Raw genomic sequence first — 56,773 nt, 5'->3', positions numbered from 1 at the left:
CGCCGGCCTCAGCGGCAGCCTGGTGCGCGACGACCCCGATACGGCCCGGGCGCTGACCCGCGCGCTGCTCGAGGCGCAGGACTGGACCGTGGCCCGTCCCGAGGACGCGGCCAAGGCGTTCCTGCCGCAGGCGCCCAAGAACCGCAGCGTCGAGGACCTGATCGCGGTGCTCAAGGACCAGACCCACGATCACACGCCCACCGGCGCCGACCTCAAGACCGAGATTGCGCAATATGCCGAGGAGTTGCGCGCGATCAACGTCTTCCGCCGCTCGACCGATCCGCAGCAATTCGCCGAGCGGGTCTATGCCGACGTTCTGACGGCCTAGGAGGACAGAATGGCTTCCATCGATATTGCGCCCGGCGCCGGCACAGGGGCAGGGGCGCATCCGCCGGGCCCCATCCAGCGCGTGACGCTGCTTGCCTCGCTGGGCTGGTTCGCGGCCGTTGCGATCCTGCTGTTCTGGCAGGACCTGACCTTCCAGCCTCTGGTGCGGGAACTGGCTCTGGTCTGGGGCGCCGTGGGCGGCGTGCTGGTGGTCCTGGGACTTGGCGGCAACCGGCTGGGCCGTGTCGGTCGCTGGACCGCCCAGCGAGCGCCCTGGCTTCTGGCCATCGGCATCGGCGTGGCGATCTGGACCGTGCTGACCGCCAAGACCGGCATCCTGCCCCAGCCCTTCTTTCCCACGCCGCAGGCGATGCTGGAGGTGTTCATCTATGACTGGCCCAAGATCCTGCACAGCACCTCGTTCTCGGTCTGGCTGCTGGCGAAGGGCTTCTTCTTCGGCGCCGTCGCCGGGTTCCTGATCGGCGTCGGCATGGGCTGGTCGCGGGCGGTCAGTTATTGGGCCACGCCGCTCTTGCGCTATGTCGGGCCGCTGCCCGCGACGGCGTGGCTGCCGCTGGCCTTCTTCATCTTCCCCAGCTCGGGTTCGGCCAGCGTGTTCCTGATCGCCTTTTCCACCGCTTTCCCGGTCGCGGTGCTGACATGGTCGGGCATCGCCTCGGTCAATCGCGACTATTACGAGATCGCCCGGACGCTGGGCGCCTCGCCGCTGTTCCTGATCCTGCGGGTGGCGGTGCCGGCGGCGCTGCCGCATGTCTTCGTCGGCCTGTTCATGGGCCTGTCCACCTCTTTCGCCGTGCTGGTCGTGGCCGAGATGCTGGGGGTCGAGGCGGGCCTGGGCTGGTATCTGCAATGGGCGCAGGGCTGGGCGGCCTATGCCAACATGTATGCCGCGCTGTTCGTGATGGCGGCGATGTGCTCGGGGCTGATCACGCTTCTTTTCCGCATCCGCGACCGGGTGCTCGTCTGGCAGAAGGGAGTCGTCCGGTGGTAGCACAGGCCCTCAAGATCATCCCGCAGCAGGCGGGCAGCGCGATCAACATCGAGGCGGTTTCGCACCGCTTCGACCTGGAGGGTGCGCCGCTGCCGGTGCTGGACGACATCGGCTTCGATATCGAGCCGGGTTCCTTCGTCGCGCTGCTGGGTCCTTCGGGCTGCGGCAAGTCCACGCTCTTGCGGCTGATCGCAGGGCTGGACCATCCGGTGCAGGGCCATATCCGCGTCGCGGGCGCCGAAGTGGCCGATCCCGATCCCTCGCGCATCCTGGTCTTTCAGGATCCCACGCTGTTTCCCTGGCGCACGGTGCGGGCCAATGTCGCGCTTGGGCTCGAGGCGCAGGGCACGCTGAAGGCCGAGGGCCACCGCGTGGACGAGGCCATCCGGCTGGTCGGCCTGTCGGGTTTCGACAAGGCCTATCCGCACCAGCTTTCGGGCGGCATGGCGCAGCGCGTCGCCCTGGCCCGGGCGCTGGTCAACCGGCCCAATGTCCTGTTGCTGGACGAACCGCTGGGCAAGCTCGACAGCCTGACGCGGCTCGCGATGCAGACCGAACTGACGCGGCTGTGGCAGCAAAGCGGGCTGACCGCGGTGCTGGTGACGCATGACGTGGAAGAGGCGCTTTACCTGGCGCAGCGCGTCATCGTCTTTGGCCCGCGCCCGGCGCGTATCGTGGCCGATCTGGCCGTCGATCTGCCCTATCCGCGCCATCGCGGCGATCCCAGGCTGGCCGAGTTGCGGCATGAGGCGCTGGGCCATCTGGGTCTGGATTCGAGCTGGTAGGGGGGAAGCTGGTGATGAAGATCGCGATCACGGCGCTGCTGCTGGCCGCGCCGCTGTCCTTGCCGGCCATGGCGCATGTGCATCTGGCGCCCGAACAGGCGCGGCAGGGCAAGACGGTGGAGCTGGCCTTGATCGTCGGCCATGGCTGCGCCGGCGCCCCGACCACAGGCTTGCGCGTCGCGGTGCCGGCCGGGCTCGCGGATGTCGTGGCGGTCGAAAAGCCGGGCTGGCAGGTCTCGGCCGGGCCGGAGGAGATCGGCTGGCAAGGCGGTCCGCTGCCCGATGGGCGCAAGGAAGGGTTCGGCTTGCGTGCCACGGTAACGGCCGACGCGCCCGAAACCATCGCCCTGCCGGTGATCCAGACCTGCGGCGACAGCCAGCTGCGCTGGATCGAGCCCGACGCGAAAGCCGACCATCCCGCCCCGGTGCTGCGCGTTCTGCCGGCGCAATGATCGGCGGCAGAGCCTTTCGGTCCGTTCTGGCCGGGCTGGCTGCGCTGATCTGGTCCGCCGGGCTGGCGCTTGGCCATGCCAGCCTGATTGCCGCCGACCCGCCCGATGGCGCGGTGCTGCAGACCGCCCCGCCCGTGCTGTCGCTGACCTTCAGCGAACCGGCCCGCCCATTGGTCGCGCGGCTGACTGCCGCCACGGGCGAGAGTCGGCTGCTGGACCCGCCGCAGGTGCAGGGCAACCGCCTGATCTATGCCATGCCCCCCGATCTGGACCGGGGCAGCCATCTGCTGTCATGGCGCGTGACGTCGGGCGACGGGCATCCGGTCGCCGGGGCCAGCCTGTTTTCGCTGGGCGAGACCACCGGCACGATCCAGGCCGCGCCCGGGGCGCCGCCGGCCACGCGCGCCGGGCTGTGGCTGCTGCGTGCCGTGCTGGTCGCGGCATTGCTGATCGGTGTTGGCGGCGCGGTGTTCCGGGCCTTTCTGTCGGACGAGCCCCGGCGCGGATCGCCTGTCGCGGCGGGGGCGGGGCTTCTGGCCCTGCCGCTGGTCTGGGGTTTTCAGGGCCTGGATCTGCTGGCGCTGTTCCCCGCCGGCCTGTTGACTTCGGCGCCCTGGCGCGAGGGTGCCGCAGGCGCGCCGGGGCTGGCGCTGGCCTTCGCCGCCGCCGCGCTGCTGGCTGCTTGGCTGCCGGGCCGCATCGCCGCCCTGCCGGCGCTGCTGCTGGCCGGGGCGGCCGCCGCGAGTTCGGGCCATGCGGCGACGGCGGCGCCCGGCCTGCTGATGCGGCCGGCGGTTGCTGCGCATGTGGTGGCGGCGGCGCTGTGGATCGGCGCGCTGGTGCCGCTGCTGGCCGATCTGGCGCGCGGTCGCCGCGGGGCATTGCGGCGGTTCTCTCGGCTGATCCCCTGGGTGCTGGCGGTCGTCCTGGCCTCGGGCACCGCCATCGCCCTTGTGCAGCTGGGCCGTCTCGCCGCGCTTTGGAGCACCGATTACGGCCGCGTGCTGCTGGTCAAGCTGGGGCTGGTGGCGCTGATGCTGGCGGTGGCGCTGGCGAACCGGCTGCTGCTGGCGCCGCGCGCCATGCGGGGCGACGGCGGTCCGCTGCGGCTCGCCATCGAGGTCGAGCTGGCGCTGGTCGTGCTGATCGTCGCCACGGTGGCGCTGTGGCGCTATACGCCGCCGCCCCGCAGCCTGCCGTCCGTCCTGCCCGAGATCCGGTTGCAACTCGCCTCGCCCGCGCTGTCGGCCGAGATTGGCGTGTCGCCGCCCCGGGTCGGGCTGGTCTCGGTCACGGTTTCGGACCTGCGGGTCGATGGCCAGCCGGTCACGCCCAAATCGGTCGAGGTCGAACTGTCGAAGCCCGCCTATGGGCTGGGGCCGTTCCGCCACGAAGCCGCCCCCGATTGCGGCGTGGTGGATGCCGGGCGCTTTCTCTTGCCCCTCGACGGCTACTGGGTGCTGACGCTGCGCGTCCTGGTCAGCGATTTCCGGGTCGAGGAACTGCGCGACCTGATCGAGATCGCGCCGGCCTCCTGACGCGGCGATTCGCAGGCGTGGCGACGGGGAATGCAAATCCCCCGACAGCCCGCGCCGACCGTGAAAATCTTCTCTCGGATGGCGGATCTTTGGAATTCATCCCGGCCTGGCAAAGGGCTAGCAACGGGAAAGACGGCAACGCTTGTCGTGATTTTTACGGAAGGTGCAGGACCATGGGCGCGCGACGGCTGAAACTGGGCTTCATGATGCATGGCAACGGCACGGGCTGGGGCGACTGGCGCCATCCGGCCGCGCATCCCGGCGCCTCGACCGATTTCGGCTATTACCGGCGCCAGGCGCAGGTCGCCGAGGCGGCGAAGTTCGATTTCCTGTTCGTCGCCGACAGCGTGCATATCACGCCCAAGTCCAGCCCCCATTACCTCAACCGCTTCGAGCCCCTGACCATCCTGTCGGCGCTGGCGGCGGTGACGGATCGGATCGGCCTGGTCGGAACCCTGACCGTAAGCTATGCCGAGCCCTACAACGTGGCGCGGCAGTTCGCCTCGCTCGACCATATCTCGGGCGGGCGCGCGGGCTGGAACGTGGTGACGAGCTGGCTGGAGGGCTCGGCCCGCAATTTCAGCCGCGACAAGCATTACGATCACGCCACGCGCTATCGCCTTGCCGCCGAGCATCTGGACGTGGTGCAGGGCCTGTGGGATTCGTGGGAGGACGATGCGCTGGTCCACGACAAGGCGTCGGGCCGGTTCTTCGACCCCGAAAAGCTGCACCGGCTGGACCATCGCGGGCCGTTCTTCCAGGTCGAGGGGCCGCTGAACATCGCGCGCTCGCCGCAGGGCCAGCCGGTCATCTTCCAGGCCGGAGCATCCGAGGACGGGCGCAACTTCGCCGCTGCGCGATCGGATGCGATCTTCGTGCAGGACGACGACCTGCTGTCCGCCAGGGCCTATTACGCCGACGTGAAGCGCCGCGCGGCAGGCTTCGGCCGCAACCCGGCGGATCTGTTCGTTCTGCCGGGTCTGCGCCCGGTCATCGGCTCGACCGAGGAGGAGGCCGAGCGCAAGTATCGGGATTTCATCGCCCTGACCTCGATCGAGGATGCGCTGCTGATCATGGCGCGGTCCTTCAACGAGCACGACTTTTCGCAATACGATCTGGACGCCCCCTTTCCGGATGTCGAGCGCTTCGCGCAGAACTCGAACCGCTCGACCTCGGGACGAGTGATCCGGCTGGCGCGCGAGGGCAACCTGACCCTGCGCGAGACGGCGCAGCGTTTCGCCACGCCGCGCACCGATTTCGTCGGCACGCCCGAGCAGGTCGCCGATGCCTTCGAACGCTGGTTCCTGGAGCCCGCGGCGGACGGCTTCGTCTATAACAACTCGTTGCCGGACGAGCTTTCGGTCTTTGCCGAAACCGTCATTCCCATCCTGCAGGACCGCGGGCTGTTCCGCCGCGAATACGAAGGCACCACCTTCCGCGATTCGCTGGGGCTGGCCAAACCCGTGAACCGCCACACCTCCCGGCGCATCGCGGCCGAGTGACAGAAAGGAACCGTCATGACCTCAATCTCTCGTCGCGGATTTGGCACGCTTTTGGCAGCCGCCGCACTGGCGCTGGCCACGCAGGCGGGCGCGCAGGATCTGTCCGGCGTCACCCTGCGCGTCGGCGACCAGGTGGGCGAGCAGCGCGCCCGGCTCGAGGCCGCGGGGCTGCTGGACGACCTGCCCTACAAGATCGAATGGTCGGTCTATCCGGCCGCGGTGAACCTGCATGAGGCGCTGAAGGCCGAGGCGGTGGACATCGGCATGTCCGCCGACAGCCCGGCGGTCAGCGCCATCGCCGGCGGCTCCAGGATCAAGATCGCAGCGGCCTTCCACAACGGCGGGCTGGGCACCTCGATCATCGTGCCCAAGGACAGCCCGATCCAGAGCGTCGAGGACCTGAAGGGCAAGACCATTTCGCCCACCACCCGGGGCAGCGTGGCGCATTACCTGACCCTGGGCACGCTGAAGAATGCCGGGATCGATCAGCAGGACGTCAAGCTGGCTTTCCTGACCCCGGCCGACGCCTCGGCGGCCTTCCAGTCCGGCGGGATCGACGCCTGGGCGATCTGGGGCATCTACAAGGCGCGCAGCATCGGCGTGCTTGGTGCCCGCGAGCTTTACGACGGCCAGGGCGTGAACACCGGCAATATCGTCTATGCCGTGACCGAAAAGACCCTCGGCGACCCGGCGAAGATCGAGGCGATCAAGGATTACCTGGCCCGGATCGAGAAAAGCTACGAATGGGCCCGCGAGAACCGCGAGGACTTCCTGACCTTCTACGAAGGCTTCAGCAAGCAGGACCGCGCCACCGTCGAGCCGCTTTACGCCGAGCAGACCGCCTACAAGCGGCTGCCCATCGACGACGCCTTCGTCGCCAGCCTGCAGAACGTCTTTGCCACCTGGGTCGAGGCCGGGGTGCTTGACGGATCGCTGGACCTGTCGGCCCATGTCTATCGCGGCCTGCCCGTCATCGCGCTGAACTGACATGAGCATCACCGAGATCGACCGCAGCTATGCCGCACTGCGCAAGGATCGCCCGGCCGAGCCGGCGGATGCGCTGGTGCGGCTGACCCCGGCCACGGCCCGCGGGCGGCAGGTGCCGCGCTGGCTGCGCCGGGGCATCGGCCCGGTGGCGCTGGTGCTGGTCTGGCATCTCGCCTCGATCACCGGCGTCCTGCCCGCCGAGGTGCTGGCGGGGCCTGCCACCGTGCTTTCCAGCGCCGCGAAGCTGATCCAGACCGGCGAGTTGCAAGAGGCGGTCGTCGTATCGATGCAGCGCGCGATGAGCGGGCTGCTGATCGGCGGCACCATCGGCGTCGCGCTTGCCATCCTGTCCGGCCTGACCCGGCTGGGCGAGGATCTGGTCGACGCGCCCATGCAGATGCTGCGCACCGTTCCGAACGTGGCGCTGATCCCGCTGCTGATCATCTGGTTCGGCATCGGCGAGGCGCCGAAGATCGCGCTGATCGCGCTTGCGACGGCCTTTCCGTTGTATCTCAACGTCTATGCCGGTATCCGGGGCGTGGACCAGTCCCTGATCGAGGCCGGGCGGACGCTGGGCCTTGGCCGTGCCGGGCTGGTGCGCCATGTCATCCTGCCCGGTGCGCTGCCCAATGCCCTGGTCGGCCTGCGCTATTCGCTGGGCATCGCCTGGCTGGCGCTTGTCTTTGGCGAGCAGATCAACGCCACCGCCGGCGTGGGCTATCTGATGGCCAATGCGCGCGAATTCTTCCAGACCGACGTGATCGTCGTCTGCCTTGTCGTCTATGCCCTGCTCGGCCTTGCCGTCGATCTGGTGGTGCGCAGCTTGGAAAGGATCTTCCTGTCATGGCGACCCAACTTCACCGGAGCCTGAAAACACCTGCGGCGGTCGCGGTGCGGGGGCTCAGCCGCGCCTTCGGCCCGCGCCGGGTGATCGACAACCTGGACCTTACCATCCGGCCGGGCGAATTCGTCGCGCTGCTGGGCGCCTCGGGCTGCGGCAAGTCCACGCTGCTGCGCATCCTGGGCGACCTGGACCCGGAGTTCGAGGGCGAGGTGGTGGTGCCTTCGCGCCGCGCCATCGCCTTCCAGGCGCCGCGGCTGATGCCGTGGAAGCGGGTCTGGCACAATGTCGTCCTGGGCTTGCCGGGCCGCCCCGACCGAAAACGGGCCGAGCGCGCGCTGGACGAGGTCGGCATCGGTCATCGCGCCGATGTCTGGCCCAAGGTGCTGTCGGGCGGCGAGGCACAGCGCGCCGCCCTGGCGCGGGCGCTGGTGCGGGAACCCGACCTGCTTTTGCTGGACGAACCCTTCGCCGCGCTGGATGCGCTGACCCGGATCAAGGCGCAGGCCCTGGTGGCCGAACTGTGGCAGCGCCACGGCTGCGCGATCCTGCTGGTCACTCACGACGTCGAAGAGGCGATCCTGCTGGCCGATCGGGTGCTGGTGATGAAAGAGGGCGTAATCGCCCATCACGAACCCATCGCGCTGGACCGGCCGCGCGACGTGGCCGACCCCGAATTCGCCCGTATCCGCGGGGCGTTGCTGGACTGGCTGGGCGTGGCGCACGGGGCCGCGCATTGAGACAGGGCCTTTCGATCACGACCGATGTCCTGGCCATCGGCGGCAGCATGGCCGGCGCCTGGGCCGCAAGTGAACCGGAAAACGCCGCTGCGCGACCGCAGAAGGAGGAAAAGGATGCCCCACGACCACGACCATCATTCCCATGACCATCAAGAGGCGCCGCGCTGGAAATATGACGGCGTGCGGGTCATCAAGGGGGACCGGCTGGATTCCAGCACCGCCCAGACCCCCGGCATGTTCCGGCAAGCGGCGATCAACCATGCCCGCGTCGGCGCCCAAAGCATCTGGGCCGGGACGGTCGCCATCGAGCCCGATGCCAAGACCGGCGTCCATCATCACGGGCCGCTGGAAAGCGTGATCTATGTCGTGCGCGGCAAGGCGCGGCTTCGCTGGGGCGAGCGGCTGGAATATGTCGCCGAGGCCGGTCCGGGCGATTTCATCTATGTCCCGCCCTATGTCCCGCATCAGGAGATCAACGCCGATCCCGACCAGGTGCTGGAATGCGTGCTGGTGCGTTCGGACAACGAGGCGGTGGTGGTCAACATCACCGATGTCGATCCGGTCGAGGCCCCGGAAAGCGTCTACTGGGTCGATCCCATCCACCCGGCCCCCACATCCTGAAGGAGACATCATGTCCAACCGTATCACCGCCGCCGAGCTTTCCGCCGACCTGTCGGGGATCGATCTGCTGATCGACGTGCGCGCGCCCAAGGGAAGGGCCGAAAACGGAGAGATCGCCTCGGCCGTCATCCTGCCCAAGCCGCTGGTGGCCGAGGTCTTCGCCGGACCCCTTGCCTCGGTGCCGAAGGATGCCCGCATCGTCGTCTTTTGCGGCTCGGTCAACGGCTCCGGTCCCGTGGTCGGGACGCTGGCCGGGCTTGGCTTCACCAATGTCGCCGATGTCGAGGGCGGCTATGCGGCACTGAAGGAACGCGGCGTCGCCTGAACGGCGGCGTCTGAACGACATCAACGCTTTCTGGAAGACCATGTCATGCGCATCGCGCTTACCCTGTTTCTGCTTCTCAGCCCGGCTGTGGCCCTTGCGCATCCCGGGCATCTGCATGGCGGCGGCTTCGCCTCCGGTTTCTCGCATCCCCTTCTGGGCCTGGATCACGTCTTCGCCATGATCGCCGTGGGTCTTTGGGCCGCCTCATTGGGAGGGGCCGCCGCGCCGATCCTTCTCCTGGCCTTTCCGCTGGCGATGATCGCGGGCGGATTGCTGGGCGCGGCGGACGTCCCCCTTCCCGCCGTCGAGGCGGGGATTGCCGCCTCGTCCATCGTGATCGGGGTCGCCGTCATGCTGGCCCTGCGTCCGCCGCTATGGGCGGCTGGCCTGGTCGTTGCGGCCTTTGCCGTTTTCCACGGCCATGCGCACGGCACCGAGATGCCTGCCGCCGGCAATCTCGCGCCTTATGCGGCCGGGTTCGTGCTGGCGACGCTTCTGCTGCATCTGGCGGGTCTTGGCATCGGCAGGGTGGGGCGCCTGCATCCGGGGCCGATGCTGTCGCGTGGGCTGGGTGCGGTCATCGCGCTTGTCGGGTCGTTCGCGCTTGGCGGGCTGGCCGGATGATGACGTTGCGCCGCAGTGGCGGCGCAACGACAAGAACCAACCGTTCCCCTTGCCGGCATTCCCAAGCCCGACAGGATGCGGGTGCCGGAACTTGCACGATGTGAATGGATCGAGGGGCGCGAAAACGCCATCGCGCTTTTGTCCTGCCATGGCGTAGACAGCGAGGCTGCGGCGGGAAAGATCCGCACGCCCAGCGTATAAGGGATCATGCCGCCCGCCTGGGTAGACCGAGCCGTCTACGCGGATCGCCGACAAGCGAGCCGACCGCCACCGACAGCAGCGCGCCCACCGCCGATCATCCCCAGCCACATCCGGGATTGCGTCGGGATTGAGGTCGCAGCGCACCAGATCACCCGGTGCAGGCCCCCTGCCGGCCTGTGCCGGTGGGCTCTACATGCGGGGTGCAATTATTGTCGACTATAAAATTGTTGACATTAAGACAATATAGCCGCACTCTCCGATTCAGCGAAGCATTCGGAGGGAGGAGCCGGAAATGCTTGCACTATCGCTGGTCCTGAACGGCATCGTTCTGGGCTCGGTACTGCTCTTGTTCAGCCTTGGGCTGACCCTGATCTACGGCGTTGGCCGGATCGTGAATTTCGCCCATGGCGCCTTGTTCAGCGCCGGGGCCATGGCGGGCGTCTGGCTGGTCGCCTCGGGCGTTCCCTTCGGCGTGGCGCTGGTCGTCGCGCCGGTGGCGGTAGGACTGATCGGCGTGCTGATCGACTGGGCGATCCTTGCGCGGATCCGCGACCGCCCGATGGTGGACAGCCTGCTTCTGACCTTTGGTCTGGCGCTGCTCATCACCGGCATTCTTTACGAACTCGGCGGCCGCAACGTGCAGATCATGCCGGTTCCGCAGGTGCTGGGCGGCGTGATCTCGCTGGGGGGCATCAGCCTGCCGACCTATCGCGTCTTCGTCTCGGTGCTGGCCATTGCGCTGACGATCGCACTGATCCTGTTCCTGAAGAACTCGAAATGGGGCTTGCGCGTGCGCGCGGCCAACGACGACCCCGAGATGGGCGCCTGCATCGGCATCGACCGCGAACGGCTGATGCATTCGGTCGTGGGCGTCAGCGCCGCCCTGGCCGCGGCGTCGGGGGTCGCGGCGGCGCCGATCTTCACCGCCCATGCGGTGGTCGGCGACAAGATCCTGATCCTGGCCTTCATGACGGTCATCCTGGGCGGTCTCGGCAGCCTGAGGGGCGCGATGGTCGCGGCCTATGCGGTCGGCCTGATCCTGGTCTTTGGCGAGGGCTATTTCGGCGGCCAGCTGGCGCTGATGCTGCTGTTCATCGTGGTCATGGCGATGCTCATCAACTGGCCGCGCGGATTTTTCGGCGAGGGGAGGACCGAATGATCGCAACAACCCTATCGGAGCGGCGTGTCCGCAGCCGGGGCGGCCTGGTCGGGCTGGCCGTCATCGCGGCCGCGGGGCTTTGCCTGCCCTTTGCGAGCGCGGGCCAGCCCTTCCTGCTGATGCTGGCGTCCCATGCGCTGATCGCGGCGATCCTGGCGCTCAGCCTTGACATGCTGACCGGCAATACCGGGCTTTTGTCCTTTGGACATGCCGCCTGGTACGGGTTCGGCGCCTATGTCGCGGGCCTGCTGTCGAAAAGCGTCAGTTCGGACATCGCCGTGCTGATCCTGCTGACGCTGGCGGCGACGCTGCTGGTTTCTGGGGCTATCGGCGCTATCCTGGTGCGCCAGGTCGGCAAGACCTTTGCGATCCTGACCCTGGCGCTGAGCCAGATCATGTTCGCGCTCGTCTTTGTCTTTTCCGACATCACCGGCGGCGAGGACGGCTTGCAGGGCATCCCCATGGCCACCTTCTTCGGTGCGCAGACCGTCAGCCCGGCGACCTGGTATGCGATCCTGCTGGGCGCGTTGCTGCTGGCGCTGGCCGGGGCGCTGCATATCCGGCGTGCGCCGCTGGGGCGGGCGTGGCTGGCCATCCGCGAGAACAGCGAGCGGGCGCGGTTCATCGGCATGAACGTCATCCTGCTCAAGCTGATATCCTATATGATCTCGGCCTCGCTCGCTTCCCTCGCCGGGGTGCTGTTCGTGCTGTTCAACGGTGCGACCTCGCCCGACCTGCTGCATTGGCTCGAATCGGGCAAGGTGCTGATGTATGTCGTCCTGGGCGGCGTGGGCACGATCTTTGGCCCGGTCATCGGTGCGGTGGTCTTTACCCTGGCCGAGCATTACGTCAGCAGCTTCACCGATGCATGGCTGATCTATTTCGGTGCGCTTTTCGTGCTGATCGTCATCGTCGCGCCGGGCGGGCTGTTCGGCGGCGCGGCCCGGATCGCGACGCGCCTGTCGGCACGCAAGCCGGGGCGGAGGGCCGCGCAATGATCCTGGAAGTCAACGAACTGACCAAGCATTTCGGCGGGCTGAAGGCGGTGAACGGGGTCGACCTGCGGGTGGAGCAGGGTTCGATCCACTCGATCATCGGTCCCAACGGCGCCGGCAAGACCACGCTGTTCAACCTCATCACCGGGTCGATCCCGCCGATGTCCGGCACCGTCCTGTTCGACGGCCGCGACATCACCGGCTGGCCGCCCGAGCGGCTGGCGCGCGGCGGTGTCGCGCGTACCTTCCAGCGCACCAGCATCTTCATGGACCTGCCGGTGCTGGAAAACGTCGCGCTGGCGATCCGTTCGCGCGAAGGGCGCTCGGCCTCGCTGTGGCAGTCCCATCAGCACGAGGACGAGGCCGCCGACGAGGCGTGGGGTATCCTTGCCAGCGTCGGGCTGCGCGGGCGCGAGGATGCGAAGGCCGGAATGCTGGCGCATGGCTATCAGCGCGCGCTGGACATCGCCATCGGCCTTGCGCTGAAGCCCCGGCTGATCCTGATGGACGAACCACTGGCCGGCATGTCGCGCGGCGACCGCGAGACCATCGCCGCGCTGATCACCATGCTGCGCGAGACCATGGGCCTGACCATCATCGTGGTCGAGCATGACGTGGGCATGGTCATGCGCCTGTCCGACCGCATCACCGTCATGCAGAACGGCACTGTCATCGCCGATGCCCCGCCCGACGAGATCCGCGGCAACGAGGCCGTCCGCCAAGCCTATCTGCACGGGAGTTTCGCACAATGAACGCGGTGCTTCGTTACGAGAACCTCTCGGCCTTCTACGGTGCCAGTCAGATCCTGCACGGGCTCAGCTTCGAGGTGCCGGCCGCCTCGGTGGTGTGCCTTCTGGGCCTGAACGGCATGGGCAAGACCACGACGCTGCGCGCGACCATGGGGCTGGTGGACCGGACCGAGGGACGCATCACGCTGAACGGCCGGGAACTGGCGGGTCCGACCTTTCGCCGCGCCCAGATGGGGGTGACGCTGGTGCCCGAGGATCGCAAGGTCTTTGCCAATCTGACGGTCGAGGAGAACCTGGAAGTCGCGCGCCGGCCGACCGGCTCCGGCCGGGACTTCAGCATCGCCGAGGCGGTCGAGATCTTTCCCCGCCTGGGCGAGCGGATGGGCCAGAAGGCCGGCACGATGAGCGGGGGCGAGCAGCAGATGCTGGTCGTGGCCCGCGCCATGCTGGCCAACCCGGCCTACATGATGCTGGACGAGCCGACCGAGGGCCTGTCGCCCAGCTATGTCGGCGCCATCGCCCAATCCATCGAAGAGGCGCGCAAGCGCGGCATCGGCGTCATCCTGGTCGAGCAGAGCATCCCGCTGGCACTTTCGGTCGGGGATGCCTTCCATGTCGTCGAGAACGGCCAGATCACCCGCAGCTTCGCCCGCGACGAGGCGCTGGCGGATCGCGAGGGGCTGGAACGGATGCTGACGGTCGAATGACCCGTTGTCGGCGGCGGCTTGCACGGGGCGGAAAGGGGCGCGGCCATGGAACGCGCGGGGCTTTCACAGATCAACATTCAGGAATGAGATGAGAACCGAAATCGAATCCAAGGAACTGCTGGCGCGCTATGGCATCGAGACCACGCTGCCGGAACTGGCGACCTCGCCGGACGATGCCCATGCCATCGTCTCGCGCATCGGTGCCCCCTGCGCGCTGAAGGTGGTCTCGCCCGACATCGTCCACAAGGTCGATGCCGGCGGCGTGCGCCTGTCGGTGGCGGCGGACGGGGCGGCGGATGCCTGGCGCTCGATCATGGATGCCTGCCGCGCCTCGCATCCCTCGGCCCACATCGAGGGCGTGCTGGTCGAAGAGATGGTGCCTGCCGGGCTAGAGGTCTTCATCGGCGGGCGGATCGATCCGGATTACGGGCCTGTGGTGCTGTTCGGCGCCGGCGGCAGCGGGGTCGAACAGCGCGGCAAGCCCGTCGCAGCGCTGGCGCCGCTGACCGAGGCGCAAGGCCGGGCGATGGTCGATGCGGCCTTTCCCGCCCCCTTCGCCGGCGGGGATGCGGCCGGACGCGCCGCGCTGACCCGCTGCCTGATGGCGGTCGGCGGACCGGACGGCATGTTGCTGAACGAGGAGATCGCCGAACTCGACATCAACCCGATCATCCTTTGCGGCGCGCGGGCGGTCGCGGTCGACGCGGTCGCGGGCGGCGTGCGTCCCGCCACCACCCCGCGCGGCGATGCGGAAACCGCGGCCGCGCTCGACACCCGCCGCGCCCGGCTGGCGGGGATGAGGGCGCTGTTCAATCCCGGGGCCATCGCCTTTGTCGGCGCCTCGACCTCGGCCGACAAGCTGGGCCATCACATGATCCGCAACCTCGTGGATTTCGGCTTCACCGGCCCGATCTATCCGATCCACCCCAGCGCCGACGAGATCTGCGGCCTCAAGGCCTATCCGACGATCACCGATGCGCCGGACGGGATCGACCGCGCGCTGGTCGCCGTCGCCAGCCATCGCGTGCCCGACGTGCTGGCCGAATGCCGCGCCAAGGGGGTCAAGCTGGCGCAGGTGCTGACGGCGGGCTTCGCCGAGTTTTCCAGCGACAGCGCCGGCCTGGAGTGCCGGATGCTGGAACAGGTCGCGGACGGGGCGATGCGCATGGTCGGGCCGAACTGCATCGGCACCTTCTCGGCCGCCTCGCGCATGGCGGTCGGGGCGGCGCGCTACAACCCGACCGAGGGCGGGGGCATCACCTTCTTTTCCCAAAGCGGCACCTTTGCCGGCGACGTGGTGCGCCGCGCGCAGGTCTGGGGCCTGCCGCTGGGACGGGCGCTGTCCTGCGGCAACTGCTCGGACGTGGACATGGTCGATCTGCTGCTGCAGGCCGAGCAGGATCCCGAGACCGAGATCATCGCCTTCTACATGGAATCGCTGCGCGATCCGGGGCTGTTCTTCCGCGCCGCCGCCGCGATGGCCAAGCCCGTGGTGATCCTGCGCGGAGCGCAGACCGAGCAGGGCCAGGTGGCGGCCTCCAGCCATACGGCGGCGATGGCGACGGACGGCCTGCTGTGGGACGCGGCGCTGGCGCAATCGGGGGTGATCCAGGTGTCCAATGTCGACGACCTGATGGACACGCTGCTGGCGCTGGCCGCGCATGGCCGTGGCCCGGGCGAGCGGCTGGCGATCTTCGGCTCGGGCGGCGGGGTCAGCGTCACCGCGTCGGACGCGGCGGCACGCGCGGGGCTGACCGTGCCCGCGCTGGATCCGGCGACCGAGGAAGGGCTGAGGCGCTTCGGCATTCCCGGCACCAGCGTCGCCAACCCCATCGACATCCCGGTCTGGGGCCTGCGCGATGGCGACCGCTATATCTTCGAGGAGATCATCAACCTGCTCAAGGACTCGCCGGTCATCGACCGGGTGGTGGTCTTCGTCGAGATGGGCTGGGTGCTCGACTTCATGGAAAGCGACGAGGCGGGGCTGGTCGCGCTGGAACGGATCTGCGATTCGATCGCCCGCGCGCGCCCCGACGGCGCGGCCATGTCGCTGGCATTGCGCAGCTCGGGCGACAAATACCAGGACGATTTCGTCCGCGACCAGCGCAGGAAGTTCCTGAAACGGGGCATATCGGTATATCAATCGACATCGCGGGCCGTTCGTGCTCAGGCAAGACTCATTCACGGCATGAGGGTATTGAATTGATCAATCGCGCTTCCAGCAATCCGCAAACCCCGACATTCGGCACCCATGTCGATCTGGCCAGGACATTTCGGACCGATCCGGCCGAGGCCGATGGCATGCAGACCCTGCCCGAACAGCTCAGCGCCAGGATCATGGCGCTGATCATCAACGGCGAGTTCGAACCGGGCCAGCGGTTGCAGGAAAGCGCATTGGCCGAACGGTTCGAGGTCAGCCGCGGCCCGATCAGGGAAGCGTTGAGGATTCTGGAGCGCGAGGGGCTGGTGACCATGGCCTCGCGCCGCGGCGCCAGCGTCACCCGGCTGACCGCCGAGCGGCTGCGCGACATCTTCAACGTGCGCGCGGCGCTGATGGGCATATGCGCCGAGGAACTGGCCGAACGGCGGGACCCCGAGGTGCAGTCGATCATGGACGAGGGGACCCGGCGCCTGCTGGCGGCCAACGAGGCCGGTGACGAGGAGGAGTTCATCGCCATCGTCTATCAACTCAGCATGTATATCTCGGAGGCGGCCGGCAACGAGATCGCGCGCTCGATCCTGTTCTCGCTGGGCCGCCAGACGCTGCCACTGACGCGGCGCCTGTTCCAGGACGAGGCCGAACGCCTGACCTGGGCCGGCAACTGGCAGGCGATCAGCGAGGCGATCCGCGCGGGCGATCCCGTCCGGGCGCGTCAGGCGGTGCGCAAGCTGCTGGCCGATATCAGAACGGGAGTTCTGGCCGTGCAAGAGCGTCTCGAAGAAGAGCGACGTTCCGCCGGGTCATAATCAACGGGTTCACAAAGCGGGAACGGACCCGGTCGTCGGCGCCTCGGGGAGGGGGCGCCGGGTGGCTGCTCATGCCCGCATCGCAGGAGTGGAGGAGAGAATGGGAAAGTTTCGTCTTAGCGGGATGGCGGCCTGCGCGCTGGCGGCCTGCGCCGCGTTGCCGGCAGGCCCGGCGGCGGCCGAGGTCGCCATCGGGGTGTTCGTGCCCACGACCGGGGTGCTGGCGCCCCTGGGCAACGACATGCGCAACGGCTTTCTGCTGGCCGCGAAGGGTGCCACCGTCAAGGGCGAGCCGGTCAGGCTGATCGTCGAGGATACCGGCGGCAATCCCGCCAACGGGTTGCGCAAGGCGCAGAAGCTGGTGCTGGAGGACGAGGTCTCGCTGCTGCTGGGCGGGGCGAGCAGCGCGGTCACGCTGGGCATCAACGCCCAGGCGCCGCGGCTGAACGTGCCCATCGTCACCACCAACGCCCAGGCGGTGCCGATCACCGGCGAGCAATGCAGCCGCTTCATGTTCCGCACCGTGCCCCATGACGGCAATACCGCCAAGGCCAGCGCGGCGATGTTCGCCGAGCGTCCCGACATGATCGGACGGAAATGGTTCGTGGTCTATCACGACTATGCCTATGGCCTGTCCAACAAGGCGGAGTTTTCGCATATACCCGGCATCCAGATCGCCGGAGAGGCCGGCCGCCCGGTGGGCACGGCGGACTGGTCCAGCGCCATCGCGCAGATCCAGGCCAGCGATGCCGACGGCATCTACCTGGCGCTGGCGGTGGGCGACGACCTGACCGCCTTTGTCAACCAGGCGCGCGGCTATGGGCTGGACTTTCCGATCATGACCCCGGCAGGCATCCCCGACACGATGCTGCAGGCGCTTGGCAAGAACGGCGTGGGCATGATCGCCAACGGGCTGACCGCCTCGTGGATGCAGGAGGATGAGAGCCCGCAGATCGCGGAGCTGGTCAAGGCCTATCACGAGGAATACGGCATCGTGCCGGGCTATCAGGCCATCCAGGCCTATGCGGGGATGCAGTTCGTGCTGGCCGTGCTGGAGGCGGCGGACGAGATCTCGACCGATGCGATCATCAAGGCACTCGAAGACACTGTCGCCGAAACCGTGGTGGGTCCCATCGATATCCGCGCCGAGGATCACCAGGGGATGCAAGGCACCTTCGTCGCCGAGGCGGTCGCCCTGGAGCCGCCGCGGCACGGCGCATCCATCGGCTGGAAACCCATCACACGGATGAGCTGGGACCAGATCAACCTGCTTCCCGAGGAAACCGGGTGCAAGGGTTTCTGACCCCGCCCCCCGCCACGCTTTGACAGGAAAGAGCAGCCATGGCCGGAAAACCGCTATCCATCGGATTGATCCTGTTCTGCCAGGTCTCGGCCATGACGCTGTGGTTCTCGGCCACGGCTGCGGCGACGGCGCTGGTGGCCGATGGCACCCTGTCGGGCCAGCAGGCGGGCCTGTTGACCGGCGCGGTGCAGCTTGGCTTCGTCGCCGGGACCCTGCTCAGCGCGCTGACCGGCATGGCCGACCGCTTCGATCCCCGGCGGCTGTTCGCCGCCTCGGCCATAGGCGGGGCGGCGGCCAATGCGCTTTTGCTGGTCACGGGCTTCGACGGCGCGGTGACCGTGGTGCTGCGCTTTGTCACCGGCATGACGCTGGCCGGGGTCTATCCCGTGGGCATGAAGATGGCCGCAGGCTGGACGCAGAAGGGCATGGGGCTGATGATCGGCGTGCTGGTGGGCGCGCTGACGCTGGGATCGTCGCTGCCGCACCTGTTCAACGCGGTGGTCGGGCTGGACTGGCGCACCACGATCGTCATCTCCAGCCTTTGCGCGGCCAGCGCGGCGGGGGCGATCCTGTTCTCGGGTCTCGGCCCGCATCTGCGCCGCGCCGCCCGCTTTCGCCTGTCCGAGGCCCGGCAGGCCGTGTTGCGCAAGCCGGTGCTGCTGGCGAATGCCGGATATCTTGGCCATATGTGGGAGCTTTACGCCATGTGGGCCTGGATCGGCGTGTTCCTGGAATGGGCGCTGGCGCAGGCGGCAAGCCCGCTGGCCGCGAAATCGGGGCTCGTCACCTTCGCGGTGATCGCGGTGGGTGCCATTGGCTGCGTCGTGGCCGGGATGCTGGCCGACCGCTTCGGCCGCACCACCGTCACCATGGCGGCCATGGCGATCAGCGGCGCCTGCGCCCTGCTGATCGGCCTGACCCCGGCGCTGGGCGCCTTCGCCGTCATTGCCGTCGCGCTGATCTGGGGCGTCAGCGTGATCGCCGATTCGGCGCAGTTCTCGGCCAGCGTCGCGGAACTGTCCGAGCCCGAACTGGTCGGCACCATGCTGACGCTTCAGACCTGCATGGGCTTTCTGCTGACCTTCCTCATCATCCAGGCCATGCCGCTGATCGTCGCGGCCAGCGGCTGGAGCCACGCCTTTGCCACGCTGGCCATCGGCCCCTGGCTGGGCGTGCTGGCCATGTGGCGGCTGCGCAGGCTGCCCGAGGCCAAGCGCCTGGCCCATGGCCGGCGCTGAAACCGCAATCCTCAGCAACGGAGTTCCCGATGGAATGGGATACGCTTCTTTATGACCAGCCCGAGCCGGGCATCGCCGTCGTCACCTTCAACCGGCCCGAGCGCGCCAATGCCATGAACCAGCACATGCTGGCAGAGCTGGACCAGCTTTGCACGCTGATCTCGCGCGATGACGGCATCCGCGCCGTCATCGTCACCGGCGCGGGCAAGGCGTTCTCGTCCGGCTTCGACCTCAAGGCCCAGGCCGAGGCGACGCCGCAGGGCGTGCGGGAATGGGAGCCGGTGCTGGAGGCCGATTTCCGCGGCATCATGTCCTTCTGGAACCTGGCGGTCCCGACCATCGCGGCGGTGAACGGCCCGGCGCTTGCCGGCGGCTTCGAGCTGATGATGGGATGCGACCTCGCGCTTTCCGTGGAAAGCGCGGTTTTCGGCGAGCCGGAGCTGAAATTCGGCGCCGGCATCGTCGCCATGCTGCTGCCATGGCATGTGCCGCCCAAGATCGCCAAGGGCGTGATCTTTACCGGCGAGGATTCGATCTCGGCGCCCCAGGCGCTGGACTGGGGCCTGATCAACCGCATCGTGCCGGCCGAGGATCTGCTGGCCGAGGCCGCGGCGCTGGCCCGGCGGATCTCGCGGCTGGACGCGATGGCGATGCGGCGGACCAAGCAGGCGATGCACCGCAGCTATGAGCTGATGGGGATGCAGGCGGCGCTGCGGGCCTCGCTGGATATCGACATCCTGCTGGAAGGCGAGGGGACGGATCTCAAGCGCGGCTTTCTCAAGGTGCTGCGCGACCAGGGGCTGGGCAAGGCGCTGGCCTGGCGCGAGGCGCGCTTTGCCGGCGCATGACATCAAGCGAAAGGGGAAAACCATGTTCGACGCAATCCTGATCGACAAGGACGAGAGCGGATATTCGGCCAGGCTGGCGCAGCTCGACGATGATGCGCTGCCCGAGGGCGACCTGACGGTCGCGGTCGAATGGTCCACGATGAACTACAAGGACGCGCTGGCGCTGACAGGGAAAAGCCCGGTCGTCCGCCGCTTTCCTATGGTTCCCGGCATCGATTTCGCCGGCACGGTCGTCCAGTCCGGCAGCGATGCCTTCCGGCCGGGCGACAAGGTGGTCCATACCGGCTTCGGCATGGGCGAGACGCGATGGGGCGGCTATGCCGAACGGATGCGCGTGGCCTCTGAACGCACGCTGAAGCTGCCCGAGGGTCTGGACACAAGGCAGGCGATGGCCATCGGTACGGCCGGGTTTACCGCAATGCTATGCGTGCTCGCTCTTGAACGGCATGGCGTGAAGCCCGACGACGGCGATGTTCTGGTGACCGGGGCAACGGGCGGCGTCGGCAGCTTTGCCGTGAAGCTGCTCGCCGGCCGGGGCTACCGCGTCGTCGCGGCGACCGGCAAGGCCAGCGAGGCCGACTATCTGACCGGCCTCGGCGCAGCCGAAATCCTGGATCGGGCCGAGCTTTCGGCACCCGGCAAGCCGCTGGGCCGCGAACGCTGGCTTGGTGCGGTCGATGCCGTGGGCGGCGTGACGCTGGCCAATGTATGCGCGGGCACGGAATATGGCGGCACCGTTGCAGCCTGCGGCCTGGCCGAGAGCATGGAGTTTCCCGCCACCGTCGCCCCCTTCATCCTGCGCGGCGTGACGCTGGCCGGCATCGACAGCGTGTTCTGCCCGATGGCGCTGCGTGCCCAGGCCTGGAAGGCGCTGGCGAAGGAGGTCGAAGCGAGGACGTTGGAGCAGGTCGCGACCGAGATCGCCCTTGCCAAGGTGCTCGACCGCGCGCCCGATCTGCTGGCCGGAAAGGTGCGAGGGCGATTGATCGTGAACGTCCGGGACGGATGACGACTCGCCATCCGTCACCGATCTCGGGACGAGGGCATGATGTCTGCTGATGCCGGGACCGGCCCGCAAAGGGCGTGGCCCGAAGGCCATCTCCGGCATCCGCCGCGGCCCTGGTCAGCGAGGTTTGATGGCGTTGATGGCGAGGGATGCGCTGTTTCCGCCGTTCCGGGGCGGGGAAGGCGCGGGATGACGCGGCGAGTTCCTCCAGATCAGAAGGCTTGCCCAGATAATCGTCCGCGCCGGCATCGAGACCGAAGACTCGGTCGCGCACCTGATCGCGCGCCGTCAGCAGAAGGACCGGGATTCGCGATCCCCTGCTGCGCAGTTCAGCCAGCAGGTCCAGGCCCGAGCCGTCGGGCAACATGATGTCCAGGACCATGCCTGCGAAGCCGCCACCCTCCAGCGCGGCGCGGGCATCGGTCAGGGTGCCGACGGTATCGGCCGTGAACCCCGACAGCCCCAATCCGGCGCTGAGGCCGTGGACAGGACCGGATCGTCCTCGACAACCAGCAAGCGCATCCGTGTTTCCCCGTAATTCGTGACGATCACGCTATCGTCGACGGGGCTTAAGCTGGGCTTAAGGTGGCATCCTTAGCCAGTCCCCATGATGACGATATTGTTCCCCAACCCTGTTGCGGTGACGCTGGACGAGACGCGCCTGCGCGGCGGTCGGCTTAAGCCTGCCTTCCTTTTGCAGGAACAACCGCCGGGTGGGGCATGACCCGCAGACAAGGAAAGGAGCGGCAAGATGAGCGACATCAACCGTCGCCGTGCCTTGGGACTGGGCGTGATCGCAGTCGGGGGGCTGGCCATGCCGGCGGTCCTGTGCGCGCAGAAAGGGCCGCGCCGCAATATCAGCAGTTTCACCATGCAGCGCTGGCAGGATCATTTCGATACGCTCGGCAAGGGCGCCATCGTCGCCGACACCAAGTCCCGCGCCCTGCATTTCTGGAGTGGGGACGAGGCGATCTATCGGGTCTATCCGACCTTGGTCCCGATCTCGGACGCGTTGACCAAGCGCGGCCATACCGAGATCGTGCGCAAGAAAGAGGGGCCAGGCTGGACCTCCACCGCCTCGCAGATGAAGCGCTTTCCCGGCTGGAAGCCGGTCGCCGGCGGCGATCCGGCGAACCCGCTCGGCAGCCACGCGATGTATCTGCCCTGGCCTGCCTCTCTGATCCATGGCACCCATGACACGCGCAAGATCGGCCGGCTGCCCTCGGACAGCTGCATCGGGCTCTGCAACGAGAAGATTGCCGAGCTGTTCGCGCTTTGCCCGGTCGGCACGCAGGTGCGGATCATTTGAACCAAGGGGCGGCGGGGCATTTCCGCCGGTCCGAAACATGAAGGAGACATCATGCAACGCCGTCACCTCGTCCTTGCGGGTGCCAGCCTGCTGGCGCTGCCGGTTCTGGGTCGCGCCGGCCTTGCGCAGGAAACGCGCGACAACCCGATGCCCGACGACCTGCGCCAATCGCTGGAGCGTGACCCCACGGCGCCGGTTCTGGGCAACCCGCAGGGCGACATCACCCTGACCGAGTTCTTCGACTACAACTGCCCCTTCTGCCGCAAGATGGTCGAGCCGATCCATCGGCTGATCACCTCGGACAGGAACCTGCGGGTGGTGTTCCGCGAATGGCCGGTCTTCGGCGAGGATTCGGACTTTGCGGCACGGGCCTCGCTCGCCTCGCTGCAACAGGGGAAATACTGGCAGATGCATAGGGCGCTGTTTCGGACGAAGGGCCGGGTCACCGAGGCCGCCACGATGCGGGCTGCGCGCGATGTCGGCCTGGATACCGCACGGTTGGAGCGCGACATGGCGGCCGAGCCGGTCGAGCGCCACATTTCCATGAGCCATATGCTGGCCGAGCATATGGGCCTGATCGGCACCCCCACCTTCGTCGCAGGCGACGAGGGCGCGTTCGGCGAATACAGCCTCGACGACCTGCGCGGGCTGGTCCGGCGCGCGCGGGAGACGATGGGCTGAGAAGGGGGTCGGAAACCGCCTCGCATGATCAGAGCCGCCCGAAGGGGCAGTCTGTGCGTTCGAGCGGCCCATGCCATGCAGGGCGGGCGTCTGGGCGCTCTTGATGAACCCCCCGAGCGCCCTTGATGCACAGACCCACGAGACGATAAACGGGACACCTCGAGATAAGCCGGGCGGCACATTGCGGATGAAGAAACGGACGATACAGGATGCCAGCCTTGTCGCGGTCGTTCTGATCACGACGGTCGCGCTGATCTGGGTCGTGCTGCCATTCTATGGCGGCGTGCTTTGGGCAGTCATCCTTGCCATCCTGTTCAGCCCGCTCCACGACCGGCTGGAGCATGGGCTGGGCGGACGGCGCAATCTGGCCGCCTTGCTCAGCGTGCTGGCCTGCATCTTCATCGTCGTCATTCCCGCCACGCTCATCCTGGGGGCGCTGGCCCGGCAGGCGACGAGCGTCTATCAAAGCGTCAGCTCGCAAGAGCCGGATCTGGCGGCGGTCATGGATCAGGTTCGCGGCGCCATGCCGTCCTTCGTCCTGGATGCGCTGTCGGCGATGAACCTCGGCAGCTTCGAGGAGATCCAGTCCCGGCTGGTCTCCTTTGTCGGGCAGGCGGCGCAGTTCATCGCGTCCCGGGCGATGGTGATCGGGCAGGGGGCCGCGCAGTTCTCGATTGGGCTCGGCGTCATGCTCTACGTGCTGTTCTTCCTGTTTCGCGACGGCCGGGGATTGGTCGGGTCCATCAGCGCCGCCAGCCCGCTGAGCGCGCCGCACACCCGGCACATCATGCAGAAATTCGTCGATGTGGTGAAGGCGACCGTCACCGGCAACGTGATCATCGCGACCATCCAGGGCACCATCGGCGGCGTGACCTTCTGGCTGGTCGGGATCGAGGCCGCGCTGCTCTGCGGCGTGATCATGGGCGTGCTGTCGCTGCTGCCCGCCGTGGGCGCGTTCCTGGTCTGGCTGCCTTTCGCCGTCTATTACCTGATCACCGGCGCCTACCTGAAGGGTATCGTCATCATGGCGGTCGGGGTTTTGGTCATCAGCACCATCGACAATCTCCTGCGCCCGCCGCTGGTGGGCCGGCGCAGCAGCCTGCCGGATTACGTCGTGCTGGTCTCGACCCTGGGCGGCATTTCGCAGATGGGGATGAACGGCTTTGTCGTCGGCCCTCTGATCGCGGCGTTCTTCATCGCGGTCTGGAGCCTGTTTCGCGACGAGCAGTGATCCGGGCACGGGATGCAATGAAACCGGCGGATGCGATCCCGTGCCGCCGGATTTTTCCCAGGTTCGCAGCAGCGTCCCCCGTTCACCAGCCTGCCGCGTCCAGCCGCCCTGCGGGGCGAGTGTTTACTCTGACGCCGACGCCTTCATTCGTCCTGCCTGTGCCTCGGCACCCTTAGTCCCAGCCGATACTTGGCGACCGTCCGGCGCGAGAGGCGGATTCCTCGCGCCGCAAGCTCTTCGGCAAGGCGTGCATCGGTGCAGCGGTATCCCTCGGGCCAGTCGCCAATGATCTGGGAAAGGGTCTGCAGGACGCCCTCGCGGTCCAGGTCGGGGTTGTGCGAACTGATCGGCGGTTTCAGAAGGTCGCGCAAATGCACGGGACCGGCGGGCGTTCGCATGACCACTCCGGCGACCGCGCGGCTGATGGTGCTTTTGCTGAGGCCCAGACTCGTGCCAAGCGCGGTCATGGTCAGCGGACGCCGTGCGCCATGGCCAAGCAGCCAGGACGACTGGATCTCGATCAGCGCCGTGCCGATCCGCAGCAGCGTCTGCATGCGGTTCTCTACCGCCGCGACCAGACCCTGCGCCATGGCCCGCGCTTCGCCGTCGCCTTCGTCGCCAAGGGCCAGTGCAAGCGACGGGCCGGGCTTCAACACGCCCTGCGCCGTCAGTTCCAGCTCGGGGGGCGGCCCGCCGGCAGCCGGGATGCCCAGCGGTGCCGGCGTGAGGGCGCGGATGTCCGCGATCATGTCCCCTGCATCCTCGTGATCCGTTCCAAGAAAGGCGGCGATCGCCGAAAGATTGCCTTCGGCAACCAGATCCAGCCGGTCGAGCAGCCGGTCCATCCATGGGTCCAGCAGGTTCTTCGCCCGCAGTTGCAGGCGGAAACACTCGGACATGTCGCGGGCAAAGACGCCGTGCGGTTCAAGCCGGTGCAGATGCGGCAGCAAGCCCTCGAGGACGGCGGGCGTGGTGCCCAGCCAGCCGGCGATCTCGGCCAGCGGATCGGCCAGCAGGCCGCGGTCGTCGAGGCAATGGACCAGTTCCCGCGCGATCCGCATCTGGTCCGCCGGCAGAGGCAGCAGTCCGATCTGCGCGATCAGCTCGGCGCGCGGATCGTCCGGCTGCGGCAGCAGATCGGGATCCGCGCAAGTCAGGGCCGGGTTGCGCGCCAGTTCCAGCCTGATCCGGCGCGACAGCCGCCCGGCATCCATGCGCAGCACATCCAGCGACAGCTGCATCTTCTGGCTGAGCGCCAGTTTCCCGATCTGCCTTTGCGTCAGTTCCTGCCGCATCCGCCCCGCCGCCCGGCTGTTGCGCCGCAACTGTGGCACGCCACAGCCGCATCACACGCAACCCATTGAAAAGCCCACATCCATATTTTGGCACGCTTGTTGCTTGCAGTATCAACAGGGAGGACAGACATGGTCAAGGTCGGCATCATTGCCAATCCGATTTCGGCCCGCGACATCCGGCGGGTGATCTCGCATGCGGGCAACCTGCCCATCAACGACCGCGCCAATATCGTGCTGCGCATGATGGCCGGGCTGGCTGCGGCGGGGGTCGAGGAAGTCGTGGTCATGCCGGAAAACGGCGGCATCCGCTTTCACCTGGAGCGCAGCATCCAGCGCGAATTGCGCCTGGGCCACGCGAATTTCCCGCGCCTGCGCTATCTCGACATGCCCGTCACGGCCACGCCCGAGGACAGCGCCCGCGCCGCCCGCATGATGGCCGAGGACGGGGTGCGCGCCATCGTGGTGCTGGGCGGCGACGGTACCAATCGCGTGGTGGTCGGTGCCTGTGGCGCGGTGCCGGTGGCCGGCGTCTCGACCGGCACCAACAATGCGTTTCCGGAACTGCGCGAGCCGACCATCACCGGCCTGGCCGTGGGCCTGGCCGTCACCGGGCAGGTGCCAGAGCCGGTGGCGCTGCGCCCGAACAAATGGCTGGAGGTCACGCTGGGCGAGCGGCGCGAGATCGCGCTGGTCGATGTCGCGGTGGTCGAGGACCGCTTCGTCGGTGCCCGCGCCATCTGGAAAACCACCGGGTTCCGCGACCTGTTCGTGACCTTCGGCCTGCCGCAGGCCATCGGCATGTCGGCCATCGCCGGCCTTTGCGACCCGGTGGACCGCGCCACGCCCGAGGGCCGGCATGTCCGGCTGTCGCCCGATGCGCCGCGCCAGTTGCTGGCCCCCATCGCGCCGGGGCTGATCGACCGGGTGGGCATCGCGGGGGTCGCGCGAATGGCGCCGGGCGAGGCGCATCGCCCCTCGATCCCCGCCGGCACGCTGGCCTTCGACGGCGAGCGCGAACTGACATTCACCGAAGGCGACCGGGTCTCGGTGCGGCTGGTGCCCGACGCCTTCCGCACCATCGACGTGCCCGCCTGCATGGCCCATGCCGCGCAGGCCGGGCTGTTCATCCGCAACCCAGACTGAACCAGACAAGGGAGGAGTTCATGTCCAATCCGTTTCCGCTGCCGAAAGAGCAGCTTCTGGACGCCTATCGCAAGATGAAGACCATCCGCGATTTCGAAGAGCGGCTGCATGTCGATTTCGCCCGCGGCGAGATCCCCGGCTTCGTCCACCTTTATGCCGGGGAGGAGGCGACGGCGGTCGGCATCATGATGCATCTGCACGACCGAGACCGCATCGCCTCGACCCATCGCGGCCACGGCCATTGCATCGCCAAGGGCGTCGACGTCAAGGCGATGATGGCCGAGATCTATGGCAAGGCCACCGGCTGCTGCGCGGGCAAGGGCGGCTCGATGCATATCGCCGACCTGTCCCTGGGGATGATGGGCGCGAACGGCATCCTGGGCGCCGGTGCGCCGCTGGTTTGCGGCGCGGCGCTGGCGGCGCAGAAGCTGGGCCATGACGGCGTCGGCATCACCTTCTTCGGCGACGGCGCCTCGAACCAGGGCACGGTGCTGGAAAGCATGAACCTGGCTGCGATCTGGAACCTGCCGGCGATCTTCGTGGTCGAGAACAACGGCTATGCCGAATCGACCTCGGTCGATTACGCCACCGCCTCGGACAGCTATGTGGACCGGGCGACCGGCTTCGGCATGCCGGGGATCACCGTGGACGGGCTGGATTTCTTTGCCGTCTACGAGGCGGCGGGCGAGGTCATTCGCCGCGCCCGCGAAGGCGCCGGGCCGACGCTGCTGGAATGCAAGAACGTGCGCTTCTTCGGCCATTTCGAGGGCGACGCCCAGACCTACAAGGCGCCGGGCGAGAACGAATACAACCGCGCCAACAACGATTGCCTGAAGCTGTTCCGCCAGAAGGTGACCGAGGCCGGGGTGATCTCGGAGTCCGAGCTGGACTCCATCGACGCCGAGGTGGCGCAGTTGATCGACGAGGCGGTGGCCGAGGCCATCGCCGCGCCGCTGCCCGGCCCCGAGCAGCTGACCACCGACGTCTATGTGAACTGATCGAGCGAGGGAGGAAAAGGAAATGGCACGCATCATCAGCATGAAGGACGCGGTGAACGAGGCGCTGGATCAGGAGATGACCCGCGACCCCACCGTGATCATGATGGGCGAGGATATCGTCGGCGGCGCCGGCGCGCAGGGCGAGGACGACGCCTGGGGCGGGGTTCTGGGCGTCAGCAAGGGGCTTTACGCCAAGCACCCGAACCAGATGATCGACACGCCGCTGTCGGAAAGCGCCTATGTCGGCGCGGCCATCGGTGCGGCGACGGCGGGACTGCGGCCGGTGGCGGAACTGATGTTCATCGACTTCATCGGCGTCTGCCTGGACCAGGTCTTCAACCAGGCGGCGAAGTTTCGCTACATGTTCGGCGGCAAGGCCGAGACCCCGGTGGTGATCCGCGCCATGTGCGGCGCCGGTTTCCGCGCCGCCGCCCAGCACAGCCAGATGCTGACGCCGCTGTTCACGCATATCCCCGGCCTCAAGGTAGTCTGCCCCTCGAACGCCTATGACTGCAAGGGCCTGCTGATCCAGGCGATCAGGGACAACGACCCGGTGATCTTCCTCGAACACAAGAACCTTTACGCCAGCACGGCGGATGTCCCCGAGGAGCCCTATACCATCCCCTTCGGCGAGGCGAACATCGTCCGCGAGGGCCGGGACGCCACCATCGTCACCTATGGCCAGATGGTCGGCCGCTCGGTCGAGGCTGCCGAGCTGCTGAAGAAGGACGGCGTCGATGTCGAGGTGATCGACCTGCGCACGCTGTCGCCCATCGACATGGACACGGTGCTGGAAAGCGTCGAGGCGACCGGCCGGCTGGTCTGCGTGGACGAGGCGAACCCGCGCTGTTCCATCGCCGCCGACATTGCTGCGACGGTGGCGCAGGACGCCTTCGACGCGCTCAAGGCACCCATCCGGATGGTGACGCCGCCGCATGCGCCGGTGCCTTTCTCGCCCTCGCTGGAGGATGCCTATGTGCCCTCGGCCGAGCGCATCGCCGCGGCCGTCCGCAAGACGCTGGAGGACTGACATGGCAGACATCACTCCGATCCTGATGCCGAAATGGGGCCTGTCGATGAAGGAGGGCAAGCTTGCCGCCTGGCATGTCGCCGAGGGCGCCGAGATCAAGCCCGGCGACGAGATCATGGATGTCGAGACCGACAAGATCGCCAATGTGGTCGAGGCTGCCGACGGCGGGCTCTTGCGCCGCCGCATCGGCGTCGAGGGCGAGACCTATCCGGTGCGCGCGCTTCTGGCCGTCATGGCGCCGCCCTCGGTCGCGGAGGACGAGATCGACGCCTATGTCGCGGCCTACGAGACCCCTTCGGCCGGTGACGACGAGGGCGAGGAAGGCCCGAGCTATCAGTTCGCCGACCTGCCCGCCGGCCGCATCCGCTATGCCGAGCGACCGGGCGAGGGCGTGCCCCTGATCCTGATCCACGGCTTCGGCGGCGATCTGGACAACTGGCTGTTCAACATCGACGCGCTGGCGGAAAACGCGCCCGTCTATGCGCTGGACCTGCCCGGTCATGGCCAGTCGGTGAAATCGGCGCGCCCGGCAGGGCTGGAGCTGATGGTCCAGACCGTGATCGCCTTCATGGACCATCTGGGCATCGACAAGGCGCATCTGGCCGGCCATTCCATGGGCGGGCTGGTTGCCGGCACGCTGGCGGCGCAGCATCCCGCGCGCGTCGCCTCGGTCACGCTGATCTGTTCGGCGGGGCTCGGGTCCGAGATCAACTCGGACTATATCGACGGCTTCGTGAGGGCCGCCGGTCGCAAGGACCTGAAGCCGGTGCTGGCGCATCTGTTCAAGGATCAGTCGCTGGTCAGCCGCGCGATGGTCGAGGATTTGCTGAAATACAAGCGCCTCGACGGCGTGCAGGACTTCCTGACCGAACTGGCCGGCAGCCTGTTCCGCGAGGGCCGGCAGGCCCAGCAGGTGGCCGAGGCGCTGGCCGCCTCGGGCGTGCCGGCGCAGGTGATCTGGGGCGAGGCCGATGCCGTCATCCCCGCCGCCCATGCCGAAAGCCTGCAAGGCGCGTCCCGCCATGTGGTCTCTGGGGCGGGCCACATGGTGCAGATGGAGCAATCGGCCGAGGTGAACCGCCTGATCCGCGACTTCATCGCCTGAGAGCCCGGCCGTCCCCAAGGGGGCGGCCCTTTGCAATGGGAGGAGAGACATGAGCAATTCCGTCGAAGGCCGCAGCATCATCGTCACCGGCTCGGGCCGGGGCATCGGGCGCTCCATCGCCGAGGGGCTGGCCAGGGCCGGTGCGCGGGTGGTGATCGCCGACATTGCCGCCGCTACCGCAGAGGCCACCGCCGCCGAGATCCGCGAGGCGGGCGCGCAGGCCATCGGCCTTGCCGTCGACGTGACCGACCGGGCCAGCACGCGCGACCTGATCGCCCGCACCGTCGCCGAATACGGCCGGCTCGACGCCATGTTCAACAATGCCGGCATCGCGCAGGTCAAGCAGTTCAACGACATCACCGAAGAGGACTGGCACCGCGTCATGGACGTGAATGCCATGGGCGTGCTGATCGGCATCCAGGAGGCGGCGAAGCAGTTCATCGCCCAGGGCGGCGGCGGCAAGATCGTCAACACCGCCTCGATCGCCGGCAAGCAGGGCTATGAGCCCCTGGCGCATTACTCGGCCAGCAAGTTCGCCGTGGTGGCGCTGACCCAGGCCGCCGCCCGCGCCTTCGGCAAGGACGGCATCTGCGTCAACGCCATCTGCCCCGGCGTGGTCGCGACCGACATGTGGAAGCTGATCGACAAGGGCTTCAAGGACGAGGGGCTGACCCAACGCGACAACGAGGCATTCGAGGGCTTTTCCGCCGACATCCTGCTGGGCAGGCCCTCGCGCCCGGACGATCTGGCGGGGGTTTCGATCTTTCTCGCCTCGGCCGGGTCCGATTACATGACCGGGCAAAGCCTGGTCGTCGATGGAGGGATGGTGCTGGTATGAACGCGAAACAGAAGCTGGCCGAGATGAACGCGCGCGCCGCCGCGCTCTACAAGGCCGACGGCAAGACCATGTCCGCCTTTCGCGGGCTGATGGTCGCCGCCAACCGCGAGGGCAAGGTCAGCCCGGCGATGAAGGAGATGATCGCCATCGCCGTCGCCATCGGGCGCGGCTGCGAGGATTGCATCGTCTTTCATACCAGCGAGGCCAAGGCCCACGGCGCCAGCCGCGAGGAATTGCTGGAGGTGCTGGCCGTCGCCATCGAGATGTCCGGCGGGCCGGGCACGGTCTATGCGGCAAAGGCGCTGGCCGCCTTCGACGAGTTGTGAGGTGTCGCCATGAAAGCATTGCGTTTCCATGCCGCCAGGGATCTGCGGATCGAGGACATTCCCGAACCGCCCCGGCCCGGCCCCGGCCAGGTGCTGATCCGAAACAGCCATGTCGGCATCTGCGGCACCGACCTGCATGAATATGCCTCGGGCCCGATCTTCATCCCGACCCAGCCGCATCCCTATTCCGGCGCCCATGGCCCGCAGGTGCTGGGCCACGAGTTCGGCGGCGAGGTCGTGGCGGTGGGCGAGGGCGTGACCAAGGTGGCGCCCGGCGACCGGGTGGCGGTGCAGCCGCTGATCATGCCGCGCGGCGGCGAATATTTCGCCGACCGGGGCTGGCACAACCTCTCGGGCAGCCTGGCGCTGGTCGGGCTTTCCTGGGTCTCGGGCGGCATGGCCGAGATGGCGCTGCTGAACGACTACAATGTCGAGAAGATTCCCGACGGCATGAGCGACGAAGAGGCCGCGCTGGTCGAGCCGACCGCCGTCTGCGTCTATGCCTGCGACCGGGGCCGGATCACCGCCGGGGATTCGGTGCTGGTGACGGGCGCCGGCCCCATCGGCATCCTTGCGCTTCTGACCGCGCGGGCCTTCGGCGCGACGCGGCTGTTCGTGTCGGACGTGAACGACACGCGGCTGGCACTCGCGGCCGAGGTCGTGCCGGGCGTCGTCACCGTCAATCCTGCGCGCGAGGATGTGGGCGAGCGGGTGCGCGCCGGCACGCAGGACGGCATCGGCTGCGACGTGGCGCTGGAATGCGTCGGCAACGAACGTGCGCTGCAATCCTGTCTCGACGCGGTGCGCAAGCAGGGGGTGATCGTGCAGACCGGGCTGCATTCCGGCAAGGGCAGCGTGGATTTCTTCCAGCTGACGTTCAAGGATGCCGAGATCCGCGGCTCGTGGTGCTATCCGACCCATAGCTGGCCGCGCACCATCGAGCTGATCGCCTCGGGCGCCATCCCGGCCAAGCGGGTGGTGACCAGGCGCATCGCGCTGGCCGACGCCGTGGCCGAGGGGTTCGAGGCACTCCTGGACCCTGCCGGCAGCCAGCTGAAGATCCTGATCGACCTCTCGCGCTGACAACCGCGCCTGCGACAAGATTTCTGCCCCGGCGCGGCCAACCCGTGCTATGGTCGCGCCGGGCTTTGGGAGGAGCCGATGCGGGGGATGCCGGATACTGGGACGCATGTCCTTGAAGTCATTCGCGTGGCCGAGGGCGAGACCTCGCCGCGCCGGGATGCCGATGTCCTGGCCTCGTGGCGGCGCTGCGTCAACGAACACCAGCTCGACCCCAGCCGCCATGCCGGGCCGCGCATCGTCACCCAGAAGGAACTGCGCCAGCATCGCCAGGAATCCGAGGAGCTGCTGGGCGTGGCCCGGCACGGCATGGAGGACCTGTATCGCCGTGTGAACGCGATGGGCTATGTGCTGCTGCTCGCGAATGCGCGCGGCGTGACCGTCGATGCCATCGGCGATGCGGAGCTGGACCGCGAGCTGCGCCATGCCGGGCTGATCGCCGGTTCGGAATGGCATGAACGCCATGTCGGCACCAACGGCGTCGGCGCCTGCCTCGCCACCGGGCGGGCGATCACCGTGCATCGCACCGACCATTTCGACGTGGCGCTGACGCCGCTGTCCTGCACCGCCGTGCCGGTCCATGACACGCGCGGCGGGCTGATCGGCGTGCTGGACCTGTCGCATCTGCAGGCGCCGCAGGACAAGATGAGCCAGGCGCTGACGCTGGAGGTGATGAAATCCTGCGTCCGGCGCATCGAGATGGCCAATCTGGTGCGCCGGCATCGCGCCGACTGGATCCTGCGGCTGAACCCCTCGCCCGAGTTCCTTGACGTGGACCCGATGGCCGCGGTCGCCATCGACCCCGAGGGCCGCATCAGCGGCATGACCAACAATGCGCGCGAGCTTTTGGCCGGCGGGCCGGCCGAGGCGCTGATCGGGCGGCGCTTCGACGATATCTTCGCCTATGACATGGACGACCTGCCCAAGCTGTCGCGCGCCATGGCGCCGGTCGACGGCGCGCTGGAGATGCAGGCCGGCGGGCTGATCTTTGCCCGTGCCGTGCCGCCGACCGCGCCGCCGCGCCGGGCCGCGGAAGGCAGCCTGCCCCAGCCGCTGCGCGCGATCCATGGCGGCGATCCGGCCATGCAATGCCTGGCCGAGCGCGCTGCCAAGGTGGTGGACCGCCAGATCAGCGTCATCCTGCGCGGCGAGACGGGGACCGGCAAGGAGTTCATCGCCCGCGCCATGCACGAGTCCTCGCGCAGGCGGGGGGCCTTCGTCGCGATCAACTGCGCTGCGCTGCCCGAGGCGCTGATCGAAAGCGAGCTGTTCGGCTATACCCCGAACGCCTTTACCGGCGCCCACGCGCGCGGCAAGAAGGGCCTGATCCGCGAGGCGCATGGCGGCACGCTGTTCCTGGACGAGATCGGAGACATGCCGCTGGCCTTGCAGGCGCGGCTGCTGCGCGTGCTGTCGGAACGCGAGTTGCTGCCGGTCGGTGCCACGCGCGCCGAGCCGGTGGATATCCGCGTCATCTCGGCCTCGCATCACGACCTGGCCCAGCTGGTGGCCGAGGGGCGGTTCCGGCAGGATCTCTATTACCGGCTGAACGGGCTGGTGCTGGACATCCCGCCGGTCCGGGCGCGGGCCGACCTGGAATGGCTGATCGCCCGCATCGCCGGCGCGACCGAGGGCAAGCCGCGATTTTCCCCGCAGGCCATGGCCCTGCTGCTGGCCCATGACTGGCCCGGCAACGTCCGCGAGATCGTCAATCTTTGCGAGCTTGCCGCGGCGATGTGCGACGGTGCCCCGGTCCTGCCCGCGCATCTGCCGGCAGGGATGGCGGATCGAGCCGCCCTGTCCCGGTCGCCGGCAGGCAGCAGGCCCGAGGACGAATTGCTGCGGCTCCTGGACGAGCATGGGGGCAATGTCTCGGCTGCAGCCCGTGCCGCGAAGATCGACCGCTCGACATTCTACCGGCGCTTGCGCAAGTCGAAATAGGAATCGGCGCCTCGGGTCCTTGGCCGTCGGCAGGCCGGGATGGGTTTCAAACGCCGCCAGATACGGCCCTGCGTTGCGGAATAACCCGGCGGCACGATGGCGACCGCCGGGAAAAGCGTCAGAACTTGATCGCTGCGCGCAGGCTGACCATATTGCCGTCGCCCTCGAACCGATGAATGCTGTCGATTCCACTGATATCGCCGATATCGTAATGGGTATATTTGGCGCCGACGATCAGGCGGTCGGTAACGGCATAATCCAGCCCTAGTGATACGGTCATGGCATCCTGATCCAGGATGTTGGCATAACCCACGGCAATATACGGCAACGCGCGCTTGATCGCATAACCCGCCTGAAGTTCGGCGCCGTAGGTATCCTTGCCGAATTGCACCGTCCCTCCAAGTTCCGCGAGGTTGAATCGGTTAGAGCCGTTCCTTCCGTAGTGGATTTCGATACCACCGACAAAGTTGTTCTGCCATTGGCGGCGATAGCCCGCGAACAGGCCATAGCTATTGCCATCCTCGCTGAAACTATCGGTGAGCTGTTCGGTCCACGCTTCACGGACAACCTCGGTCCATGCTTCCTGCACCACGACAGTCCTGGCGGGTTTCACGATCTCGGTCCGGGCTTCCTGCACGACGACGGTCTCGGTGACTTCTTCGACCCATGCCTCCTGGACCACGACGGTTTCGGTGACGGTTTCGGTCCAGGCATCCTTGATCACGACCTCTTTTTCAGGCGAGATCACTTCGACCCATGCATCCTGAACTACCCGTTCCTCATAGATGGGACGATTTTCATAGACCGGAACTTCTTCATAGACGGGGACATGGCGCCAGCCGGTATGGTGATTTTCATCCCGTTGTTTTTCGCCATTTTCATCGCGGTATACGTCTTCCCTGACTTTTACCGTTTCAGTTCCGATCTGAACCTCTTCCCAGCCGACCGTTACCTTTTCCTTCACCTCTGGATGTTCTTTTGTCACCGCAGGGATTTTCTCGACGATCGCCGGATGGTCGATCTCCTTGACGACCTTTTCCTCGGTGACTTCGGGGTGTTCAATCATCTCGACAACCCGGTCTTCGGTGACTTCGGGATGTTCGATGACTTCGGCGGGGATTTCCTCGGTAATTTCGTCGTGCTCGACCGTAATGGCATCATGGTGGATTTCACCAGTCGACTTCAGATCGAGTTTGGTATTTCCGATGTAAGCGCCGACATAAGGACCAGTCCAACTGAATGCCGGGCGGGCGACTTCCACGACCGGGCTGATTTGCGGTTGGATCACCGGAGCGACGTAGCCGCCAGAAAAAGCGGGCGATGCAAGAAAAGTGGTTGCGGCCAAAATCAGAGCGATACGGTTGCTCATCTCGTCTCCTATGCACTTGTTAACTTATCTCTTAAAGCAACCACTGGCGATTTTCTGCAACCTGTCCGTTTGTACTGGTTTGGTTGATATTGCCCTTGTGCGAAGGGGTCTCTCTACCTGCTGCTTTGCGAGCGGTGGGTATATGCGCGCGGCGGCCCGTCTGCCCGAAAACATGCCGATAAACTTGCGGGCGATAGCTATGCCGCTTAACCGCTTTGCAACTTTTGATTGCAAATGGCATTGTTGCAGGACCTTGTCGTTTCGGTGGATTAACAAGGCAAATCCAGCAGGTTAAGAACCTGCCATGATCCGGCCTGAACCTTCCCGCTGTTGCAGGGCAAACCGAGGTCTTACAACGCAGCATTGAAGCGGCGCGGGTTGCAGCCGATCCGGCTGCACGCGTGGCCTGAACTCAAGGCAGCCTCGCGACGATGCCGGCTGGCCGGCCAGCGATCCAGATTCGCCCCGGTGCAGGCCCTTACGCGGGCGCGGATATTTCGGCAGACAGGGCCAGCAACATCCGGCGGCAGGCTTCAAGCTCTTCGTCCAAGATGAACTCGTTTGCGCGATGCGCGCGGGCGATGCTTCCCGGCCCGCAGATGATCGAGGGGATGCCGGCCGCGTGGAACAGCCCGGCCTCGGTGCCATAGCTGACGGCGGCCAGCGGCTCTTGCCCGGTCCACCGCGCCAGCAGGCGGGACAGGTCGTCGCCTTCGGGCGGTGGCAGGGCGGGATAGCTGGAAAACTCGGCAGAGGACGCCCGCACCCCCGACCGCGCCGCGACGGCGTGAAGTTCGGCCAGAACCTCGGCCATCACCTCCTGCGGTGCCTGTCCGGGGACCGAGCGGACCTCGATGTCGATCACGGCGCGATCCGGGATGATGTTGACCGCGCTGCCGCCCCGGATCACCCCCGCTTGCAGCGTCGAATGCGGCGGGTCGAAGCGTGGGTCGAACGGCCCCTCGGTCGCCAGCCGGGCGGCCCGGTCGCGAATCCAGACCAGCAATTCGCCCGCCGGATAAAGCGCGTTCACCCCCAATGCGGGATTCGAGGAATGTCCGGCCTGTCCCTCGATCGTGATGGCGATGGCCTGCTTGCCCTTGTGGGACAGGACGGGGCGCATGTCGCTGGGCTCGCCCACGATGCAGCCCAGCGGCGGGGCGCAAAGCCCGGGCAAGCGGGCGATCATGTGGCCGACGCCCCGGCAGCCGATTTCCTCGTCATAGGACAGGGCGACATGGATCGGCCGGCGCAGGTCCATTGCGGCGAATTCCGGCACCATCGACAGGACGCAGGCCAGAAAGCCCTTCATGTCGGTGGTGCCGCGCCCGATCAGCCGGTTGCCGTCGCGGGTCAGGCGAAAGGGATCCGTGGCCCAGTCCTGCCCCTCGACCGGGACGACATCGCTGTGGCCTGACAGGACATAGCCGGGCACGTCGCGCGGGCCGATGGTGGCGAACAGGTTGAAGCGGTCGCCCTCGGGGCCGGGGATCTCGGTCACCTGCGCCCCGGCGAGGTAGTTGCGCAGGCAATCCGTCATCACCCGGTTGGGCGTCCCGGGCAGCGAGGGCACCGCGACCAGGTCGGCCAGGATCGTCTCGACATTCATGCGAACCCCCTTGTTCGTTGCGCCAGCATCGGCGCGGGTCGGACGAAGATGCTGCCGAATAAGGCCGCGCAGGCGCAATTCCCTGCCGTTGCGGGGCGGGCTTGGGCCTGTCCTTTCGCCTTGGCCGTGCCAGTCTGGCGCAAAGAAGGAGGCCCGGAATGACCATCACCCCACCCGATATCGCCCCCGTCGCATGGCGCCGGGCCGACGGCTATCTGCTGACCACCGACCGCGCGTCGGTCGACGTGGATCTGGTCGGGCGCTTTCTGGCAGAGGAGGCCTATTGGTCCGACGGCCTGCCGCGGGACCGGCTTGAGCGTGCGCTGGCCGGATCGCTGCCGATGGCGGTGATCGCGCCGGACGGGGCCATGGCGGGCTTTGCGCGGCTGGTGACGGATTACACGGTCTTTGCCTATCTGCGCGACGTCTTCGTGCTGCCGGCGCATCGCGGGCGTGGTCTGGCCGTCTGGCTGGCCAGGGTCATCCGCACCCATCCTGAGCTTGCGGACATTCCCACCTGGATGCTGGCCACGCGCGACGCCCATGCGGTTTATGAAAAGGCCGGCTTCCGCCCGGTGCCGCATCCCGAATTCTACATGTCGGTGCCGAAGCCCGGTTCATAACCACTGGCTATGGATATCATGCCAATGGGAATTGGCCCGGTCCGGCCTGCCCGTGGCAGAGTGCCGCGAAACGGATAGGGAGCGGGCAATGGGCTATCGCATCGGGGTGGATGTCGGCGGGTCCTTCACGGATTTCGCGGTGCTGGAAGAGGGCAGCGGGCAGCTTCGCACGCTCAAGGTGTTCTCGCGGCCCGACCAGCCGGGGGCCGAGATCCTTGCCGGCCTCGACCGGCTTCAGGCGCGGGACGGGATCGCGCCCGGCGATGTCGGGTATTTCACCCACGGCACCACTGTCGGCATCAACACGGTGATCCAGAGGAACGGCCCGATGCTGGCGCTGTTCACCACCCGCAATTTCGAGGATGTGCTGGAAATCGCCCGGCTGAAGATCCCGCAGATCCACAACCTGTATTCCGTGCGCCCCAAGCCGCTGGTCCCGCGCGAAAACGTCTTTGGCATCGATGAGCGCACCGAGGCGACCGGCGCCATCCTGCACGCCCCGGAACGCGCGGACGTGGCCCGCGCGCTGGCGGCGGCACGGGCGGCGGGCGCGGCAGGCATCGTCGTCGCCTTCCTGCATGCCTGCCGGAACCCTGAAAACGAGCGCGCCGTCGCCGCGATGCTGGCCGAGATGGCGCCCGAGATGCCCGTCGTCACCTCATCGGGCACATGGCCGGTGATCCGCGAGTTCGAGCGCACGATAACGGCCGTGATCTCGGGCTATGTGCAGCCGCGCGTGGCGCATTACCTTGATCGGTTCGAGGCGGCGCTGGCCGGCAAGGGCGTCCCCGTGCCCGCCCACATCACCAAGTCGAACGGCGGCGTCATGGGCATCGGGCAGGCGCGGGCGGAACCCGTGCAGATGATCCTGTCCGGCACCGCCTCGGGGGTGATCGGCGCGGGCTGGCTGGCGAGGGAATGCGGCTTTCCCAAGGTGCTGAGCCTCGATATCGGCGGCACCTCAGCCGATGTGGCGGTGATCCTCGACGGGCAGCCGCAATATGGCACGGGCGAGTTGATCGGGGATTTCCAGATCCATATCCCCTCTGTCGCGGTCAGCTCGGTCGGGCAGGGCGGCGGCTCGGTCGCCTCGGTGGACGATCTGGGCGTGTTGCGGGTGGGGCCGGAAAGTGCGGGCTCGACCCCCGGTCCGGCCTGCTATGGGCGCGGCGGGGTCAGGCCGACGATCACCGATGCGATGGCGGCGCAGAACCTGATCGGCCACGGCGACCTGGGTTATGGCGCGGTCAGCGTCGATCACGCGGCCGCCCGTGCGGCGATCCGGCCGCTGGCCGAGCGGCTGGGCGCCCCGGTCGAGGAGGTCGCGGGCCATATCGTCGATATCTCGGTCTCGGCGATGTATGCCGAGGTCTCGGGCCTGGTCTCGCGCTTCGGCATCGATCCGCGCGAGTTCCATCTTTTCGCATTCGGCGGCGCGGGCGCGATGCTGGCCTGCTATCTTGCGCGCGAGTTGGACATGAAGGGGGTTGTCGTTCCCCCGCGCCCGGGCTGCGTCTCGGCCCTTGGCGGGCTGATCGCGGATCTGAAGAACGATTTCATCCGCACGCTGTATCTGGATCTCGACGCCAAGGGGGTGGCGGCGCTGGCCGCGCCCCTGGCCGAGCTGGAGGCGACCGCCCGCGACTGGCTGGCGCGGCAAGGGCATCCGGGCAAGGGGGTGGTCGGCGTCTCGGCCGACATGCGCTATCGGGGCCAGTCCTATGAGATCGAGACGGTGCTGGAGGCCGGCTGGATTGCCTCGGGCGATGTCGCGGCCATCGCGGGGGCCTTTCATGCCGAGCATGCGCGGCTGTTCGGCCATGCCAGCGAGGGTGCGGGGGTCCAGATGGTGAACCTGCGACTGGTGATCGCGGGTGCGACGCCCAAGCCTGCGATGCCGCGTCCCGCGCCGGCGACCGATCCGGCCATGCCTTCGGATCACGTCGAGGCCTGGTTCGCGGGCCGGCCCGCGACGGTGGCGCTTTACGACCGCGAGGCGCTGGCGCCCGGCCATGCCTTCGACGGCCCGGCCATCGTGCGGCAGGACGACACCACCACCGTCGTTCCGCCCGGCTTTCATGTGCAGGTCGATGATTTCGGCAACCTTCTGATCGCGAAAGGGGCCTGACCCATGATCGACGCACGCAACCTTCAGGTTCTCGCCAATTTCTGCGGTGCTGCCGCCGATGCGATGGCCTTTACCCTGATGCGCACCGCCCATTCCGCCTTCGTCAAGGAGACCGAGGATTTTTCCTGCCAGATCGTGACGCGCGAGGGGCTGGCCTTTGCCAATCCCCGCCAGTTCGGCGCGCCCTGGTATTCCGGCATCGACTACGGCCCGTTGCTGGCCTGCATCGACGAATACAACGAAGGCGACATCTGCATCACCAACGACCCGACGGCGGGCCATGTGGCCACCCACACCCCCGACATCCATATCTGGAAGCCGGTCTTTCACCAAGGCCGACTGGCCTGCTTCGTCGTGGGCCATATCCACAATACCGACGTGGGCGGCGCGGTGCCCGCCTCGCTGTCGCGCGCGCTGACCGAGATCGCGCAGGAGGGGCTGCGCATCCCGCCGGTCAAGCTTTACGACCGGGGCGTCGAGAACCCCTTCGTCGCGCGGCTGATCCGGTCCAACGTGCGGATGCCCGAGCAGAATATCGGCGATCTGGCCGCGCAGGTCGCCAGCGTGAACGTGGGCGAGCGCAAGATGGCCGAGATCATCCGCCGCTTTGGCTTCGATACCTTCCTGGATGGCGTCGAGCAGATCCTGGACCATTCCGAGGCGCAGGTCCGCCGCATCCTGACGACCATTCCCGACGGCGATTACTTCTTTGCCGATTACGCCGACGAGGACGCGCCCCAGGGCCTGCCCGCCCGCATCGCCCTGACCCTGCGCATCCGCGGCGATCAGGTCGAGCTGGACTATACCGGCTCGGACCCGCAGCTGGGCTCGTCCCTGAACATGCCGACCGGCGGGCGCGAGCGGCATCCGCTGGTCATGGTCGGGCTGACCTATGTGCTTTACACGCTGGACAATTCGCTGTGGCTGAACGCGGGCACGCTGCGCCCGGCCCGTGCCGTGCTGCCCGAGGGCAGCGTGGTGAACTCGGCCCCCGGCGCGGCGGTGGGGATGCGCTCGCTGACCTGCGCCATGACGCAGATCGTGACGGTGGGGGCGTTTGCGCGCGCGCTGCCCGACCTGATCCCGGCGGCGGCGCCGGGCGGGAACGCGATCATGAACATCAAGACCGTGGACCGGGCGGGGCGTCCGGTCATGGCCTCGATCGGGCCGGTGGGCGGCGGCGGCGGCGCCACCCCCTTCGGGGACGGCAGCGACGGGGCGGGCGGCGCGACCGGCTTCCTGCGCAACACCCCCATCGAGATTTCCGAGGCCGAGGTGCCGATCCGCTTCCGCCGCTACGGCCTTGAACGCGACAGCGGCGCGGCGGGGCGCTGGCGCGGCGGCCTTTCGGCGGTGATGGAATTCGAGGTATCAAGCCCCGGCACCGTGGTCACGGCGCGCAACCGCAACCGCTCGATCATGCCGGCATGGGGCTTGCGCGGCGCGGCCGAGGCGGGGGTTTCGACCTTTACCCGCAATCCGGGCTGCGCGGACGAGCAGGATCTGGGCAATACCGACGTCGTGCAATGTGCCCCGGGCGACGTGATCCGCGTGGTCGGGCCGGGTGCCGGCGGCTGGGGCGATCCGCTGACCCGGCCGGTCGACCTGGTCATGGCCGATGTCGCCAAGGGGGCGATCAGTGCCGCACGGGCCGAGGCCGATTACGGCGTCGTCATCCGCGACGGCGAGGTGGACCATGTGGCGACCAAGGCCCGCCGGGCCGCGCCTCGCGCCAAGGCGCCCGACTTCACCTTTGGCGCCCGCCGCGTCGAATTCGAGCGGGTCTGGACCCCGGAACGCTATGACTTGCTGACGGAGTTCCTGGCCTCGGTTCCCGTCGGCTGGCGCTTCTTCCTCAAGCAGCAGGTCTTTGCGGCTGTGGAAAAGGCCGGCGGCACCGTGCCTGTCGGGCAAGAGATGGCGGCGATCTTTGCGGATCTGCGCGACCGCCATCCGTTGTGACACCCCCATGCGCTGCCCCTTGCCAAGGGGCAGCGCCTGTGCGCCTCTGGCCCCCATGAACACGCGGCAGCTCGAGATTTTCTGCGCCATCATGCGCGACGGTTCGGTGACGGCGGCGGCGAACAGCCTGTCGATCTCGCAGCCCGCCGCCTCGAAGCTGCTGCACCACCTTGAGGATCAGCTGGGCTATGCGCTGTTCCAGCGCATCGGCGGCCGCCTGATCCCCACACCCGAGGCCGACCTGCTTCACGAGGATGCCGCCCGCGTGCTGCGCGAGATGGAGGTGCTGGGCGATCTGGCCCGGCGCGTGGGCGAGCGGCGGCTGGGCCTCTTGCGGCTGGGGGCCAGCCTGCCGGTGGCGTGGTCGGTGCTGCCGCCCGCGCTGGCCCGGTTCCGCGCCAGCCACCCCGAGGTCCGCATCCACCTGCACACCCTGCCCAAGCAGGAGATCGCCGAGGCGCTGCGCACCGGCGCCATCGACCTTGCCGTCACCCTGTCGCCGATCCTCGCCCCGACCGTGCGGACACAGACGCTGGCCCCCATCCCGCTGGCGGTGCTGATGCCGCAGGGCCACGCGCTTGCGGGGCTCGATGCCGTGGCCCCCGGCGATCTGGCCGGCCAGCCGCTGATCTCATATGGCAGCCATGCCGAGATCGGCCCGGCGCTGGACCAGGCCTTTCGCGCCGAGGGGCTGGTGCGGCAGGTGGCGATCCAGGTCGCCTCTTCCGTCGCCGCGGTGCCGCTGGTGCGCGCGGGGCTGGGGGTGGCGCTGGTGGACGGGCTGGTCGATTGGGCGGACATGGCGGGGCTGGCCATGCGCCCGTTCCGCCCGCGCCTTGCCATGGGGCTGGCCCTTGCCACCGACGGCGCCCGGCCGATCCCGCGCCTTGCGCAGGCGCTGATCGCGCTTTTGCGCGCGCCCGGCTAGGGGCGATACAGAATTGCGCGGGCGGGGGCGCAAACGGGACAATCCGCTCCGGCCCATTGCGATCACGGCATATCTGCACGGCCCCGATGGCTAAGCTTTCGTCCAAGGCAAAACGGAAGGCGTGCCATGACCCGATCCTTCGATCCCGACACTCTCGACCTGCCGCGCGGGCATTTCATCGCCGGCGAACATGTCGCCGACCGGGGCCGGCTGGCCATGCATCGCCCCTCGGACGGGGCGGCGTTCGGCGAGAGTCCGGTCGCGGATGCGGATATGGTGGATCGCGCGGTCGCGGCCGGGCGGGCCGCGCTGGCCGCCTCGGGCTGGGGTTGCGGCGTCCCGCGCGACCGCACCCGCGCCCTGCTGAAATGGGCCGACCTGATCGAGGCCGAGGCCGAGACGCTGGCCCGGTTCGAGGCCGCCTGCTCGACCCGCCCCGTCGTGCAATTGCCGGCGGGCGACATCGCCGTGACCGCCGAGCAGATCCGCTTTTTCGCCGAGATGGCGGACAAGGAGGGCAGCGACCTGGTGCCGACCCGCGATGCCTCGCTGGGGATGACGGTGGACGAGCCCTATGGCGTCGTGGGCGCGATCACGCCCTGGAATTTTCCGCTGTCGATGGCGGGATGGAAGCTGGCACCGGCGCTGGCGGCAGGCAATGCGGTGGTGCTGAAGCCGTCCGAGATGACGCCCTTTTCGACGCTTTACATGGCCGAGCTTTCCGTGCGCGCAGGCATTCCCGCCGGGCTGGTCAACGTGGTGCTGGGCGACGGGCCGGTCACCGGCAATGCGATCACCGGCCATCCCGGGATCGGCAAGGTCAGCTTTACCGGCTCGACCGGGGCGGGGCAGGCGATCATGGGCAATATCGCCCGCAACGGCGTCAAGCCGATGACGCTGGAACTGGGCGGCAAGTCGCCGCAGATCGTCTTTGCCGATGCCGACCTGGATCTGGCCGCCGATTGCATCGCGCGGTCGATCACCTTCAACGCCGGGCAGGCCTGCGTCGCGGGCAGCCGGGTGCTGGTCGCGGCGGAAATCGCCGAGGCGCTGGCGGAAAGGCTGATCGTGCGCATGGCCGACCACCGTCCCGGCACCACATGGGATGCCGAAACGCAATATTCCCCGATCATCTCGGAACGCCAGATCGCCCGCATAGACGGCATCGTGCAGGCTGCCGTCGCCCAAGGGGCCGAGGTGCTGGCCGGCGCGGCGCGGCTGGATCATCCGGGCTGGTTCTATGCGCCGACGCTGCTGGCGGGCGTCGCCCCCGATTCCCCCGCCGTGACCGAAGAGATCTTCGGCCCGGTCCTGACTTTGGAGCCCTTTGCGGACGAAGAGCAGGCCGTCGCCATGGCCGACCATCCGACCTATGGCCTTTGCGCCGGGATATTCACCCGCGACCTGTCGCGCGCGCTGCGCGTCATGCGCCGGATCGAGGCCGGGACGGTCTGGATCAACCGCTACGGCCGCTCGCGCGACCATATCCTGCCGACGGGGGGCTACAAGTCCTCGGGCATCGGCAAGGATCTGGGCCGCGCCGCCTATCACGCCAACCGCCGCCAGAAAAGCGTGCTGATCGACCTTTGAAGGAGCCGGACATGACCACCCACAAGATCGCCCTCATCCCCGGAGACGGCATCGGGACCGCCGTGACCGAGTCGGCCGTCGCCGTTGCCCGGGCTGCGGGCGCCGTGCTGGAAACCACGACCTTCCCGTGGTCCTGCGACCACTACCTGCAAACCGGCAAGATGATGCCCGAGGACGGGATCGAGACCCTGCGCGGCTTCGACGCCATCTTCCTTGGCGCGGTCGGCTGGCCCGCCAAGGTGCCCGACAGCGTGTCCCTGCACGGACTGCTGCTGCCGATCCGCAAGGCCTTCGTGCAATATGCCAATATCCGCCCGCACCGCCTGCTGCCCGGTGTCGAGGGGCCGCTGAAGACCCGCGATTTCGACATCCTCTGCATCCGCGAGAATACCGAGGGCGAATATTCCGGCGCCGGCGGGCGCGTCCATGTCGGCACCCCGGACGAGGTGGCGGTGGAAACCTCGATCTTCACCCGCGCGGGCGTGGAACGGATCATCCGCTTCGGCTTTGAGCAAGCGATGCGACGGCGGGGGAAGCTGGCCTCGGTCACGAAATCCAATGCGCAGAAATATTCCATGGTGTTCTGGGACGAGATCACCGACCGGCTGGCTGCCGAATATCCGCAGGTCGAGGTGACGCATTACCATATCGACGCGATGTGCGCGCGTATGGTGATGGCGCCGGAAAGCCTGGACGTGGTGGTGGCCTCGAACCTTTTTGGCGACATCCTGACCGACCTGGGCGCGGCGATCCAGGGGGGGTTGGGCTTTGCGGCCTCGGCCAATATCAACCCCGACCGCTCGGCGCCCTCGATGTTCGAGCCAGTGCATGGCTCGGCCCCCGACATCGCGCATCTGGGCATCGCCAATCCGATGGCGGCGATCTGGTCGGTGGCGATGATGCTGGATCATCTGGGCGAGGCCGCGACCGCCGCCCGCATCATGGCGGCGATGGAGGCGGTGACCGCGCGGGGCATCGGCACCGTTCCGGGCCGCGACAAGACCGACGACATCACCAAGGCCGTTCTGGCCGCGCTGGAGGGCAAGGCATGACGGCATTGAAGGACAAGGATCTGCTTCGCCAGCAGGCGCTGATCGGCGGCAATTGGGTCGATGCGGCCAGCGGCGCCGTGGTCCAGGTCACCGACCCCGCGACCGGGCAGGTCATGGGCACCATTCCCGACCTGTCGGGCGCCGAGACCCGCGCGGCCATCGATGCCGCCGATGCCGCCTTCGCCTCGTGGAAAAAGCGCAGCCATGCCGAGCGCGCGGCGCTGCTGGAACGCTGGTTCGACCTGATGAACCAGCATGCCGAGGATCTGGCGCTGATCCTGACGCTGGAACAGGGCAAGCCGCTTTCCGAGGCACGGGGGGAAATCGCCTATGGCGCCTCTTTCGTGAAATGGTTCGCCGAGGAGGCGCGGCGCATCGACGGCACCGTGATCCCGGCGCCGACGAACGACCGCCGTATCCTGACGCTGAAGGAGCCGGTCGGCGTCTCGGCCATCATCACGCCGTGGAACTTCCCGAACGCGATGATCACCCGCAAAGTCGGCCCGGCCCTGGCGGCGGGCTGCACCGTGGTCATCAAGCCTTCCGAGTTCACGCCTTATTCCGCGCTCGCCCTGGGCGTTCTGGCCGAGCGCGCGGGGATTCCGGCGGGCGTCGTCAACATCGTCACCGGGATGCCGGCCGAGATCGGCGCGGAACTGACCGCCAACCCGACGGTGCGCAAGGTCAGCTTTACCGGCTCGACCCGCGTCGGCTCGCTTCTGATAGCGCAATCCGCGCCGACGGTAAAGCGGCTGTCGCTGGAACTGGGCGGCAACGCGCCCTTCATCGTCTTCGACGATGCCGATCTGGACGCGGCGGTCGAGGGGGCGATCGCGTCCAAGTTCCGCAATGGCGGCCAGACCTGCGTCTGCTCGAACCGGATCCTGGTGCAGGCGGGCGTCTACGACGCCTTTGCCGAAAAGCTGGGCGCCAAGGTCGCGGCGATGAAGGTCGGTCCCGGCACGCAGGCCGGCAACGACATCGGCCCGATGATCAACCGCGCTGCGCTGGACAAGATCGCGCGCCATGTCGCGGATGCCGTGGCGAAAGGCGCGACCGTCGCCGCCCGGGCCGAGATCCCCGAGGGGCAATATGCCGCCCCCGTGGTCCTGACGGGTGCCACGACCGAGATGGAGCTGGCATCCGAGGAAACCTTCGGCCCCGTCGCGCCGCTTTTCCGCTTTGAGACCGAGGACGAGGCCGTCGCCATCGCGAACGGCACCCCCTTCGGCCTTGCCGCCTATTTCTATACCGAGAATATCCGCCGTGCCTGGCGCGTGGCCGAGGCGCTGGAATTCGGCATGGTGGGGCTGAACACCGGCGCGGTCTCGACCACCGTTTCGCCTTTTGGCGGCGTCAAGTCCTCGGGCCTGGGCCGCGAGGGCGCGCGGGCGGGGATCGAGGAATATCTGGAGGTGAAGGCCTTCCACATGGGCGGGCTCTGACGCCGAAGAATTTGCCGCCCGCCCGCGCGGATACGGCGTTTCATGCTTTCCGCGCCCCGCAAACGGCAAGCGACGCCTGCGGGACGCGGCATAGGATCGAAAGAAATGGCGCTTCGCTGGCGCCGCAGACAGGGAACCCGGACCATGACCTTCCGCCCGAAATTCATCACCTTCGACTGCTACGGCACGCTGACCAATTTCGACATGGCCGGGGCGGCCCGCCGCATCTATGCCGAGCAACTCTCCGAGCCGGCGATGGCGAAGTTCATCAGGAACTTCGCCGCCTATCGCCTGGACGAGATCCTGGGCGCGTGGAAACCCTATGCCGAGGTGGTCCACAATTCGCTGGAACGCACCTGCAAGCGCAATGGCGTCACCTTCCGCGACGAAGACGCGCTGCGCATCTATAACGAGGTGCCGACCTGGGGTCCGCATTTCGACGTCCCCGAGGGGCTGGCCAAGGTCGCCCGGGAAATCCCGCTGGTGATCCTGTCCAACGCCATGAAAAGCCAGATCATGTCCAACGTGGAAAAGTTGGGCGCGCCCTTCCATCTGGTCCTGACCGCCGAGGAGACCGGCACCTACAAGCCGCAGATGAACGGCTTCGAATACATGCTGGACGCGCTGGGCTGCGGGCCCGAGGACATCACCCATGTTTCGTCCTCGTTCCGCTACGACCTGATGACGGCCCATGACCTGGGCATCAAGTCCAAGGTCTGGGTCAATCGCGGCCACGAGCCCGCCAACCCCTATTACGAATATACCGAGATCGCGGATATCCGCGGCCTGCCGGGCGTGTTCGGTCTGTGACGATGAAATTCCAGTCCTATTGGCACGACACCGCGCCCGCATTCGCCTCGGGTGCGCCGGGGCCCGTCTCCGACCAATACGACGTGGCGGTGATCGGCGCGGGCTTTACGGGCCTCGGGGCCGCGCGCAAGCTGGCCGCCGAAGGGCATTCGGTCGTCGTGCTGGAGGCCGAGACGGTCGGCTTCGGGGCATCGGGGCGCAATGGCGGGCACCTGAACAACGGCATCGCCCACAGCTATCTGGCTGCGCGCGAGCATTTCGGCGCGGACAGGGCACGGGCGCTTTATCATGCCTTCGACCAGGGCATCGAAACCATCGAGCGCATCATCGCCGAAGAGGGGATCGACTGTTCCTTTCGGCGCTCGGGCAAGCTGAAGCTTGCCTCGAAACCCGGCCATTACGACAGCCTTGCCCGCAATTTCGAGGCGCTGCACCGCGACGCCGATCCCGATACCGCGATGCTGTCGCGGGCGGAACTGGCGGGCGAGGTCGGCTCGGACGCCTTTCACGGCGCGATGCTGCAAAAGAAAAGCGCGATGATGCATATGGGCCGCTTCGTCGTGGGGCTGGCCGAGGCGGCCGCGCGGCGCGGCGCGGCGATCTTCGAACGCGCCCCGGTCATCGCGCGCGAGCAGGCCGGCGCGGGCTGGAAGCTGACCACGCCCAGGGGCAGCGTCACGGCGGGCAAGGTGCTGCTGGCGACCGGCGCCTATACGACCGGCGCCTTTCCATGGTTTCGCCGCCGCATCGTGCCGGTCGGCAGCTTCATCATCGCCACCCGCCCCCTGACGGATGCCGAGGTCGCGGCGACGATGCCGGGCAACCGGACCTGCGTGACCTCGATGAATATCGGCAACTATTTCCGCCTTGCGCCGGACAACCGGCTGATCTGGGGCGGGCGGGCGCGGTTCTCGGCGAGCTCGGACCAGCGTTCGGACGCCAAGAGCGGCGAGATCCTGCGCGCGGGGCTGCTGCGCACCTTTCCGCAGCTTCGCGAGGTGCCGATCGACTATTGCTGGGGCGGGCTCGTGGACATGACCGCCGATCGCTTTCCGCGCGCCGGGCAGGCGGACGGGGTTTACTTCTCGATGGGCTATTCCGGCCATGGCGCGCAGATCGCCACCCATATGGGCGAGATCATGGCCGACCTGATGACCGGCCGTGCCAATCGCAATTCCTGGGACGGGCTGCCCTGGCAGGCGGTGCCGTTCCATACCGGCAAGCCGTGGTTCCTGCCGCTGGTGGGCCTTTACTACAAAACCCTTGACCTTATCCGCTGAGGACAGACATGCCGCTTTTGCAGACCATCGACCCATCGACCCTTCCCGCCGGCGCGCCGGGCAAGGCGGCCCCCGACCGGCTGGTTTCGGGCGATCCCTCGTTCATGACCTGGGCGCTGGACGCCTCGCGGGGCGGCGAGGTGCGCACCGGCATCTGGGAGGCGACGCCGGGCGAGACCATCTCGATCAAGGGCGAGAGCTTCGAGTTCTGCCATATCCTGGACGGCGTGGTCGAACTGACCGAGGACGGCCAGCCGCCCGTCACCTATCGCAAGGGCGACAGCTTCATCATGAAGCCCGGCTATCGCGGCGTCTGGAAGACCGTCGAAACCGTCCGCAAGATCTATGTCATCGTCGGATGACCCAAGCGTGCGCGCGGCCTGATCCGCCGCGCGCACGCCCCGACCGTTCCCCGCACCGCAGATGCCGCCTGCCGCCATGCAGGCTGCGCGGGCAGAAAGACGAAGGCCATGCCATGCAGATTGCGACCGATCCCGTCCTGACGCGTTTTGAGCTCGACCACATCCCCCAGGCGGTCGAGCTGTCGCGCCTTGAGCACTGGCCGCACCGGCCCGAGGACTGGGCGCTGATCCACGGCCTCAGCCGGGGCGTGGTCGCGCTGTCCGGCGGGCGGGTCGTCGGGACGGCGATGGCGACGGTCTTCGGCCCGGTCGGCATGATGAACATGATCATCGTCGGCCCGGACATGCGGGGCAGGGGCTTGGGCCGCCGGCTGATGGAGGGCGCCATGGCCCTTGCGGCGCCGCGGGAATGGCGGCTGGTCGCTACCGAGGCCGGGCTGCCGCTTTACCGCAAGCTGGGCTTTGCCGAACAGGGGCGGATCGTCCAGCACCAGGGCATCCTGACCGGGACGGCGGCGCCCGCCGGCATCGATTGGGCCGGCGAGGACGATCTGGACGCCATCGCCGGCATCGACCGCGATGCGACCGGGGCGGACCGCGCGCCGCTGATCCGCGCGCTGCTGCATGCCGGGCGCATTGCCGTCCTGCGCCGGGCGGGCGGGATTGCGGGCTATGCCGCGCTGCGCCCCTTCGGCCGCGGAGCGGTTGCGGGTCCGGTCGTCGCCACCGATGCGGACGAGGCCAGGGATCTGCTGTCCTTTCTGCTGTCCGACCGTGCCGGGCAATTCCTCCGCGTCGATACGACCGAGGACAGCGGCCTTGCGTCCTGGCTGACCGGGCTGGGACTGGCCCATGTCGGCGGCGGCATCGGCATGAGCCGGGGCACGCCCGCCGCCCGGTCCGGGGATTTTCATCGCTTCGCCCTCGCCGCGCAGGCGCTTGGCTGACTTTCAGGAGAGACGACATGCTGGCCAATTCACTGGTCGAACTCGACCGCGCCCATCTGATCCACCCCGTCGCAAGCTGGCGCGGGCACGAGGCTGCGGGCGTGCGCCTGCTGGCCTCGGGCAAGGGCGCGCGCGTGCGCGACGCGCAGGGGCATGAGCTGATCGACGGCTTTGCGGGCCTGTGGTGCGTCAATGCCGGCTACGGGCAGGACAGCGTGGTCGAGGCCGCGACGCAGCAGATGCGGGAGCTGGCCTATGCGACCGGCTATTTCGGGCTGGGTTCGGAGCCGGCCGTGCGCCTGGCCGCGCGCCTGGCCGAGGCCGCGCCGGGCGATCTGGACCATGTCTATTTCACGCTGGGCGGCTCGGACGCGGTGGACAGCACCGTGCGCTTCATCCGCTATTACTGGAACGCGCGCGGGATGCCGGGGAAGGACCAGTTCATCTCGCTGGAGCAGGGCTATCACGGTTCTTCGACCGTGGGGGCGGGGCTGACCGCGATCCCCTCGTTCCATGCGGGTTTCGGCGTGCCTTATGACTGGCAGCACAAGATTCCGTCGCATTACAGCTATCGCAATCCCGCGGGCAGCGACGATGCCGCGATCATCGAGGCGTCCAGGGCGCAGTTGCTGGCCAAGGTCGCCGAGCTGGGCGGCCCCGAACGGGTCGCGGCCTTCTATGCCGAGCCGATCCAGGGCTCGGGCGGGGTGCTGGTGCCGCCCAAGGGCTGGATGCGTGCGATGCGCGATCTGTGCGCGGAACTCGACATCCTTTTCGTCGCCGATGAGGTCATCACCGCCTTCGGCCGCACCGGCCCGCTTTTCGCCTGCGAGGAAGAGGGCATCGTCCCCGACCTGATCACCGCCGCCAAGGGGCTGACCTCGGGCTATGTGCCGATGGGCGCGGTGTTCATGTCGGATCGCGTCTATCAGGTGATCGCCGATGGCGCGGGCGCCGCGGCGGTGGGGCACGGCTATACCTATTCGGCGCATCCGGTCTCGGCCGCCGTCGGGCTGGCGGTGCTGGACCTCTACGAGGGCGGATTGCTGGAAAACGGCCGCAGGATGGGCGCTCGGCTGATGGAGGGGCTGCGCGGCCTTGGCGACCACCCGCTGGTGGGCGACGTGCGCGGGCGCGGCATGCTGGCGGCGATCGAGCTGGTGACCGACAAGGCGGCGAAGACCCCGCTGCCGGCTGCCAGCCAGCCCGCGACGCGCATTTTCGACCGCGCCTGGGATCAGGGGCTGGTCATCCGCGCCTTTGGCTGGGGCGTGATCGGCTATGCCCCGCCGCTGTGCTGCACCGAGGAAGAGATCGACCTGATCGTCGCCCGCACCCGCAAGGTGCTGGACCTGACGCTGGAGGATCCCGATATCCGCGCGGCGCTGCGCTGATGGCGGTCCTGTTCCTGTCCACCCCCGAGCGCGGCGCGGTCTTTCGCGAGGTCTTTGCCCGCGACCTGCCCGATATGCCGTTCCATGTCGGACAGGCGCCGGACCCGCATGCCGTGCGCTATCTGGTGGCATGGACCGCGCCCGAGGGGCTGGCGCGCGATTATCCGAACCTGCGGCTGATATTCTCGGTCGGGGCGGGCGTCGATCAGTTCGATCTGGCCGCCTTGCCCCAAGACGTCGGCGTGGTGCGGATGCTGGAGCCGGGCATCGCCCGGCAGATGCGCGAATATGCGACCATGGCCACGCTGGCCATGCATCGCGACCTGCCCGCCTATCTGGACCAGCAGCGGCGCGGCGAATGGTTGCCGCGCATGAATGTCGACGCCGCCGACAGGCGCGTGGGGGTGATGGGCCTGGGCAATCTGGGCCAGGCGGTGCTGGAATCGCTGCGCCCCTTCGGCTTCGACCTGGCCGGATGGAGCCGCAGCCCGCGCCGGATCGAGGGCGTCGCCTGCCATACCGATCTGGACGCCTTTCTGGCCCGCACCGACATCCTGCTGTGCCTGCTGCCCCTGACCGCGGAAACCGAGGGGATGCTGGACGCCGACCTGTTCGACAAGCTGCCGATGGGTGCGCGGCTGGTGCATCTGGGACGCGGGCGGCAACTGGACGCGGATGCGCTGCGGCAGGCTCTGGACAGCGGCCGGATCGCGCAGGCGATGCTTGACGTGACCGAGCCTGAGCCGCTGCCGGCCGGCCATTGGCTATGGCGCCACCCGCGCGTCATCCTGACGCCGCATGTCGCCAGCCAGACGGTGGCGCATGAGGGCGCGCTGCATGTGCTGGCCGGCATCCGCGCCGATCTTCGCGGCCAGAGGCCCGAGGGGCTGGTGGACCGCGCGCGCGGTTATTGACCATATCCGCGATGCCGTAGGGTCAGCGCGATACGAAAGATTATGCTGCGCCGGGACGGGATTTGGAGTTTTTCGCGCCCGGTTTGCCGGAAGGATGAGGGGTAAGGACGCCCATCCGGCGTGGGTGGAAAGACATGGGCCGGGGCGCGGGCAACCGGGGGCCAGCCCCCTTCGGTCGAGGGAACAAGCGCCGCGCAAGGACGCGGGAACAACGGGGAACGCACAGGATGCCAGCAAGACCGCTGTCGCAATTCAAATACATGAGCTTCGATGTCGTCGGCACGCTGATCGACTTCGAATCCGGGCTGACCGGCGCGCTGGCCGCGATCGCTGCCGAAAAGGGCGTCGATTTCGACCCCGAGCGCGCGCTGGACCTGTATCGGGCCGCCCGCTACATGCCGGGCGTCGGGCATTTCCCCGACGATCTGGTGCGCGTCTACAAGGTGATCGCGCCCGATCTGGGCCTGCCTGCGGACGACGCCCATGCCGCGCGGCTGCGCGACGCGGTGCCGGGCTGGAAACCCTTTGCCGATTCCGTCGCCGCCATGGCGAAGCTGAAGGGCAGATACCGGCTGATCGCCATGACCAACGCCCAGCGTTGGGCGTTCGAGCATTTCAGCGCCGCGCTGGGGCATCCCTTCCATGCCTCCTTCACGGTGGATGATACCGGCGTCGAAAAGCCCGATCCCGCCTTCTTCCGCCAGGTCTTCGCCTTCGTCGAAAGCGAGGGGGCCGGCAAGGACGACATCCTGCATGTCGCGCAAAGCCAGTATCACGACATCGGCGTGTCGCGCGACCTGGGCATGACCAATTGCTGGATCCAGCGCCGGCATGCCCAGAAAGGCTATGGCGGCACCATCGAGCCTGCCGAATTCACCACCCCTGACCATCACTTCACCTCGATGGCCGAACTGGCCGAGGCCGCGACCGCGTGACTTGTGCGGATCCGGGCGACCGGGTCCGTCGCAACCATTCCAGCAAGGGAAAAAGAAAATGAACGACAGGGAAATCACCAACTGGACCCGCGCCGACGACGCGATGGTCCAGAACGCGATCCGCCGCGGCGCCAGCCGCCGCGAATTGCTGCGCATGTTCATGGCGGGCGGCATCTCGCTGGCCGTGGGCGGCACCGTCCTGGGCCGCGCGACGGCCGCGCTGGCGCAGACGCCGGTTTCGGGCGGGCATCTGAAGGCGGCGGGCTGGTCGGCATCGACCGCCGACACGCTGGACCCGGCCAAGGCCTCGCTTTCGACGGATTACACGCGCTGCTGCGCCTATTACAACCGGCTGACCTTCATGAAGGAGGACGGCTCGATCGAGATGGAACTGGCCGACAGCATCGAAAGCGGGGATGCGGCCGTCTGGACCGTCAAGCTGAAATCCGGCGTGACCTTCCACGACGGCAAGACGCTGGAGGCCGAGGACGTGGTGTTCTCGCTTCAGCGCCATCTCGACCCGGCGGTGGGCTCCAAGGTCAACTCGATCGCCAAGCAGTTCAAGGAGATCAAGGCGCTGGACCCGCAGAGGGTGCAGATCACGCTTGAATCGCCGAATGCCGACCTGCCGACCATCCTGGCGATGCATCACTTCATGATCATCGCGAACGGCACCACCGATTTCTCGACCGCGAACGGAACCGGCGCCTTCGTCTCGGAAGTGTTCGAGCCGGGCGTCCGCTCGATCGGCAAGCGCAACGAGAACTATTTCAAGCCGCAAAAGGCGCATCTGGACAGCTTCGAATATTTCGCCATTCCCGACGACAGCGCGCGGGTGAACGCGCTGCTGTCCGGCGACATCCAGTTCGCGGCCTCGATCAAGCCGCAATCGGTGCGGCTGGTGGAAAGCCAGCCCGATTTCGTGCTGTCCATCACCACGGGCGGCAACTACACCAACCTGAACGCGCGGATGGATCTGGCGCCGGGCGACAAGGCCGGCTTCGTGGAAGGCATGAAATACCTGATGAACCGCGAGCTGATCCAGAAATCGGCGCTGCGCGGCTTGGCCGAGATCGCCAACGACCAGCCCGTCCCGCCGATGAGCCCGTTCCACAACGCCGAGCTGAAACCGCGCGAATTCGACCCCGAGCGCGCGAAATCGCTGTTCGAAAAGGCGGGCCTGCTGGGCCAGCCGATCCCGGTGGTGGCGTCCGAGGCGGCGGCCTCGTCGCTGGACATGGCGATGATCTTCCAGCAGGCGGGCGCCGAGATCGGCATGCGCTTCGACATCCAGCGGGTGCCGTCGGACGGCTACTGGTCGAACTACTGGCTGAAGGCGCCGGTGCATTTCGGCAATATCAACCCGCGCCCGACGCCGGACATCCTGTTCTCGCTGCTTTACGCCTCGGACGCGCCCTGGAACGAAAGCCAGTACAAATCCGAGAAATTCGACCGTATGCTGGTCGAGGCGCGGGGCGAGCTGGACACCGCCAGGCGCAAGGAGATCTACGACGAGATGCAGGTCATGGTCTCGAACGAGGCGGGGACCGGCATTCCGGTCTATATCTCGAACGTCGATGCCCATGCGGGCAAGGTCAAGGGCCTGCTGCCCAACCCGCTGGGCGGGCAGATGGGCTATGCCATGGCCGAGTATCTGTGGCTGGAAGCCTGATTTCCAACGGCCCGCGATACCCTCGCGGGCCTTCACCCGATTGCGGAGACCTGACATGAATCCACAGGTCGTCTCACTGGTGCTGGGCCGCCTCGGCGTCGCCGTCATCACGCTTGTCATCGTGAGCTTCATCGTTTTCGCCGCGACCGAGATGTTGCCCGGCGACATCGCGCAGATCCTGCTGGGGCAGGCGGCGACTCCCGAGGCCGTCGCCGGCCTGCGCGAGGCCATGCACCTGAACGATCCCGCCATCCTGCGCTTCCTGCGCTGGCTGGGCGGGCTGCTGCAAGGCGATCTGGGCAAGTCCTATGCCAACAACATGCCCGTCGCCGACCTGATCGGCGGCCGGCTGGCCAATACGCTGAAACTGGCGGCGGTGACCTCGATGTTCGCGGTTCCGGTGGCGTTGTTCCTGGGCATCACCACGGCGATGTATCGCGGCAGCCTCTACGACCGGGCGGTGAACACGCTGGTCGTCGGCGTCATCTCGGTGCCCGAGTTCATGATCGCCACCCTGGCGGTTCTGGTCTTCGCGGTCTGGCTGCACTGGCTGCCCGCCCTGTCCTTCACCGGCGACACCACCACGCTGATGGGCCTGCTGAAGGCCTATGCCATGCCGGTCATCACGCTGAGCTTCGTGATCTCGGCCCAGATGATCCGCATGACCCGCGCCGCCGTGGTCGAGACGCTGAAGATGCCCTATGCCGAGATGGCGCTGCTGAAGGGCGCCTCGAAGCCGCGCATCGTGCTGCGCCACGCGCTGCCCAATGCCATCGGCCCCATCGTGAACGCGGTCGCGCTGTCGCTGTCCTATCTGCTGGGGGGCGTCATCATCGTCGAGACCGTGTTCAACTATCCCGGCATCGCCAAGCTGATGGTCGATGCGGTCTCTACCCGCGACCTGCCGCTGATCCAGACCTGCGCGATGATCTTCTGCCTTGGCTACCTGATCCTCATCACCATCGCCGATGTCATCGCCATCGTCTCGAACCCGAGGTTGCGCAAGTAATGGCCAGTTCATCCCTTTCCCGCGGCCTGCTGGGCTATCGCGTCAATGCCGTCGGACTGGTCGCCTCGGCCGTGATCCTGTTCTGGCTCTTCATCGCGCTTTTCGGCGGGCAGTTCACACCCTATCCGCCGGGCGAGATCGTCGATTTCGACTATTTCGGCCCGATGTCCGGGCAATACTGGCTTGGAACCGACTATCTGGGACGAGACATGCTGTCGCGCATCCTGATGGGCGCGCGCTATACCGTCGGGATTTCGGTGGCGGCGGTGCTGATCTCGTGCTTTCTGGGCGTGGTGCTGGGCATGATGGCGGCGGTGATCGGCGGCTGGCTGGACACCTGCCTCAGCCGGTTCCTCGATGCGCTGAACTCGATCCCGTCCAAGCTGTTCGGGCTGGTCGTCGTCGCCGGGATCGGCTCGTCCATCCCGGTGCTGATCGGGGTGCTGGCGGTGATCTATACCCCCGGCGCCTATCGTTTCGCCCGGGCGCTGGCGGTGAACATCAGCACGATGGATTTCGTCACCGTCGCGCGGGCCCGGGGCGAGCGCACGCCCTACCTGATCACGCAAGAGGTGCTGCCGAACATCCTTGGCCCGGTGCTGACCGACATGGGGCTGCGCTTCGTCTTCATCGTGCTGCTGCTCTCGGGTCTGTCCTTCCTGGGGCTGGGCGTGCAGCCGCCCAATGCCGACTGGGGCTCGCTGGTGCGCGAGAATATCGGCGGCCTGTCCTTTGGCGCGCCGGCGGTCATCATGCCCTCGATCGCCATCGCGACGTTGACGATCGCCGTCAACCTGCTGATCGACAACCTTCCCGTGCGAATCCGCGACCGGAGCGAAT

Annotated in this window: 53 protein-coding genes and 1 pseudogene (2 of these 54 cut by a window edge); 50 read left to right on the top strand and 4 right to left on the bottom strand. The window is 67.6% G+C overall.

All coding sequences use genetic code 11. The features are described from left to right. From QPR87_RS14445 to acuI, 22 genes are all read left to right on the top strand, one after another. Nucleotides 1-328, top strand: the 3' end of a protein-coding gene (locus tag QPR87_RS14445) for an ABC transporter substrate-binding protein (protein ID WP_011751230.1). Its footprint begins 704 nt before the window's first position; 328 of the gene's 1,032 nt are visible here — the last part of the coding sequence; its start codon lies off the left edge, out of view; the stop codon is at nucleotides 326-328. Nucleotides 329-337: 9 nt separating this feature from the next. After that, on the top strand, nucleotides 338-1,339 hold the full coding sequence (locus QPR87_RS14440) for an ABC transporter permease (RefSeq protein WP_285049970.1): 1,002 nt from the start codon (nucleotides 338-340) through the stop codon (nucleotides 1,337-1,339). Beyond that, nucleotides 1,333-2,124: an ABC transporter ATP-binding protein gene (locus QPR87_RS14435; RefSeq protein WP_285049969.1), complete on the top strand. Its 792-nt coding sequence runs from the start codon at nucleotides 1,333-1,335 to the stop codon at nucleotides 2,122-2,124. The genes QPR87_RS14440 and QPR87_RS14435 overlap by 7 nt, the downstream gene beginning before the upstream one ends. Before the next feature lie 14 nt (nucleotides 2,125-2,138). Then, on the top strand, nucleotides 2,139-2,576 hold the full coding sequence (locus QPR87_RS14430) for a YcnI family protein (RefSeq protein WP_233901986.1): 438 nt from the start codon (nucleotides 2,139-2,141) through the stop codon (nucleotides 2,574-2,576). Then, entirely contained in the window at nucleotides 2,573-4,114 is a 1,542-nt protein-coding gene (locus tag QPR87_RS14425; protein ID WP_285049968.1) for a copper resistance CopC/CopD family protein, read from the top strand. Before QPR87_RS14430 ends, QPR87_RS14425 begins: the two co-directional genes overlap by 4 nt. Before the next feature lie 173 nt (nucleotides 4,115-4,287). After that, nucleotides 4,288-5,616: an LLM class flavin-dependent oxidoreductase gene (locus QPR87_RS14420; RefSeq protein ID WP_285049967.1), complete on the top strand. Its 1,329-nt coding sequence runs from the start codon at nucleotides 4,288-4,290 to the stop codon at nucleotides 5,614-5,616. Nucleotides 5,617-5,631: 15 nt separating this feature from the next. After that, on the top strand, nucleotides 5,632-6,603 hold the full coding sequence (locus QPR87_RS14415; protein WP_285049966.1) for an ABC transporter substrate-binding protein: 972 nt from the start codon (nucleotides 5,632-5,634) through the stop codon (nucleotides 6,601-6,603). Between the two features lies 1 nt (nucleotide 6,604). Then, nucleotides 6,605-7,474: an ABC transporter permease subunit gene (locus tag QPR87_RS14410; protein ID WP_011751223.1), complete on the top strand. Its 870-nt coding sequence runs from the start codon at nucleotides 6,605-6,607 to the stop codon at nucleotides 7,472-7,474. Further along, nucleotides 7,447-8,184, top strand: a complete 738-nt coding sequence (locus tag QPR87_RS14405; RefSeq protein WP_231000733.1) for an ABC transporter ATP-binding protein — start codon at nucleotides 7,447-7,449, stop codon at nucleotides 8,182-8,184. The genes QPR87_RS14410 and QPR87_RS14405 overlap by 28 nt, the downstream gene beginning before the upstream one ends. A 114-nt stretch (nucleotides 8,185-8,298) precedes the next feature. Next, entirely contained in the window at nucleotides 8,299-8,805 is a 507-nt protein-coding gene (locus QPR87_RS14400; RefSeq protein ID WP_011751221.1) for a cupin domain-containing protein, read from the top strand. A 10-nt stretch (nucleotides 8,806-8,815) separates the two neighbouring features. After that, nucleotides 8,816-9,130, top strand: a complete 315-nt coding sequence (locus QPR87_RS14395; RefSeq protein ID WP_011751220.1) for a rhodanese-like domain-containing protein — start codon at nucleotides 8,816-8,818, stop codon at nucleotides 9,128-9,130. Between the two features lie 45 nt (nucleotides 9,131-9,175). Beyond that, nucleotides 9,176-9,754 (top strand): HupE/UreJ family protein, encoded by a 579-nt coding sequence (locus QPR87_RS14390; protein WP_285049965.1) that lies wholly within the window; start codon nucleotides 9,176-9,178, stop codon nucleotides 9,752-9,754. Nucleotides 9,755-10,247: 493 nt separating this feature from the next. Then, entirely contained in the window at nucleotides 10,248-11,114 is an 867-nt protein-coding gene (locus QPR87_RS14385; protein ID WP_285049964.1) for a branched-chain amino acid ABC transporter permease, read from the top strand. Continuing rightward, complete coding sequence (locus QPR87_RS14380) at nucleotides 11,111-12,112, top strand: branched-chain amino acid ABC transporter permease (RefSeq protein WP_285049963.1); 1,002 nt, start codon at nucleotides 11,111-11,113, stop codon at nucleotides 12,110-12,112. The genes QPR87_RS14385 and QPR87_RS14380 overlap by 4 nt, the downstream gene beginning before the upstream one ends. Further along, nucleotides 12,109-12,861: an ABC transporter ATP-binding protein gene (locus QPR87_RS14375; protein ID WP_285049962.1), complete on the top strand. Its 753-nt coding sequence runs from the start codon at nucleotides 12,109-12,111 to the stop codon at nucleotides 12,859-12,861. Before QPR87_RS14380 ends, QPR87_RS14375 begins: the two co-directional genes overlap by 4 nt. Next, entirely contained in the window at nucleotides 12,858-13,565 is a 708-nt protein-coding gene (locus QPR87_RS14370; RefSeq protein ID WP_011751215.1) for an ABC transporter ATP-binding protein, read from the top strand. The genes QPR87_RS14375 and QPR87_RS14370 overlap by 4 nt, the downstream gene beginning before the upstream one ends. 88 nt (nucleotides 13,566-13,653) lie before the next feature. Continuing rightward, nucleotides 13,654-15,771: an acetate--CoA ligase family protein gene (locus tag QPR87_RS14365; protein WP_285049961.1), complete on the top strand. Its 2,118-nt coding sequence runs from the start codon at nucleotides 13,654-13,656 to the stop codon at nucleotides 15,769-15,771. Next, nucleotides 15,768-16,532 carry a GntR family transcriptional regulator gene (locus tag QPR87_RS14360; RefSeq protein ID WP_285049960.1) on the top strand — a complete coding sequence of 255 codons (765 nt, stop codon included), beginning with the start codon at nucleotides 15,768-15,770 and terminating at the stop codon, nucleotides 16,530-16,532. The genes QPR87_RS14365 and QPR87_RS14360 overlap by 4 nt, the downstream gene beginning before the upstream one ends. Nucleotides 16,533-16,632: 100 nt before the next feature. After that, the gene (locus QPR87_RS14355) at nucleotides 16,633-17,835 is read left to right on the top strand and encodes an ABC transporter substrate-binding protein (protein ID WP_285049959.1); all 1,203 of its coding nucleotides are present in this window, start codon (nucleotides 16,633-16,635) and stop codon (nucleotides 17,833-17,835) included. Between the two features lie 38 nt (nucleotides 17,836-17,873). Further along, complete coding sequence (locus tag QPR87_RS14350; protein WP_285049958.1) at nucleotides 17,874-19,073, top strand: MFS transporter; 1,200 nt, start codon at nucleotides 17,874-17,876, stop codon at nucleotides 19,071-19,073. Nucleotides 19,074-19,102: 29 nt separating this feature from the next. Continuing rightward, nucleotides 19,103-19,921 carry an enoyl-CoA hydratase/isomerase family protein gene (locus tag QPR87_RS14345; RefSeq protein ID WP_285049957.1) on the top strand — a complete coding sequence of 273 codons (819 nt, stop codon included), beginning with the start codon at nucleotides 19,103-19,105 and terminating at the stop codon, nucleotides 19,919-19,921. A 22-nt stretch (nucleotides 19,922-19,943) separates the two neighbouring features. Next, nucleotides 19,944-20,930, top strand: a complete 987-nt coding sequence (gene acuI, locus QPR87_RS14340; RefSeq protein WP_285049956.1) for an acrylyl-CoA reductase (NADPH) — start codon at nucleotides 19,944-19,946, stop codon at nucleotides 20,928-20,930. A gap of 178 nt (nucleotides 20,931-21,108) precedes the next feature. On the opposite strand, the pseudogene QPR87_RS14335 reads toward acuI, so the two are convergent. After that, a pseudogene (locus QPR87_RS14335) lies at nucleotides 21,109-21,449 on the bottom strand (response regulator); the annotation flags it as partial. 229 nt (nucleotides 21,450-21,678) lie between these two features. On the opposite strand from QPR87_RS14335, the gene QPR87_RS14330 reads away from it, so the two are divergent. The 3 genes from QPR87_RS14330 (at nucleotide 21,679) to QPR87_RS14320 (ending at nucleotide 24,148) form a co-directional block, all read left to right on the top strand. After that, nucleotides 21,679-22,236 (top strand): L,D-transpeptidase, encoded by a 558-nt coding sequence (locus QPR87_RS14330; protein WP_285049955.1) that lies wholly within the window; start codon nucleotides 21,679-21,681, stop codon nucleotides 22,234-22,236. A gap of 51 nt (nucleotides 22,237-22,287) precedes the next feature. Further along, entirely contained in the window at nucleotides 22,288-22,917 is a 630-nt protein-coding gene (locus QPR87_RS14325) for a DsbA family protein (RefSeq protein WP_285049954.1), read from the top strand. Nucleotides 22,918-23,104: 187 nt separating this feature from the next. Then, the gene (locus QPR87_RS14320; RefSeq protein WP_285049953.1) at nucleotides 23,105-24,148 is read left to right on the top strand and encodes an AI-2E family transporter; all 1,044 of its coding nucleotides are present in this window, start codon (nucleotides 23,105-23,107) and stop codon (nucleotides 24,146-24,148) included. Nucleotides 24,149-24,291: 143 nt separating this feature from the next. Here QPR87_RS14320 and QPR87_RS14315 read toward each other — a convergent pair whose 3' ends face one another. Then, the gene (locus tag QPR87_RS14315; protein ID WP_285049952.1) at nucleotides 24,292-25,482 is read right to left on the bottom strand and encodes an RNA polymerase factor sigma-54; all 1,191 of its coding nucleotides are present in this window, start codon (nucleotides 25,480-25,482) and stop codon (nucleotides 24,292-24,294) included. Nucleotides 25,483-25,572: 90 nt separating this feature from the next. Between QPR87_RS14315 and QPR87_RS14310 the strand changes: the two genes are divergently transcribed. The 8 genes from QPR87_RS14310 to QPR87_RS14275 all read left to right on the top strand — a co-directional run bounded on the left by QPR87_RS14310 (nucleotide 25,573) and on the right by QPR87_RS14275 (nucleotide 33,904). Then, the gene (locus QPR87_RS14310; protein WP_285049951.1) at nucleotides 25,573-26,586 is read left to right on the top strand and encodes an ATP-NAD kinase family protein; all 1,014 of its coding nucleotides are present in this window, start codon (nucleotides 25,573-25,575) and stop codon (nucleotides 26,584-26,586) included. 20 nt (nucleotides 26,587-26,606) lie between these two features. Next, entirely contained in the window at nucleotides 26,607-27,584 is a 978-nt protein-coding gene (locus QPR87_RS14305; protein ID WP_285049950.1) for a thiamine pyrophosphate-dependent dehydrogenase E1 component subunit alpha, read from the top strand. Between the two features lie 22 nt (nucleotides 27,585-27,606). Next, nucleotides 27,607-28,614, top strand: a complete 1,008-nt coding sequence (locus QPR87_RS14300; RefSeq protein ID WP_285049949.1) for an alpha-ketoacid dehydrogenase subunit beta — start codon at nucleotides 27,607-27,609, stop codon at nucleotides 28,612-28,614. Nucleotide 28,615: 1 nt separating this feature from the next. Beyond that, on the top strand, nucleotides 28,616-29,719 hold the full coding sequence (locus QPR87_RS14295; RefSeq protein WP_231000742.1) for an acetoin dehydrogenase dihydrolipoyllysine-residue acetyltransferase subunit: 1,104 nt from the start codon (nucleotides 28,616-28,618) through the stop codon (nucleotides 29,717-29,719). A gap of 49 nt (nucleotides 29,720-29,768) precedes the next feature. Further along, nucleotides 29,769-30,557 carry an SDR family NAD(P)-dependent oxidoreductase gene (locus QPR87_RS14290; protein WP_285049948.1) on the top strand — a complete coding sequence of 263 codons (789 nt, stop codon included), beginning with the start codon at nucleotides 29,769-29,771 and terminating at the stop codon, nucleotides 30,555-30,557. Next, on the top strand, nucleotides 30,554-30,883 hold the full coding sequence (locus QPR87_RS14285) for a carboxymuconolactone decarboxylase family protein (protein WP_285049947.1): 330 nt from the start codon (nucleotides 30,554-30,556) through the stop codon (nucleotides 30,881-30,883). Before QPR87_RS14290 ends, QPR87_RS14285 begins: the two co-directional genes overlap by 4 nt. A gap of 9 nt (nucleotides 30,884-30,892) precedes the next feature. Continuing rightward, a complete protein-coding gene (locus QPR87_RS14280; RefSeq protein WP_285049946.1) occupies nucleotides 30,893-31,966 on the top strand; it encodes a 2,3-butanediol dehydrogenase in 1,074 nt (357 codons plus the stop codon). An 87-nt stretch (nucleotides 31,967-32,053) separates the two neighbouring features. Next, nucleotides 32,054-33,904, top strand: coding sequence for a sigma-54-dependent Fis family transcriptional regulator (locus QPR87_RS14275; RefSeq protein ID WP_285049945.1), 1,851 nt, complete (start codon nucleotides 32,054-32,056; stop codon nucleotides 33,902-33,904). A gap of 118 nt (nucleotides 33,905-34,022) precedes the next feature. Here QPR87_RS14275 and QPR87_RS14270 read toward each other — a convergent pair whose 3' ends face one another. Together QPR87_RS14270 and argE are read right to left on the bottom strand one after the other, a co-directional pair. Beyond that, nucleotides 34,023-35,273, bottom strand: a complete 1,251-nt coding sequence (locus QPR87_RS14270) for an outer membrane protein (protein ID WP_285049944.1) — start codon at nucleotides 35,271-35,273, stop codon at nucleotides 34,023-34,025. 478 nt (nucleotides 35,274-35,751) lie between these two features. After that, nucleotides 35,752-36,882, bottom strand: coding sequence for an acetylornithine deacetylase (gene argE, locus QPR87_RS14265; protein ID WP_285049943.1), 1,131 nt, complete (start codon nucleotides 36,880-36,882; stop codon nucleotides 35,752-35,754). A 158-nt stretch (nucleotides 36,883-37,040) separates the two neighbouring features. Here argE and QPR87_RS14260 point away from each other — a divergent pair, with 158 nt between their 5' ends. The 17 genes from QPR87_RS14260 to QPR87_RS14180 form a co-directional block, all read left to right on the top strand. Then, nucleotides 37,041-37,505, top strand: a complete 465-nt coding sequence (locus tag QPR87_RS14260; RefSeq protein ID WP_011751193.1) for a GNAT family N-acetyltransferase — start codon at nucleotides 37,041-37,043, stop codon at nucleotides 37,503-37,505. Between the two features lie 88 nt (nucleotides 37,506-37,593). Continuing rightward, complete coding sequence (locus tag QPR87_RS14255) at nucleotides 37,594-39,633, top strand: hydantoinase/oxoprolinase family protein (protein ID WP_285049942.1); 2,040 nt, start codon at nucleotides 37,594-37,596, stop codon at nucleotides 39,631-39,633. Between the two features lie 3 nt (nucleotides 39,634-39,636). Continuing rightward, nucleotides 39,637-41,595 carry a hydantoinase B/oxoprolinase family protein gene (locus QPR87_RS14250; protein ID WP_285049941.1) on the top strand — a complete coding sequence of 653 codons (1,959 nt, stop codon included), beginning with the start codon at nucleotides 39,637-39,639 and terminating at the stop codon, nucleotides 41,593-41,595. 55 nt (nucleotides 41,596-41,650) lie between these two features. After that, nucleotides 41,651-42,523, top strand: a complete 873-nt coding sequence (locus tag QPR87_RS14245) for a LysR family transcriptional regulator (protein ID WP_041530736.1) — start codon at nucleotides 41,651-41,653, stop codon at nucleotides 42,521-42,523. A 126-nt stretch (nucleotides 42,524-42,649) separates the two neighbouring features. Continuing rightward, nucleotides 42,650-44,113, top strand: coding sequence for an aldehyde dehydrogenase family protein (locus QPR87_RS14240; RefSeq protein WP_285049940.1), 1,464 nt, complete (start codon nucleotides 42,650-42,652; stop codon nucleotides 44,111-44,113). Nucleotides 44,114-44,124: 11 nt separating this feature from the next. Continuing rightward, complete coding sequence (locus QPR87_RS14235) at nucleotides 44,125-45,165, top strand: tartrate dehydrogenase (protein ID WP_285049939.1); 1,041 nt, start codon at nucleotides 44,125-44,127, stop codon at nucleotides 45,163-45,165. Next, entirely contained in the window at nucleotides 45,162-46,610 is a 1,449-nt protein-coding gene (locus QPR87_RS14230) for an NAD-dependent succinate-semialdehyde dehydrogenase (protein WP_285049938.1), read from the top strand. Before QPR87_RS14235 ends, QPR87_RS14230 begins: the two co-directional genes overlap by 4 nt. Nucleotides 46,611-46,754: 144 nt before the next feature. Continuing rightward, a complete protein-coding gene (locus QPR87_RS14225) occupies nucleotides 46,755-47,420 on the top strand; it encodes a haloacid dehalogenase type II (RefSeq protein WP_104493110.1) in 666 nt (221 codons plus the stop codon). A 2-nt stretch (nucleotides 47,421-47,422) separates the two neighbouring features. After that, on the top strand, nucleotides 47,423-48,700 hold the full coding sequence (locus QPR87_RS14220) for an NAD(P)/FAD-dependent oxidoreductase (RefSeq protein WP_285049986.1): 1,278 nt from the start codon (nucleotides 47,423-47,425) through the stop codon (nucleotides 48,698-48,700). Between the two features lie 8 nt (nucleotides 48,701-48,708). Next, the gene (locus QPR87_RS14215) at nucleotides 48,709-49,062 is read left to right on the top strand and encodes a cupin domain-containing protein (RefSeq protein WP_011751184.1); all 354 of its coding nucleotides are present in this window, start codon (nucleotides 48,709-48,711) and stop codon (nucleotides 49,060-49,062) included. 113 nt (nucleotides 49,063-49,175) lie between these two features. Continuing rightward, on the top strand, nucleotides 49,176-50,009 hold the full coding sequence (locus QPR87_RS14210) for a GNAT family N-acetyltransferase (RefSeq protein WP_285049937.1): 834 nt from the start codon (nucleotides 49,176-49,178) through the stop codon (nucleotides 50,007-50,009). Nucleotides 50,010-50,026: 17 nt separating this feature from the next. Then, nucleotides 50,027-51,403, top strand: coding sequence for an aspartate aminotransferase family protein (locus QPR87_RS14205; RefSeq protein WP_011751182.1), 1,377 nt, complete (start codon nucleotides 50,027-50,029; stop codon nucleotides 51,401-51,403). Continuing rightward, nucleotides 51,403-52,317 carry a 2-hydroxyacid dehydrogenase gene (locus tag QPR87_RS14200; protein ID WP_285049936.1) on the top strand — a complete coding sequence of 305 codons (915 nt, stop codon included), beginning with the start codon at nucleotides 51,403-51,405 and terminating at the stop codon, nucleotides 52,315-52,317. The genes QPR87_RS14205 and QPR87_RS14200 overlap by 1 nt, the downstream gene beginning before the upstream one ends. A 227-nt stretch (nucleotides 52,318-52,544) precedes the next feature. After that, nucleotides 52,545-53,252, top strand: a complete 708-nt coding sequence (locus QPR87_RS14195) for an HAD-IA family hydrolase (RefSeq protein ID WP_041530734.1) — start codon at nucleotides 52,545-52,547, stop codon at nucleotides 53,250-53,252. Between the two features lie 58 nt (nucleotides 53,253-53,310). Next, nucleotides 53,311-54,924, top strand: coding sequence for an ABC transporter substrate-binding protein (locus QPR87_RS14190; protein ID WP_285049935.1), 1,614 nt, complete (start codon nucleotides 53,311-53,313; stop codon nucleotides 54,922-54,924). A gap of 55 nt (nucleotides 54,925-54,979) precedes the next feature. Next, nucleotides 54,980-55,933 (top strand): ABC transporter permease, encoded by a 954-nt coding sequence (locus QPR87_RS14185; protein WP_104492929.1) that lies wholly within the window; start codon nucleotides 54,980-54,982, stop codon nucleotides 55,931-55,933. After that, nucleotides 55,933-56,773: the 5' portion of an ABC transporter permease gene (locus QPR87_RS14180; RefSeq protein ID WP_011751177.1), read on the top strand. 2 nt of this gene lie beyond the right edge of the window; only the first 841 of its 843 coding nucleotides appear in the window; it begins with the start codon at nucleotides 55,933-55,935; its stop codon straddles the right edge of the window (only 1 of its three bases is visible, at nucleotide 56,773). Before QPR87_RS14185 ends, QPR87_RS14180 begins: the two co-directional genes overlap by 1 nt.

The sequence above is a fragment of the Paracoccus sp. SSJ genome (assembly GCF_030234105.1).
GTDB classification, from domain to species: Bacteria; Pseudomonadota; Alphaproteobacteria; order Rhodobacterales; family Rhodobacteraceae; genus Paracoccus; species Paracoccus denitrificans.
Note: the sequence above shows the minus strand (reverse complement) of the source record. Positions and strands in the feature narration are given on the sequence as shown.

Coding starts and splice junctions, on each gene's coding strand:
- QPR87_RS14245 (WP_041530736.1), top strand. CDS start 41,651: ATGAACACGCGGCAGCTCGAGATTTTCTGCGCCATCATGCGCGACGGT.
- QPR87_RS14215 (WP_011751184.1), top strand. CDS start 48,709: ATGCCGCTTTTGCAGACCATCGACCCATCGACCCTTCCCGCCGGCGCG.
- QPR87_RS14195 (WP_041530734.1), top strand. CDS start 52,545: ATGCCAGCAAGACCGCTGTCGCAATTCAAATACATGAGCTTCGATGTC.
- QPR87_RS14220 (WP_285049986.1), top strand. CDS start 47,423: ATGAAATTCCAGTCCTATTGGCACGACACCGCGCCCGCATTCGCCTCG.
- QPR87_RS14355 (WP_285049959.1), top strand. CDS start 16,633: ATGGGAAAGTTTCGTCTTAGCGGGATGGCGGCCTGCGCGCTGGCGGCC.
- argE (WP_285049943.1), bottom strand. CDS start 36,882: ATGAATGTCGAGACGATCCTGGCCGACCTGGTCGCGGTGCCCTCGCTG.
- QPR87_RS14255 (WP_285049942.1), top strand. CDS start 37,594: ATGGGCTATCGCATCGGGGTGGATGTCGGCGGGTCCTTCACGGATTTC.
- QPR87_RS14235 (WP_285049939.1), top strand. CDS start 44,125: ATGACCACCCACAAGATCGCCCTCATCCCCGGAGACGGCATCGGGACC.
- QPR87_RS14325 (WP_285049954.1), top strand. CDS start 22,288: ATGCAACGCCGTCACCTCGTCCTTGCGGGTGCCAGCCTGCTGGCGCTG.
- QPR87_RS14290 (WP_285049948.1), top strand. CDS start 29,769: ATGAGCAATTCCGTCGAAGGCCGCAGCATCATCGTCACCGGCTCGGGC.
- QPR87_RS14270 (WP_285049944.1), bottom strand. CDS start 35,273: ATGAGCAACCGTATCGCTCTGATTTTGGCCGCAACCACTTTTCTTGCA.
- QPR87_RS14375 (WP_285049962.1), top strand. CDS start 12,109: ATGATCCTGGAAGTCAACGAACTGACCAAGCATTTCGGCGGGCTGAAG.
- QPR87_RS14385 (WP_285049964.1), top strand. CDS start 10,248: ATGCTTGCACTATCGCTGGTCCTGAACGGCATCGTTCTGGGCTCGGTA.
- QPR87_RS14205 (WP_011751182.1), top strand. CDS start 50,027: ATGCTGGCCAATTCACTGGTCGAACTCGACCGCGCCCATCTGATCCAC.
- QPR87_RS14280 (WP_285049946.1), top strand. CDS start 30,893: ATGAAAGCATTGCGTTTCCATGCCGCCAGGGATCTGCGGATCGAGGAC.
- QPR87_RS14225 (WP_104493110.1), top strand. CDS start 46,755: ATGACCTTCCGCCCGAAATTCATCACCTTCGACTGCTACGGCACGCTG.
- QPR87_RS14425 (WP_285049968.1), top strand. CDS start 2,573: ATGATCGGCGGCAGAGCCTTTCGGTCCGTTCTGGCCGGGCTGGCTGCG.
- QPR87_RS14295 (WP_231000742.1), top strand. CDS start 28,616: ATGGCAGACATCACTCCGATCCTGATGCCGAAATGGGGCCTGTCGATG.
- QPR87_RS14350 (WP_285049958.1), top strand. CDS start 17,874: ATGGCCGGAAAACCGCTATCCATCGGATTGATCCTGTTCTGCCAGGTC.
- QPR87_RS14210 (WP_285049937.1), top strand. CDS start 49,176: ATGCAGATTGCGACCGATCCCGTCCTGACGCGTTTTGAGCTCGACCAC.
- QPR87_RS14240 (WP_285049940.1), top strand. CDS start 42,650: ATGACCCGATCCTTCGATCCCGACACTCTCGACCTGCCGCGCGGGCAT.
- QPR87_RS14370 (WP_011751215.1), top strand. CDS start 12,858: ATGAACGCGGTGCTTCGTTACGAGAACCTCTCGGCCTTCTACGGTGCC.
- QPR87_RS14230 (WP_285049938.1), top strand. CDS start 45,162: ATGACGGCATTGAAGGACAAGGATCTGCTTCGCCAGCAGGCGCTGATC.
- QPR87_RS14275 (WP_285049945.1), top strand. CDS start 32,054: ATGCCGGATACTGGGACGCATGTCCTTGAAGTCATTCGCGTGGCCGAG.
- QPR87_RS14200 (WP_285049936.1), top strand. CDS start 51,403: ATGGCGGTCCTGTTCCTGTCCACCCCCGAGCGCGGCGCGGTCTTTCGC.
- QPR87_RS14185 (WP_104492929.1), top strand. CDS start 54,980: ATGAATCCACAGGTCGTCTCACTGGTGCTGGGCCGCCTCGGCGTCGCC.
- QPR87_RS14300 (WP_285049949.1), top strand. CDS start 27,607: ATGGCACGCATCATCAGCATGAAGGACGCGGTGAACGAGGCGCTGGAT.
- QPR87_RS14400 (WP_011751221.1), top strand. CDS start 8,299: ATGCCCCACGACCACGACCATCATTCCCATGACCATCAAGAGGCGCCG.
- QPR87_RS14310 (WP_285049951.1), top strand. CDS start 25,573: ATGGTCAAGGTCGGCATCATTGCCAATCCGATTTCGGCCCGCGACATC.
- QPR87_RS14305 (WP_285049950.1), top strand. CDS start 26,607: ATGTCCAATCCGTTTCCGCTGCCGAAAGAGCAGCTTCTGGACGCCTAT.
- QPR87_RS14410 (WP_011751223.1), top strand. CDS start 6,605: ATGAGCATCACCGAGATCGACCGCAGCTATGCCGCACTGCGCAAGGAT.
- QPR87_RS14405 (WP_231000733.1), top strand. CDS start 7,447: ATGGCGACCCAACTTCACCGGAGCCTGAAAACACCTGCGGCGGTCGCG.
- acuI (WP_285049956.1), top strand. CDS start 19,944: ATGTTCGACGCAATCCTGATCGACAAGGACGAGAGCGGATATTCGGCC.
- QPR87_RS14430 (WP_233901986.1), top strand. CDS start 2,139: ATGAAGATCGCGATCACGGCGCTGCTGCTGGCCGCGCCGCTGTCCTTG.
- QPR87_RS14380 (WP_285049963.1), top strand. CDS start 11,111: ATGATCGCAACAACCCTATCGGAGCGGCGTGTCCGCAGCCGGGGCGGC.
- QPR87_RS14190 (WP_285049935.1), top strand. CDS start 53,311: ATGAACGACAGGGAAATCACCAACTGGACCCGCGCCGACGACGCGATG.
- QPR87_RS14330 (WP_285049955.1), top strand. CDS start 21,679: ATGAGCGACATCAACCGTCGCCGTGCCTTGGGACTGGGCGTGATCGCA.
- QPR87_RS14420 (WP_285049967.1), top strand. CDS start 4,288: ATGGGCGCGCGACGGCTGAAACTGGGCTTCATGATGCATGGCAACGGC.
- QPR87_RS14440 (WP_285049970.1), top strand. CDS start 338: ATGGCTTCCATCGATATTGCGCCCGGCGCCGGCACAGGGGCAGGGGCG.
- QPR87_RS14415 (WP_285049966.1), top strand. CDS start 5,632: ATGACCTCAATCTCTCGTCGCGGATTTGGCACGCTTTTGGCAGCCGCC.
- QPR87_RS14260 (WP_011751193.1), top strand. CDS start 37,041: ATGACCATCACCCCACCCGATATCGCCCCCGTCGCATGGCGCCGGGCC.
- QPR87_RS14365 (WP_285049961.1), top strand. CDS start 13,654: ATGAGAACCGAAATCGAATCCAAGGAACTGCTGGCGCGCTATGGCATC.
- QPR87_RS14285 (WP_285049947.1), top strand. CDS start 30,554: ATGAACGCGAAACAGAAGCTGGCCGAGATGAACGCGCGCGCCGCCGCG.
- QPR87_RS14345 (WP_285049957.1), top strand. CDS start 19,103: ATGGAATGGGATACGCTTCTTTATGACCAGCCCGAGCCGGGCATCGCC.
- QPR87_RS14250 (WP_285049941.1), top strand. CDS start 39,637: ATGATCGACGCACGCAACCTTCAGGTTCTCGCCAATTTCTGCGGTGCT.
- QPR87_RS14320 (WP_285049953.1), top strand. CDS start 23,105: ATGAAGAAACGGACGATACAGGATGCCAGCCTTGTCGCGGTCGTTCTG.
- QPR87_RS14390 (WP_285049965.1), top strand. CDS start 9,176: ATGCGCATCGCGCTTACCCTGTTTCTGCTTCTCAGCCCGGCTGTGGCC.
- QPR87_RS14395 (WP_011751220.1), top strand. CDS start 8,816: ATGTCCAACCGTATCACCGCCGCCGAGCTTTCCGCCGACCTGTCGGGG.